Annotated in this window: 53 protein-coding genes and 1 tRNA gene (1 of these 54 running past the window's edge); 29 read left to right on the top strand and 25 right to left on the bottom strand. The window is 66.2% G+C overall.

Features of this window, described 5'->3' with window-relative positions:
* The 5 genes from HPY83_03785 to HPY83_03765 all read left to right on the top strand — a co-directional run.
* Positions 1–541: the 3' end of a hypothetical protein gene (locus HPY83_03785; GenBank protein ID NPV07071.1), read on the top strand. It extends 560 nt beyond the left edge of the window; 541 of the gene's 1,101 nt are visible here — the last part of the coding sequence; its start codon lies beyond the left edge, outside the window; it ends in the stop codon at positions 539–541.
* A 312-nt stretch (positions 542–853) separates the two neighbouring features.
* Positions 854–1,681, top strand: a complete 828-nt coding sequence (locus tag HPY83_03780) for a sugar phosphate isomerase/epimerase (GenBank protein NPV07070.1) — start codon at positions 854–856, stop codon at positions 1,679–1,681.
* A 111-nt stretch (positions 1,682–1,792) separates the two neighbouring features.
* Positions 1,793–2,644, top strand: a complete 852-nt coding sequence (locus HPY83_03775) for a PIG-L family deacetylase (protein NPV07069.1) — start codon at positions 1,793–1,795, stop codon at positions 2,642–2,644.
* 4 nt (positions 2,645–2,648) lie between these two features.
* Positions 2,649–3,686, top strand: a complete 1,038-nt coding sequence (locus tag HPY83_03770) for a Gfo/Idh/MocA family oxidoreductase (protein NPV07068.1) — start codon at positions 2,649–2,651, stop codon at positions 3,684–3,686.
* Between the two features lie 49 nt (positions 3,687–3,735).
* Positions 3,736–5,919, top strand: coding sequence for a response regulator (locus HPY83_03765; protein ID NPV07067.1), 2,184 nt, complete (start codon positions 3,736–3,738; stop codon positions 5,917–5,919).
* Here the strand turns inward: HPY83_03765 and HPY83_03760 are convergent.
* The gene (locus HPY83_03760) at positions 5,846–7,027 is read right to left on the bottom strand and encodes a response regulator (GenBank protein NPV07066.1); all 1,182 of its coding nucleotides are present in this window, start codon (positions 7,025–7,027) and stop codon (positions 5,846–5,848) included. The genes HPY83_03765 and HPY83_03760 overlap by 74 nt on opposite strands.
* A gap of 172 nt (positions 7,028–7,199) precedes the next feature.
* On the opposite strand from HPY83_03760, the gene HPY83_03755 reads away from it, so the two are divergent.
* The 10 genes from HPY83_03755 to HPY83_03710 all read left to right on the top strand — a co-directional run bounded on the left by HPY83_03755 (position 7,200) and on the right by HPY83_03710 (position 19,272).
* Positions 7,200–8,618: an FAD-dependent oxidoreductase gene (locus tag HPY83_03755; protein ID NPV07065.1), complete on the top strand. Its 1,419-nt coding sequence runs from the start codon at positions 7,200–7,202 to the stop codon at positions 8,616–8,618.
* A gap of 22 nt (positions 8,619–8,640) precedes the next feature.
* Positions 8,641–9,756, top strand: a complete 1,116-nt coding sequence (locus tag HPY83_03750; GenBank protein ID NPV07064.1) for an exo-alpha-sialidase — start codon at positions 8,641–8,643, stop codon at positions 9,754–9,756.
* A gap of 180 nt (positions 9,757–9,936) precedes the next feature.
* On the top strand, positions 9,937–11,316 hold the full coding sequence (locus tag HPY83_03745) for an extracellular solute-binding protein (GenBank protein ID NPV07063.1): 1,380 nt from the start codon (positions 9,937–9,939) through the stop codon (positions 11,314–11,316).
* Positions 11,317–11,433: 117 nt separating this feature from the next.
* On the top strand, positions 11,434–12,351 hold the full coding sequence (locus tag HPY83_03740; protein ID NPV07062.1) for a sugar ABC transporter permease: 918 nt from the start codon (positions 11,434–11,436) through the stop codon (positions 12,349–12,351).
* 44 nt (positions 12,352–12,395) lie between these two features.
* A complete protein-coding gene (locus tag HPY83_03735; GenBank protein ID NPV07061.1) occupies positions 12,396–13,286 on the top strand; it encodes a carbohydrate ABC transporter permease in 891 nt (296 codons plus the stop codon).
* Between the two features lie 90 nt (positions 13,287–13,376).
* Positions 13,377–14,759, top strand: coding sequence for a hypothetical protein (locus tag HPY83_03730; GenBank protein ID NPV07060.1), 1,383 nt, complete (start codon positions 13,377–13,379; stop codon positions 14,757–14,759).
* Positions 14,760–14,781: 22 nt separating this feature from the next.
* Positions 14,782–15,834, top strand: a complete 1,053-nt coding sequence (locus HPY83_03725; GenBank protein NPV07059.1) for a hypothetical protein — start codon at positions 14,782–14,784, stop codon at positions 15,832–15,834.
* 264 nt (positions 15,835–16,098) lie between these two features.
* Positions 16,099–17,175, top strand: a complete 1,077-nt coding sequence (locus HPY83_03720) for a Gfo/Idh/MocA family oxidoreductase (GenBank protein ID NPV07058.1) — start codon at positions 16,099–16,101, stop codon at positions 17,173–17,175.
* Positions 17,168–18,517 (top strand): nickel-dependent lactate racemase, encoded by a 1,350-nt coding sequence (gene larA / locus HPY83_03715; protein NPV07057.1) that lies wholly within the window; start codon positions 17,168–17,170, stop codon positions 18,515–18,517. The genes HPY83_03720 and larA overlap by 8 nt, the downstream gene beginning before the upstream one ends.
* On the top strand, positions 18,514–19,272 hold the full coding sequence (locus HPY83_03710) for a hypothetical protein (GenBank protein ID NPV07056.1): 759 nt from the start codon (positions 18,514–18,516) through the stop codon (positions 19,270–19,272). The genes larA and HPY83_03710 overlap by 4 nt, the downstream gene beginning before the upstream one ends.
* Before the next feature lie 550 nt (positions 19,273–19,822).
* Here HPY83_03710 and HPY83_03705 read toward each other — a convergent pair.
* The gene (locus tag HPY83_03705; GenBank protein NPV07055.1) at positions 19,823–20,281 is read right to left on the bottom strand and encodes a DUF116 domain-containing protein; all 459 of its coding nucleotides are present in this window, start codon (positions 20,279–20,281) and stop codon (positions 19,823–19,825) included.
* 682 nt (positions 20,282–20,963) lie between these two features.
* On the opposite strand from HPY83_03705, the gene HPY83_03700 reads away from it, so the two are divergent.
* Entirely contained in the window at positions 20,964–21,281 is a 318-nt protein-coding gene (locus HPY83_03700; protein NPV07054.1) for a PadR family transcriptional regulator, read from the top strand.
* Between the two features lie 307 nt (positions 21,282–21,588).
* On the top strand, positions 21,589–21,948 hold the full coding sequence (locus HPY83_03695) for a DUF5320 domain-containing protein (GenBank protein NPV07053.1): 360 nt from the start codon (positions 21,589–21,591) through the stop codon (positions 21,946–21,948).
* Positions 21,949–22,067: 119 nt separating this feature from the next.
* Here the strand turns inward: HPY83_03695 and HPY83_03690 are convergent, their stop codons facing one another.
* The 6 genes from HPY83_03690 to HPY83_03665 form a co-directional block, all read right to left on the bottom strand.
* Positions 22,068–22,442, bottom strand: a complete 375-nt coding sequence (locus tag HPY83_03690; GenBank protein ID NPV07052.1) for a dinitrogenase iron-molybdenum cofactor biosynthesis protein — start codon at positions 22,440–22,442, stop codon at positions 22,068–22,070.
* Between the two features lie 59 nt (positions 22,443–22,501).
* Complete coding sequence (locus tag HPY83_03685; GenBank protein NPV07051.1) at positions 22,502–22,963, bottom strand: 4Fe-4S binding protein; 462 nt, start codon at positions 22,961–22,963, stop codon at positions 22,502–22,504.
* A 32-nt stretch (positions 22,964–22,995) separates the two neighbouring features.
* Entirely contained in the window at positions 22,996–23,871 is an 876-nt protein-coding gene (locus HPY83_03680; protein NPV07050.1) for a 4Fe-4S binding protein, read from the bottom strand.
* The gene (locus HPY83_03675; protein NPV07049.1) at positions 23,868–24,740 is read right to left on the bottom strand and encodes a 4Fe-4S binding protein; all 873 of its coding nucleotides are present in this window, start codon (positions 24,738–24,740) and stop codon (positions 23,868–23,870) included. The genes HPY83_03680 and HPY83_03675 overlap by 4 nt, the downstream gene beginning before the upstream one ends.
* A gap of 266 nt (positions 24,741–25,006) precedes the next feature.
* On the bottom strand, positions 25,007–25,402 hold the full coding sequence (locus tag HPY83_03670; GenBank protein ID NPV07048.1) for a NifB/NifX family molybdenum-iron cluster-binding protein: 396 nt from the start codon (positions 25,400–25,402) through the stop codon (positions 25,007–25,009).
* Between the two features lie 30 nt (positions 25,403–25,432).
* On the bottom strand, positions 25,433–26,515 hold the full coding sequence (locus HPY83_03665; GenBank protein ID NPV07047.1) for an Mrp/NBP35 family ATP-binding protein: 1,083 nt from the start codon (positions 26,513–26,515) through the stop codon (positions 25,433–25,435).
* On the opposite strand from HPY83_03665, the gene HPY83_03660 reads away from it, so the two are divergent.
* Positions 26,514–27,098 (top strand): helix-turn-helix domain-containing protein, encoded by a 585-nt coding sequence (locus tag HPY83_03660; GenBank protein ID NPV07046.1) that lies wholly within the window; start codon positions 26,514–26,516, stop codon positions 27,096–27,098. The two genes, HPY83_03665 and HPY83_03660, sit on opposite strands and share 2 nt — an antisense overlap.
* Before the next feature lie 58 nt (positions 27,099–27,156).
* Here HPY83_03660 and HPY83_03655 read toward each other — a convergent pair whose 3' ends face one another.
* Positions 27,157–28,299, bottom strand: coding sequence for a hypothetical protein (locus HPY83_03655; GenBank protein ID NPV07045.1), 1,143 nt, complete (start codon positions 28,297–28,299; stop codon positions 27,157–27,159).
* A 476-nt stretch (positions 28,300–28,775) separates the two neighbouring features.
* Positions 28,776–29,918, bottom strand: coding sequence for a TIM barrel protein (locus HPY83_03650; GenBank protein NPV07044.1), 1,143 nt, complete (start codon positions 29,916–29,918; stop codon positions 28,776–28,778).
* Between the two features lie 505 nt (positions 29,919–30,423).
* Between HPY83_03650 and HPY83_03645 the strand changes: the two genes are divergently transcribed.
* A complete protein-coding gene (locus HPY83_03645; GenBank protein ID NPV07043.1) occupies positions 30,424–30,933 on the top strand; it encodes a hypothetical protein in 510 nt (169 codons plus the stop codon).
* 43 nt (positions 30,934–30,976) lie between these two features.
* Here the strand turns inward: HPY83_03645 and HPY83_03640 are convergent, their stop codons facing one another.
* Both HPY83_03640 and HPY83_03635 read right to left on the bottom strand, forming a co-directional pair.
* Positions 30,977–32,125: a hypothetical protein gene (locus tag HPY83_03640; protein NPV07042.1), complete on the bottom strand. Its 1,149-nt coding sequence runs from the start codon at positions 32,123–32,125 to the stop codon at positions 30,977–30,979.
* A 50-nt stretch (positions 32,126–32,175) separates the two neighbouring features.
* A complete protein-coding gene (locus HPY83_03635) occupies positions 32,176–33,111 on the bottom strand; it encodes a hypothetical protein (GenBank protein ID NPV07041.1) in 936 nt (311 codons plus the stop codon).
* Between the two features lie 218 nt (positions 33,112–33,329).
* On the opposite strand from HPY83_03635, the gene HPY83_03630 reads away from it, so the two are divergent.
* On the top strand, positions 33,330–34,340 hold the full coding sequence (locus HPY83_03630; protein ID NPV07040.1) for a zinc-binding dehydrogenase: 1,011 nt from the start codon (positions 33,330–33,332) through the stop codon (positions 34,338–34,340).
* Positions 34,341–34,388: 48 nt separating this feature from the next.
* Here HPY83_03630 and HPY83_03625 read toward each other — a convergent pair whose 3' ends face one another.
* Positions 34,389–35,687 (bottom strand): hypothetical protein, encoded by a 1,299-nt coding sequence (locus HPY83_03625; GenBank protein ID NPV07039.1) that lies wholly within the window; start codon positions 35,685–35,687, stop codon positions 34,389–34,391.
* Positions 35,688–35,911: 224 nt separating this feature from the next.
* Complete coding sequence (locus HPY83_03620; protein NPV07038.1) at positions 35,912–36,988, bottom strand: DUF2961 domain-containing protein; 1,077 nt, start codon at positions 36,986–36,988, stop codon at positions 35,912–35,914.
* Between the two features lie 142 nt (positions 36,989–37,130).
* Here HPY83_03620 and HPY83_03615 point away from each other — a divergent pair, with 142 nt between their 5' ends.
* From HPY83_03615 to HPY83_03580, 8 genes are all read left to right on the top strand, one after another.
* Positions 37,131–37,934, top strand: coding sequence for an SAM-dependent chlorinase/fluorinase (locus tag HPY83_03615; GenBank protein ID NPV07037.1), 804 nt, complete (start codon positions 37,131–37,133; stop codon positions 37,932–37,934).
* A gap of 25 nt (positions 37,935–37,959) precedes the next feature.
* A complete protein-coding gene (gene murA / locus HPY83_03610; GenBank protein NPV07036.1) occupies positions 37,960–39,240 on the top strand; it encodes a UDP-N-acetylglucosamine 1-carboxyvinyltransferase in 1,281 nt (426 codons plus the stop codon).
* Positions 39,237–39,401, top strand: a complete 165-nt coding sequence (locus tag HPY83_03605) for a hypothetical protein (protein ID NPV07035.1) — start codon at positions 39,237–39,239, stop codon at positions 39,399–39,401. The genes murA and HPY83_03605 overlap by 4 nt, the downstream gene beginning before the upstream one ends.
* The gene (gene galE, locus HPY83_03600; protein ID NPV07034.1) at positions 39,398–40,372 is read left to right on the top strand and encodes a UDP-glucose 4-epimerase GalE; all 975 of its coding nucleotides are present in this window, start codon (positions 39,398–39,400) and stop codon (positions 40,370–40,372) included. Before HPY83_03605 ends, galE begins: the two co-directional genes overlap by 4 nt.
* A gap of 4 nt (positions 40,373–40,376) precedes the next feature.
* Positions 40,377–41,348 (top strand): galactose-1-phosphate uridylyltransferase, encoded by a 972-nt coding sequence (galT, locus tag HPY83_03595; GenBank protein NPV07033.1) that lies wholly within the window; start codon positions 40,377–40,379, stop codon positions 41,346–41,348.
* A gap of 145 nt (positions 41,349–41,493) precedes the next feature.
* Complete coding sequence (locus HPY83_03590) at positions 41,494–42,666, top strand: glycosyltransferase family 4 protein (protein NPV07032.1); 1,173 nt, start codon at positions 41,494–41,496, stop codon at positions 42,664–42,666.
* Positions 42,667–42,902: 236 nt separating this feature from the next.
* Positions 42,903–43,718, top strand: coding sequence for a prolipoprotein diacylglyceryl transferase (locus HPY83_03585; protein ID NPV07031.1), 816 nt, complete (start codon positions 42,903–42,905; stop codon positions 43,716–43,718).
* An 11-nt stretch (positions 43,719–43,729) separates the two neighbouring features.
* Positions 43,730–46,051, top strand: coding sequence for a DUF4131 domain-containing protein (locus tag HPY83_03580; protein ID NPV07030.1), 2,322 nt, complete (start codon positions 43,730–43,732; stop codon positions 46,049–46,051).
* A gap of 36 nt (positions 46,052–46,087) precedes the next feature.
* On the opposite strand, the gene HPY83_03575 is transcribed toward HPY83_03580, so the two are convergent.
* From HPY83_03575 to HPY83_03525, 11 genes are all read right to left on the bottom strand, one after another.
* The gene (locus tag HPY83_03575) at positions 46,088–47,062 is read right to left on the bottom strand and encodes a transketolase family protein (GenBank protein ID NPV07029.1); all 975 of its coding nucleotides are present in this window, start codon (positions 47,060–47,062) and stop codon (positions 46,088–46,090) included.
* The gene (locus HPY83_03570; protein ID NPV07028.1) at positions 47,059–47,895 is read right to left on the bottom strand and encodes a transketolase; all 837 of its coding nucleotides are present in this window, start codon (positions 47,893–47,895) and stop codon (positions 47,059–47,061) included. The genes HPY83_03575 and HPY83_03570 overlap by 4 nt, the downstream gene beginning before the upstream one ends.
* Before the next feature lie 42 nt (positions 47,896–47,937).
* Positions 47,938–48,921: a tryptophan--tRNA ligase gene (gene trpS, locus HPY83_03565; GenBank protein ID NPV07027.1), complete on the bottom strand. Its 984-nt coding sequence runs from the start codon at positions 48,919–48,921 to the stop codon at positions 47,938–47,940.
* Positions 48,922–48,984: 63 nt separating this feature from the next.
* Positions 48,985–49,371, bottom strand: coding sequence for a holo-ACP synthase (acpS, locus tag HPY83_03560; protein NPV07026.1), 387 nt, complete (start codon positions 49,369–49,371; stop codon positions 48,985–48,987).
* Between the two features lie 70 nt (positions 49,372–49,441).
* On the bottom strand, positions 49,442–50,440 hold the full coding sequence (locus tag HPY83_03555; protein NPV07025.1) for a flippase-like domain-containing protein: 999 nt from the start codon (positions 50,438–50,440) through the stop codon (positions 49,442–49,444).
* A 39-nt stretch (positions 50,441–50,479) separates the two neighbouring features.
* Complete coding sequence (locus HPY83_03550) at positions 50,480–50,725, bottom strand: hypothetical protein (GenBank protein NPV07024.1); 246 nt, start codon at positions 50,723–50,725, stop codon at positions 50,480–50,482.
* Positions 50,726–50,947: 222 nt separating this feature from the next.
* Positions 50,948–52,003, bottom strand: coding sequence for a bifunctional phosphoglucose/phosphomannose isomerase (locus HPY83_03545; protein NPV07023.1), 1,056 nt, complete (start codon positions 52,001–52,003; stop codon positions 50,948–50,950).
* Positions 51,993–52,862, bottom strand: a complete 870-nt coding sequence (rsmI, locus tag HPY83_03540) for a 16S rRNA (cytidine(1402)-2'-O)-methyltransferase (protein NPV07022.1) — start codon at positions 52,860–52,862, stop codon at positions 51,993–51,995. The genes HPY83_03545 and rsmI overlap by 11 nt, the downstream gene beginning before the upstream one ends.
* Positions 52,863–53,633: an AAA family ATPase gene (locus HPY83_03535; protein NPV07021.1), complete on the bottom strand. Its 771-nt coding sequence runs from the start codon at positions 53,631–53,633 to the stop codon at positions 52,863–52,865. It lies immediately after the preceding gene.
* A gap of 307 nt (positions 53,634–53,940) precedes the next feature.
* Complete coding sequence (locus HPY83_03530; protein NPV07020.1) at positions 53,941–55,824, bottom strand: DUF2723 domain-containing protein; 1,884 nt, start codon at positions 55,822–55,824, stop codon at positions 53,941–53,943.
* Positions 55,821–56,744, bottom strand: coding sequence for an asparaginase (locus HPY83_03525; GenBank protein ID NPV07019.1), 924 nt, complete (start codon positions 56,742–56,744; stop codon positions 55,821–55,823). The genes HPY83_03530 and HPY83_03525 overlap by 4 nt, the downstream gene beginning before the upstream one ends.
* Positions 56,745–57,058: 314 nt before the next feature.
* On the opposite strand from HPY83_03525, the gene HPY83_03520 reads away from it, so the two are divergent.
* A tRNA-Gly gene (locus HPY83_03520) sits at positions 57,059–57,130 on the top strand.
* The last annotated feature ends 541 nt before the right edge of the window (positions 57,131–57,671 follow it).

The raw sequence follows: 57,671 nt of genomic DNA, 5'->3' as shown, positions 1-57,671 counted from the left end.
CGACATCTTCGACTTTTGGGCCGAGTTCACCATAGCGTTGTGGGGGCCGGTGGTAGAGAGGGTGCCGGTAGACTACGTGGTGCTCAACGAGGATGGGTTGGCGTACAAGACCTCCAGCCTGATCGGGCCGGAGACGTACCGGCGCTTCTGGAAGCCCTACGTGGGGAGGGTGATCGAGCACCTGCGGGGCAAGGGGGTGGAGGTGTTTTCGTTCTACACCAGCGGCAACATCGAGCCCCTGATCCCGGTGCTGTTGGAGACGGGCTTCAACCTGTTCGGGCCCTTGGAGGTAGCGGCGGGGATGGACGCGGCGAAGCTGCGGCGGGAGTACGGGCGCGACGTGCTCTTGTATGGCAACATCTCGCGCCAGGCGCTGATGGACGGGCCCGAGGCGGTGGAGCGGGAGGTGATGGGGAAGGTCCCCTGGCTGATGGAGCAGGGGGGCTACATTCCAGCGGTGGACGACATGATCCTGCCCGACATCTCGTTTCGCTCCTTCATGCGCTACGTGGAGCTGATAAGGGAGATGAAGCTCTCCTGACGTTGCGCCCCTGGGCAGGAAGTTCACTTGGGGCGCCCGCAGCCTGAAGAGGGCAGCTTTACTGTCCCACTGCATTGACAGGAGCAAGGCCTAGCCAACGCATCGCAGACGACGCATCGCGGCGTCTCTTCCCCCATGCCGGGTCGGGGTCGGCACGACTCCCGCCCGGCTTTCGCTTCTGCGTCGGACCGCTCGGGGCCAGGCTACTGAACGCAGAGGGCGGCCTGAGGCGTTGGGCGTCGCGGCCCAAGTGCGCTAAGCTCGACCCACAGGGGCCGAACGGGGCCAACTCTGAGGCACGAGAGGGATGCAATGAAGAAGGGTATCTGCCATGCCTGCTTCCCTGACACCGTTGCTCTGGACGCCCGGCTGGATCTGGCGCAACGGGCCGGGTTCGACGGCTATGAGCTGATCGTGGAGCGGCCGGGCGAGGGCGAGCTGCACGCCGACAGCACCGGAGCCGATCTCCGGGACATTGCCCGCCGCGTGGCCGCTCACGGCATGGAGATCTGCTCCATGTTCGGCAGTCCTTACACCAACCAGTTCCCCATCACCAGTCCGGACCCAGAGCTGTGGGAGCGGGGCATCCGGGCGTTGGAGAGGATGCTGGAGATCGCCAATGGGCTCGAAGTGAGCACGCTGCTCTACGTAGCGGGCCGGGTGGCCGAGGACATGCCCTACGATACCGCCTACGACCGGGCGCTGGAGGCGTTGCGTCGGGTGGCGCCGCGGGCGGAAGAGCTGGGGGTCTTCATCTGCGTGGAGAACGTGGGCAATCGCTTCCTGCAAAGCCCGCTGGAGATGCGGGACTTCATCCTGGCGGCGGGCAGCGATCACGTGCGGGCCTACTTCGACGTGGGCAACGTCCTGCACCTGGGACAGGGGTGGCCGCAGCAGTGGCTGCGCATCCTGGGCCCCGTCCTGCGGCAGATACACGTGAAGGACGTGAAGATCGGTCCTCGCGGACAGGCGGCGGTGATGCTGCTCCAGGGAGACGTTGACTGGCCGGCCGTCTTGAGCGCTTGCCGGGAAGTGGGCTACGATGGATACCTGGTGGCCGAGGTGGGGGCATACCGGCACTATCCCGAACGCACGCCTTTCGACATCTCGGCGGCGATGGACGTGATGCGTGATGCGTGATACGTGATACGTGATGCGTGATACGTGATACGTAAGCGGCACTGGCTGTCACGTATCACGCATCACGTGTCACGTGTCACGTATCACGTATCACGCAGCAACATGGAGGCAATCATGCCGAACACCCTGCGGGTGCTCGCCATCGGGGCCCATCCCGACGACTGCGACTATCGGTTCGGCGGTTGTGCCACCAAGTATGTGCGGTTGGGGCACCAGGTGAAGTTCGTCTCCCTGACCAACGGCGACGGGGGTCACTACCGGGAGGGAGGAGGGCCGCTGGCCCGACGCCGCTATCAGGAGGCCCAGCGGGTGGCCCAGATCGCGGGCATCGAGTACCAGTTGCTCGATCTCCACGATGCCGAGCTGATCCCGTCCCTGGAGAACCGTTGGGTAGTGGTGAACGTGATCCGGGAGTTCCGGCCCGATCTCGTGGTGACCAACCGGCCCAACGACTACCACCCCGACCACCGCTACACCTCCCAACTGGTGCAGGATGCTGCTTACACGGTGACCATCCCTAACGTTCAGGCCCTTACGCCTCATCTGCGGTATAACCCGGTCATCGCTTACTGGAGCGACAGCTTCACCCGACCCTATCCCCACACGCCCGACGTGGCTGTGAGCATTGATGACGTGGTGGAGAACAAGATAGACATGTTGGACAGCCACGTGTCCCAGTTCTACGAATGGCTGCCCTACAATCACGGCGCTCTGGAGCAGATGCCGGAAGGCCGGGAGGCAAGACGCCAGTGGATGGCGGCCCAACGTCTGGGCATGATGGCCCGGGAGGCCGACCGCTGTCGCGACCTGCTGAAGCGCCTGTATGGAGACGAGGCGGGCGCTCGAGTCCGGTACGCCGAGTCGTTCGAGTTCGGGGAGTACGGCGGTCAGGTGACCGAGGAGACGCTAGGGGAGCTCTTTCCCTTCTTCGGAGAGCAGTACCCCATGGGACGGGGAGGCTAGCACGATGGGTAAGCTTCGAGTAGGCGTGTTGGGACTGACCCACGATCACGTGTGGGGCAATCTGGCCGATCTGCAGTCCTCGGACCTGGGGGAACTGGTGGCAGTGGCTGACCCCAACCAACCCCTGCTGGACCGGGTCCGCAGCGAGCATGGCGTGGGCACTTTCGACTCGTACGAGGCGATGCTCGAGGAGAGCGAGCTGGACGCCGTCTACGTCTACGCCGACAATGCCGGCTCGGTGGAGCTGGTGGAGATGGCGGCTGATCGAGGGCTCCACGCGCTGGTGGAGAAGCCCATGGCTGCCGACCTGCTGGGTGCCGACCGCATGATAGCCGCCTGCCGCAGGGCCGGCACCCAACTGATGGTGAACTGGCCCTTCGCCTGGTGGCCAGCGCTCCAGCATGCGCTGAGCCTGGCTCAGTCCGGGCGAATCGGACGACCGTTCTGCACCCGCTACCGGGCCGCCCACGCTGGCCCCAAGGAGCTCGGGTGCTCGCCCTATTTCTGCGACTGGCTGTATGATCCCGCCCGGAACGGGGCAGGAGCTCTCATGGACTACTGCTCCTACGGCTCCGCCCTGGCTCGCTACCTCCTGGGACAGCCCAGCCGGGTGACGGGGATCGTGGGCAGGCTGGTCAAAGACTACGTACTGGTGGACGACAACGCCGTCATCGTCATGGAGTGGCCGAAGGCCATGGCGCTGGCGGAGGCCTCTTGGAGCCAGATCGGCCACCTGACCTCCTACGTGACTGTCATCTACGGCACCGAGGGCACTCTGGTAGTGGAGCCCGGAAAGCAGGGCCGCGTCCTTTTGGCGGACCAAGAGCACGACGAGGGAGTGGAGGTGAAAGTACCTCCGCTGCCGGAGGATGAAGCCAGCGCGACGGCCTACTTCCTGAGTCGTCTGGCGCGAGGAGAGCCCATCGTCGGCCTCTGCAGCGCCGAGGTCGGTCGGGACGCGCAGGAGATACTGGAAGCGGGGCTGCAGTCGTCCGCCACCGGCAGCGCCATCTCGCTTCCGCTACCCATGGCGTACGCCTGACGGAGGGTAGCAGGGCCGGTGGCGGGGGTGAGGCCAGGGGAGGAGAGCGATGACGGGGCAGGATCGTTGGGACGAGAGCCGTCGGGGTCTCGCCCTCAAGCTCGGGCTGTCGCTCGCCGGGTTGGGCTGGTTGCGGCTGTTCGTGGAGCTGGGTGACCGGGAGCTGGATCTAGCCCTGGTGGGCCTGCTCCTTACGGTCGGTATAGCTCTGCCGTTGATTGCCCTGTACTCGCGCCCACCGGCCACCGTCGGAGCCCTGGCTCAGGTGGGACTGCTCCTGGCGGTGGTCCTGGTATGCCAGGGACCCCTCGGGTATGGAGAGGCACTTCCCTTTCTGGCGTTGCCGCTCTTGCTGAGCCTATTCCTGCTGCCGGCCTGGCTCGCTGTGCCCGCGGCGGTGGGGATGTCGCTCCTGCCCCTAATTCTGAGCGGGAGCCTGGTGCCGGTCGGTCGGGAGAGCTCAACGCTGTTGCTGGCCTCGGTGGGGATGGTGGGGCTTCTCCAGGCCTCTACCGGCAGGTCGCTTCTGTTCGAGGCCTGGGGCCAGACGGAGCAACTGAACGTTCTGGCGCGGGAGGTGCGGCTGCGTCAGGAGGAGGTCAACCGGCTGAACAAGGCGCTGCGGGTCTCCAATGGGCTGCTGAAGCGCAGCCTCAACGAGCTAGGGCAGGCACAGCGCGAGGCCCAGGAGGCCCGGCAGCTCAAGGAGCAGTTCGCCACCACGGTCAGTCACGAGCTGCGCACTCCACTCAACATAATATTGGGCTTCGTGGAGGTGATGCAGCGCTATCCGGAGGTCTATGCCGGCGCCGTATGGACCCCCGCCCTCAGGAGGGACGTCATCGAGATCCAGCGCAGCGCCCGCTACCTGTCGGAGCTGATTGACGACGTGCTGGACCTGGCCCGGCTGCAGGCTCTCAAGATGCCTGTCCGGCGCGAGCACGTGGATCTGCGGGTGATCGTCGAGGAGGCTATCGAGGTGGCCTCCCGATTGCTGGCCGACAGGGGAGAGGTTCGCCTTGTGCGGCACGTCCCGTCCGATCTGCCTGAGCTTTTCATTGACAGGACGCGTATCCGCCAGGTGCTACTCAACCTCCTGGCGAACGCCTGCCGCTTCACCGAAAAGGGGGAGATAACGGTGGCGGTCATGGTTCAGGCGGACGAGGTAGTGGTGTCCGTCGCCGATACTGGGCCCGGGATCCCGCCGGAGGAGTCGGAGCGCATCTTCGAGGAGTTCGAGCAGGCGGATACGGGCGATGAGGACGGGCTCCGCCGCCTGGGCAAGGGCTTGGGCCTGGCCATAGCCAAGCGGTTTGTGCAGATGCACGGCGGGCGCGTATGGGTGGAGAGCGCGCTGGGGGAGGGGAGCACTTTCTTCTTTACTCTGCCGCTGGAGGAGAAGCAGGTGGTCCGGCTTCCGGAAGCGGGGGCTGACGGGCTGCCGAGGGACGAGCGCGTGCCCACGGTCGTGCTGGTGGACGAACCCGAGGGGCGCGCCTTCCTGTCGCGCCATCTCGAGGGCTACCGGATCGTGGGTGCTACTGACCTGCTGGAGGCCAGGAAGCTAGTCCGGCAAGAGCATCCCGACGCCGTGATCGTCAACGTGCCACCGGAGCCGGCGGACGCGCCCCACGGCGCACCTCCGCCCTTCGTGAGCGAACCGGTGCCGGTAGTGCAGTGCTCCTTGCCCGTGAGCCACAACTACGTGGAGGGCGAGCTGTTCGACGACTGGTTAGTGAAGCCCATCGGTGACGACAGGCTGGCGGGGGCTCTGGAGCGAGTGGCCAGGGCAGGCACGCTACTCATTGTGGATGACGACCCGTCCTTCGTCCGTCTGGTGAGAAGGCTGCTGGAGGTGCAGCGAGCGCCCTACCGGGTGATCTGGGCCCACGGCGGGCAGGAGGCGCTGGAGAAGGTCAGAGGCGAACCGGTTGACGTAGTCCTTCTGGACATTGCCTTGCCCGACCTGGGCGGCCACTCGGTGGCCCGCATCATCAGGCAGGAGATGGGCGAGCGGAGCCCGGCCATTGTGGCCGTGACGGCGATACAGCCGGGCATGGAGGGCTCCGGACGTCAAGCGCGCAGCTTCTCCGTTACCTCGGCGGCGGGCCTGTCGGAAGACGACACCCTCACCCTGATCCGTGCCTGCTTGACGCAACTCAAGCCGGCCTACTTGCCGGAGCTGCCTGCGCCAGAGCGGCTAGCAGTTGAGGACGGGTCACAGGCTTGGTGAGGTAGCCGGTAGCGCCCAGGGCGGCGGCCAGCTCTGGGTCGCTGAGCACCGAGCATACGATGACCGGAACCTCCGCCGTAAGAGGGTTCAGCCGCACTGCCTGCAGGACGCTCCAGCCGTCGGTCTCGGGCATCATGATGTCTAGGATGATGGCTGCGGCCCGGTGAGCCACCGCCAGACCGGTGACCAGGCCTGGCCTCTCGGCCAGCACCGGCTTCCACCCCGTGCCTTCGAGGTAGCGGCCGTAAAGGGCGCAAGCGCCCGGGCTGTCTTCTACCACCAGCACTACCCTCTCCGGGTTGAGGGGGAAGTGCATCTGCAGGATGGCATCCTCGCCTTCGGCCGATAGGCGGTAGCCTATCCTCTGTACCTGAAGCAGCTGGCTGGCAGGCCCCGCCAGTTCGCGGCGCAGGATGCCAGGCCTCTGACGTACCCGGAAGCTGAGGCAAGCGAGCTTGTGGTCGGAAGTGAGCGACACATGCACCGGGCCACTGGTCTGAAGTAACGCGCTGAGCACCTGGGCGATGAGGGAGCGCAGAAGGCCCGGCGTGCCCCTGATCGGTAGCCCCGTGGTGGGGCCCTCGTACTCGAGGGTGGTATCCAGGCGCTCGGCCAGAGCGTCCAGGGCAGCCACGGAAGAGGCCACCGCCTCCGCCAGGTCCATCGCCTGAGCCCCGGAGGCGGCCGCCTCCAGCTCCTGCGAGAGGGGCGAGCTGGGGCGCGGGTCCGGCGCATCCTGGCCGGAGAGCCGGGAGCTGAGCAGCTCGGCCAGCCTCTCCTCTCCCCAGCGCAGGTCCCGGTAGACCTGTCGCGGGCTCAGGTGCAGTTCGTAAGCGACGTCCTCTACTGACATGCCCGAGACGTACCTGTAGGTCAGGCAGTCGTAGGCGCGGGAGGCGGATGCGGAGGGTGACGGACCACCGGTGGGCCGCAAGGTCTCGAGCGCGTCCAGAAGGAGATCGCGCACTGCCTGTGCCCGCAGGACCACATCACCAACTTCGCGCGCGGCAACAATCTCCTGCGCCAGAGCGCACCGGGCGAGCTCCGTAGGGCTGTAGAGGCACAGGAGTGCCTCGTGAACCTCTTCGACCCCCAGCGATGCTCCCATGGTCGGGCACCTGCACCACAGAACCGACGGCGGATCCAGACTCATTGTCACCAGCCTGTCAGTGAACTGTCAAGCCATGGCGAGCCCAGCGCGCTACCATTGAGGCGCAGGTGGGAGTGACGACCAGCATAAGGGGCGCGAGCGCCCGCGTAACGAGTTCCGGAGGTGGACTGTGGAAGGTACTGTGGAGGTTACCAAGCGCGTACCGGTGGTGGCCGAGGTGGACGTCCTGGTGGCAGGCGCTGGCATCGCCGGCTGCTGCGCCGCCGTGGCTGCCGCGCGCAACGGGGCCCGGACCATGCTGGTGGACCGGTTCGGCATCCTGGGAGGCAACGTGGGGCCGGGGATGATGTCGGGAGGGGTGGTCCACCTGGCCCTAGGCTATCCCCAGGCAATGATGGGCGGGCTGAAGGGGATCCCGGGCGAGTTCCTCAATCGGTGCGAGGGCTATGCTGACGGACAGATGGGACACCAGCACCTGCGGGACTCGCAGGTGGCCTCGTACGTTTGGCTCAGGATGATGGAGGAGAACCGGGTCCGGCTGTTGCTCAACACCTACGTTGCCGATCCCATCATGGAAGGGAACCGGGTGGTGGGCGTGATGGTAGAGAACAAGTCGGGCTCCCAGGCCATCCTGGCCGGAGTGGTGATCGACGCCACGGCCGACGCTGACGTGGCGATGCGGGCCGGAGCGCCGGTAGACGAGGGCGAGAACTACGTCCACCCCGGCATGCACTTCACGGTGGCCGGGGTGGACACCGGCAGGTTCATGGGCTGGCTGCGAGGCGAGCATCGCATTGATCCACAGGACCTCGCCTGGGCCGAGGAGATCTTCACCCGGCACTTCGGCTCTCCCGTACCGCGGCTGAACCCGCTCATCCCCTTCTACAAGAGGGCCTGGGAGCTGGGGGAGTACTGGATCATCAAGGACATAGACGGCATCGCCAGCGTCAGCCTCGACCACGGCATCCCCCACTCGCCCAATGAGTACTTCGGCCCTCGGGATGGCCTGGTGAGCACCCAGGTGGGCCTGCGGGGCAAGGGCATCCGGAGCGGCGACCAGGCGATGATGAGCAGGCTGGAGGCGGGCTCGCGCCTGTACATCTTCGAGACGGCCCAGTTCCTGCGGCGCTACGTTCCCGGGTTCGAGCAGTCGTACCTGCTGGTGGTGTCGCCCTACTTCCACACCCGCGGCGGGCGGGGGATCGTGGCCGAGCACGCCACCACCATGGAGGACATGGCGGTCGGGCGTCGGTTCGACGACGTGATCTTCGTGCACTACCCCGATCAGCGTCAGCCGAGGGTGGAGGGCGGGGCGGACTTCCCCTACCGGCAGCTCCTGCCTCAGAAGGTGGAGGGGCTGCTGTGCGCTGGGCTCTCAGCCATCCTGCAGCCGCCCTCGATGAGGAACCGGTGGAAGTGCCTGATGATGGGGCAGGCGGCGGGCTTGGCGGCGGCCATGGCGGCCCGCGACGGGGTGACGCCGCGCGACATTGACATAAAGGAGCTGCAGCGCACCCTGGTGCACCGCTACCAGGCTTACCTGGGCGATGGGGAGAGGCTGCGGGAGTTAGGTGTGGCAGAGGCGTAGCCTGGGAGATGGGGGAAGCAGCGTGGAATGCTACTCCGTGGGCGAGACCGTCACGATATTCCGAGACGACCATATCTACGCCTCACACCCGGCCATCGAGGTCCTGGATAGTGGCGAATGGCTGGTGGCGTTCAACTACGTTCGCCGGCACCCGGAGCGCCTACATCCCCCGGAGGATCCCTTCTTTCGCAACGCCATCTGCCGCTCCGCCGACTGGGGGCGGTCGTGGGGGATGCCTGAGTTCGTGCCGAGCTTCGACTGGTACGGGGTGGAGTGCCCGGGCCTACGGCAGCTGAGGAGCGGAGAGGTGGTGTTGAGCCAGTTCCGCTTCGCTTGGTACCCCCTTGGGTTGGCGCGTCGTCGCAGAGAGGCGGGAGAGCGCATCGCCATCGCCTTGGAGCGGCGCCAGTTCACCGAGAAGTTCACGGACGCGGACTGGGAGCGCTCCTGCTACCCCTGGGCCCGGGGGTTCCACGGTCTCTACCTGCATTTCAGCTGCGATGGAGGCCGCACCTTCCAGCGTACGGTGCGGGTGGACACCAGTCCCTATCGGGACGGCTACACCCGCACCGGAGTGGTGGAGCTGTCCGACGGGCGTCTGGCCTACGCCCTGGAGGAGCATCCGTATCTGGAGCACAACTTCATCGTCTTCTCCCACGACGGCGGGCTCAGTTGGTCCCGGCCCACGCTCATCTGCGAGACCAAGGGCCTGATAGACGGGGAGCCCGATCTGCTCGAGGTGGCGCCCGGTCGGCTGCTTTGCGTCTTGCGCGATAGCCGCAACACCGGCTACCTGCACTTCTGTCGCTCCGACGATGGCGGCCGAACCTGGAGTGCGCCGGATAGATCGCGCCTGTTCGGGCACCCTGGGCATCTGCTAAAGCTCCGTGATGGGCGGATCGTCTGCACCTATGGGCGGCGCTCCCCTCCCTTCGGCATCCGAGCGTGCCTGAGCGAGGATGGTGGCCGCACGTGGCGGGTGGAGGACGAGCTTGTGGTCCGCGATGACTTGCCCAACGGCGATCTGGGGTACCCGGCTAGCATCGAGTACGCTCCTGGCAAGCTGTTCGTCTGCTACTACGGACAGGGGCAGGATGGGGTCACCGGTGTTCTTGGCACATACGTGAACCTCGGGTGAGGTCGGGAACAGACTAGAGGAAAGAGCCCTGCTCTTGTCACAAAGCTGTCAGCAGATTGGCGAGCAACCACTACCGGTGGGCTCTATACTGAGGTACAGGTGGTGGCGTGTGGTCTCCGTCCACCGCTGTACGGGGAATCTTTCGGGCCGAGCAGCGAGTACTTGATGGAGGTGCGAGAGATGGCACGGCAGAGTCTGTCGAGACGGAGCTTCTTGCGTGTAGCCGCTGTCGCGAGTGGGGGGGCCGCTCTGACTGCCTGCGCCGCCGCCACGCCCCAAGTGGTGGAAAAGGTGGTGGAGAAGGAGGTAACGCGTGTGGTAGAGGCGGCCGCCCCGACCGCAGTACCCGGCGCCGTTCCTCGGATCCGCTATCTCACAGACTGGTACGGAGGCGACCGGGGCGAGCTTACCTCTCAGTTCCTGGGCGAGTTCGCCGAGAAGTACGCCGATGTGGCCACAGTGGCTTACGAGCCCGCGCCTGAGGTGGGAGACCGTCTGCGGGTGGAGTTTGCCGCCGGCACGGCGCCGGACATCTTCCTCTGGTCGTTTGTGGAGACGCCTGAGTTCAGAGACTGGCTTTTGGACCTCAAGCCCTTCTTCGAGGTAGATCCGGACATCAACGAGCCGGACATCATCAAGCAGCACCCCATCTTCTACGAGAACGGGCAAATCCTGGCCCTGCCCTTCCAGGGACTCTTCTACGGGGAGGAGATCAACGTAGACTTGTTTGAGCAGGCGGGTCTGCCCATGCCCTGGGAGCACGACCACGCCGGCGACAAGTGGTGGAACTGGGATGACTGGGTAGAGGCGGCCGTTGCCATCAATAACCTTGGCGAGGACATCTACGGTTGCACCCTGGGCAACGACGTGGACGGCCCCAACTGGTTCCAGTGGGTCTATTCGAATGGCGGGAGCTACTGGAATCCGGACACCATGGAGACTACTCTGGCCAGCAACGAGGCCACCCTGGAAGCCATGCTCATGCTCAACAGACTCATGTGCGACCTCAAGGTGGCCATTCCCTTTGAGGACTACTCCGCCATGAGGGAGTCCCTGGGCATCAGCCCCGAGGCCGCTGGCATTGTGGGCATCCCGCGTCGGATGGAAGAGCGGGCCGCGGCGGCGGCAGGACTCAATGTGCATCGAGTGGGCATCGCCCGGGCCCCGCGCACCAAGAGCTTCATGAGCAACCACAACCACCAGCCCAACTGCATCTCGGCCAAGACGCCGTATCCAAAGGAGGCCTGGGAGTTGGGCAAGTACCTGGCCAGCTACGAGGTCCAGCTGGCCATCGGCCTGAACGGCACCTCGCAGCCTTGCCGACACTCGGTCATCGAGAGCCCGGAGTACTTCGCCAACCAGCCGGCCATCGCCAAGGAAGCTCTCATCGAGCAGACGCAGAAGGGCGACTTCTACCCCATCTTGAAGGGCTGGCACGAGTGGCGTAACGAGATCCGGCCCATCGTGGAACAGATACTGACGTGTGAGGGAGACCCGGTCGCGGTCCTGAAGGAAGCCGACGAGGTGGGCACGGAGATTCTGCGCCAGTACAACACCTAGGCATCCCTCCAGTGAGGGCGGTCTTCAGTTGCCAGAGGCCGCCCTCTAGGCCTTGGGCCCGGCCTCTGTCGCCGGGCGGACGGAGGTGGGGTGGACGTGTCCGCAGCTGAAGCTCCAATCAGGGAAGCGACGGTACCGCACCGAAGGGCGGGATGGTCGTCGAGCCGTCTCAGACGCGACCTGACCGGATGGGCTTTCATATCGCCCTGGGTGATCGGCTTCCTGGTCTTCACCGCCTTCCCATTTCTCGCTTCCATGTACCTCAGCCTCACCGAGTACAACCTGGCGTCCCCACCAAAGTTCGTCGGGCTGGAGAACTTCAGCTTCATGTTCCTGCGCGACCGGGTCTACTGGACCTCCATGCGGGTGACCTGGACCTACGCCGCCATCACCATACCTCTCGGCATGGTGCAGAGCGTGGCCATCGCTCTGCTTCTGAACCAGAGGATCCGGGGGATAGCGTTTTTCCGCACCGCTTTCTACGTGCCAGGCATGATCAGCAGCGTGGGCTGGATGCTGGTGTGGACCTATCTCCTGGCCAAGAACGGGGCCATCAACTGGGCGCTGGCCCTGATAGGCGTAGAAGGGCCGTCCTACCTGAACAGCACCACGTGGGCACTGCCGGCTCTGGCCCTCATGGGGCTCTTCAGCGTGGGGAGCGCCATGCTGATCATGCTGGCGGCGCTTCAGGGAGTACCCGAGCATCTCTACGAGGCGGTGGAGATAGACGGCGGAGGCGAGGTGGCCAAGTTCCGGCACGTGACTCTGCCCCAGATATCGCCGGCGCTGTTTTACAACCTGGTCATGAGCCTCATCGGGGTCCTGCAGAGCTGGCAGGCGGCCTACCTGATGACCGACGGTGGCCCAAGGCACGCCACCCTGTTCTATGGCCTCCACCTGTACCGCAATGCGTTCGAGTACTTCAAGATGGGCTACGCCAGCGCTCTGGGCTGGGTGGCGTTCATCATAGTGCTGGCACTCACTGGAGTGAACTTCCTCGCTTCCAAGTACTGGGTGTTCTACGAAGGAGGCTAGAGGGCAGTGCCTGCAGCCCAGGTCAGATTCCCGGAGGCTCGCCTATGACGGCGGTGTCCGCACCTAGAAGCAGCTACTTCGCCTCCAGGCGACGCAAGCAAAGGGTTCGCCAGATCTTGGCCTGGGCGGGGCTGATCGTAGGGTTCGCCTGGTTCATGTACCCGCTGCTCTGGACCGTCTCTGGTTCATTCAAGACCTACGCGGACTTCAACCGCATTCCCCCCGCGATCCTGCCCTCGGAGATTCGCTGGCAGAACTACCCCGATGCCTGGGTGAGGGTGCCCTTCTCCCGGTTTTACGTGAATACGATTATCATCACCGTCATCAACATCGTAGGCACCCTCCTGAGCTGTTCCCTGGTAGGCTACGGGTTCGCTCGACTCCAGTTCCGGGGACGAAGCCAGGCCTTCGCCCTCATGCTCAGCACCATGATGCTGCCCTGGTGGGTCACCCTCATCCCTACGTACATCATCTTCCGGCAGCTGCACTGGATCGATACCTGGCTTCCCCTCACGGTACCGGCCTTCTTTGGCTCCGCCAGCTCCATCTTCCTCATTCGTCAGTTCTTTCTGACGCTGCCTCGGGAGTTGGACGAGGCGGCAGAGCTGGACGGGTGCGGCAAGTTTGCCATCCTGTGGCGGGTGCTTCTGCCTCTCATGAAGCCAGTGCTGGCCACCATCGCCATCTTCACCTTCATCGGCAACTGGAACAGCTACTTACAGCCCCTCATCTACCTGCATCGGTCGGAGCTGTTCCCCATCTCCATCGGGCTTCAGTTCTTGCGCCAGGCAGTGTCCGCCACCGTCGGCGAGCCCATCCAGGGGCTGGTCATGGCGGCCACCGTGTTCACCTCCATGCCCCTGATCGTCATCTTCTTCCTGGGGCAGAACTACTTCGTCCGCGGCATCGCCCTCACTGGGCGCACCGGGACCTAGCCCTGAGACGGCCCGGCCCGATATCGGAGCGCCGCCGAGGAGGCCGGCGGTCCGTTCGCCTGACCTCACCACCACACCAGCGGAGGGACCATGGATCTTGCGAGAACTCAGCTCTTTGCCGACGACACCCTAATCGAGGAGACGTACCGGCTGGGACGCACCGTCCACCAGCCGGAGAAGTATTCCCAGCCCGTAATGGTGCCCGACCGTCCCTGGGAAGGGCTGGGGCTGTTTCTCTGGGGTACAGCCATGCGCGATTCAGACGGGGGAAGGTTCCGCATGTGGTATCAGACCCTCTCGCCGCTTAGCCAACCGGGAGGCGATCGCTTCGTCTGCTACGCCGAGAGCTCGGATGGCGTCAACTGGGAGAAGCCCAGCCTAGGCCTGGTCGAGTTCGACGGGTCGCGCGCCAACAACATCGTAGTTAGCCCCGGCCGCGCGCTGGACAGCCCCAGCGTGGTGTATGATCCCGAGGACGAGGACGGCGGCCGGCGGTACAAGATGATCTATCGCGCTGCCACCTCTGGGGCCGTGGGACTCTATGCTGCCTTCTCGGCCGACGGAGTGCGCTGGACCAGCCTCGAGGAGCCGGTGGCTCCTGGGCATGGGGATCGCACCAACGCCATGTTCACTCGCGACATGAACGGCAGGTTCGTGGTGCTGACACGCAAGCCCAACATGATGGCTGACTACAACACCCGCTGCGTCTACCGCATCGAAAGCGAAGACTTCGTCCATTGGAGCCCGCCTGAACTGGTGATGAAGCCGGACCTGGCCGACGGGCCTAACATGCAGTTCTACTCCATGACCGGGTTCGTGTACGGGGACCAGTACCTGGGAGTGCTGGAGCGGATGCACACCGTGCCCGACGTGCTAGACGAGGAGCTCACCGTTAGCCGCGATGGGCGAACCTGGCAGAGAGTGGACCGGGCCCAGACGTTCCTGTCGCGGGAGAAGGAATGGGAGGGGAACTGGGTGCACGTAGCCTCCAACCCGCCCATCGAGCACCGGGGACGGCTGTGGTGGTTCTACTGCGGGCGGCACTACCGACATGGTGCCCCCGTACCCCATCGCGAATCGCGTATCGGCCTGGCCACCTCGCGGGTCGATGGGTTCGTGTCCATCGAGGCGGGGCCAGAGGAGGGGCGGCTTTTGACCAGGCCTCTGCTGTGGCCGGGCGGCGACTTGGAGATCAACGCCGACACCCGCACCTCGCCGGTGGACTACTTCAGGACGTACCGGGGCACGGTGCGGGTGGCGGTACTGGACGAGGCGAGACGGACGCTCGACGGCTACGGCCTGGAGGAGTCGGTGCCCTTCGTAGGGGACACGGAGAGCCGCGATGGGAGGATGGACTACCACCGGCCCCAGTGGACTAGCGGCCGATCGCTGCGAGAGTTGGAGGGGCGCCGAGTGAGGTTGGCCTTCTATCTTAGGGACGCGCGCCTGTACTCGTTCCGGGCGGCCCGGTAGCCGACGGGCCAGGAGCACCTGTGTGAGCGAGTATCGTTACATGGTGGTGGACGTTTCGGGCTCGCCCAGGGAGATGGGTCGGCAGCACGGGGAGCAGCGGCGGGACATCATCGCTAGAGAAGCGCTTGAGGGCGTGGACCGGTTCGCCCGGACCAGGGGGCTGACGCGGGAAGCGGCGTTGCGGCTGGTAGGTAAGTTCGAAAGGCAGTACCATGACCTGGCCCCGCACCTGATCGAGGAGATGCAGGGAGTGGCGGAGGGAGCTGGGCTCAGCTTCCTGGAGGTGCTCTACCTGAACACCCGCTACGATCTGGGTAGCCTCATCGCCCAGTGCACCTCCTTCGGCGCCGGGGCGGACGTCACCGCGAGTGGCGGCACCATCGCGGGGCAGAACAAGGACACCGCCCCGGCCTCCGCCGACCGCATGTACCTGTTGCGCACCAACCCCACTCGCGGGGCCCGGGTGATGCTGCTCACCTACGCCGGGGAGGTGGGGCACATCGGCATGGGGAGCAGAGGCATCGCCGTGTTCGGCAACTCCCTGTACGTGCGGGAGCACCCCTTCGGGGGCACTCAGAACCTGGTGCGTCGGTTGATGGCCGAGCAGGAGAGCCTGGAGCAGTGCGAAGATATCCTCAAGCGCCTGGGCACCTCCGCTCCGGGGAACTGGATGGTGGCAGAGCGCGGGGGACGAGTGGCCGACTTCGAAGTGGTAGGCCGCCGCTATCGCCGGCTGGGAGGGGGTCGTGAGATCATCACCCACGCCAACCACATTGTTCACCCCGACCTTGTGGAGGAAGAGGTATACGAAAGTCGGGAGATCGAGTCGGTGCCTCGCTGCCAGAGGCTGAAGGAACTGCTGGAGGCGAAAGGCAGGAATCTGACTGCGGCGGATTGCTGCGAGTCTCTCAAGGACCATGCTCATGCCCCCCACTCGGTCTGCCGTCATGGGGGCAGCGTGCACGGCTCGGACATCCGGACTACCTCTTCGCTGGTGGCCGATCTGGCGGAGGGGGTGCTGTGGCTGGCCCGAGGCAACCCCTGTCTTCATGAGCATGTGCCCTTCAGCTTCTAGCGGGTGGAGACGTCCGCCATACTACACCGCGAGGCGAAGACGTGGTGCTATGCGAAGGATCATTACCCTGAGGAGATGGGCTCGGTTCTGCCCAGGGAACCTGGCGACGGGATGACTGCAGGCATCGAGTCACGTCTTTCCCTCCGACATGGTTCTCTTGCCTGGGTGGCAGAATAGCTCTATGCGGCCGAGCCGGTGCCTCGCGCTCGCGATCGCTCATGAGCTCGGTTTGCCGCAGGCTGGAGGCGCGGGAGAGGTGGATCAGTGAAGTCATCGCCAGATGCGGGGCTGACGCGATTCGCCGTGGTAGGCCTGGAGAACCTGCATGCAGACGGCTGGCTGCGGAGCATGCGCACCTTCGAGGACGTAGCCGTGGTGGCGGCCTGTCGAAACCGGCCCGAGGCTACGTTGCCGGTGCTGGGACAGCTGTACGGCGACGTCCCTTGTTTCGACGATCTGGATCGGCTATTGGAGACGGTGGAGTTCGAGGCCGCCCTGGTGCTGCTGAACGCCCGCTCCGCGCCGTCCGCTATGCTGGCCCTGGCCGAGGCGGGCAAGCACATGCTGGCCGAGAAGCCGGCTGCTCGATGCCCGGCGGAGTTGGTGCCGGTGGCGCAGGCCGTGAGCCGCAGGGGCCTGACTTTCTACCCCGGGTTCGTCACTCGGGCCAAGCAGGTGGCCAGAGACATGCGCCGTGTGGTGCGCGAGGGGTTGCTGGGGGAGCTCCTCACCGTACAAGCCTGCTTCTTCGCCTCACTGGTGGAGAAGCGGGGCCCGGAGCACGAGCTATTCCGGCGGGAGTTGACCGGTGGGGGCATTCTGCCGTGGCTGGGCGTCCATTACCTGGACCTGATGCGGTTCGTCACCGGCGGGAGACCGGAGTGGGTGAGCGCCGTGGCGGCCAACGTGGCCCGCCAGCCGGTTGACGTGGAGGACGTTGCTGTGCTTGCGCTGGGCTTCGAGGGCGGTATGCTGGGCAGCCTGCATACCGGCTACGTGATGACTCGAGAGCCCAAGCACCTCCTGTTCGCGCTGTACGGCAGTAGGGGATGGCTGCGCTGGGCCGGTGGCGGGGATACGCTGGAAGTGTGGAGCGAAGCGGACTCCTGGTTTCACTCTCCGGGCCGGACCATCGGCTATGCCGCCCCGGACGCACCGGGCTATGGGGGCACGGACGGCCAGTACTTCCTGCGCAGCTTCCTGCGGGCCATGCGGGGCGAGGAGCCGCCCCTGCTCGAGATCGGCGATCTGATGCAGACGCTGGAGATCATCGAGGGGGCCTACATGGCGGCCCGAGAGGGGAGCAGAATCAGGATTGGAGCGACGTTGGGGCATGACTGAGAGGAGAGTGATCCGATTGCCCTACGGTGGGGCAGGCATGGATGTGGTGGTGCCGGCGGAGAACCTGGCGGCGGTGCTGGAGCCACGACCGGTCTCTCCGGCATCGGATCCGGTGCGTGACATCGAGGAGGCGCTCGATCGGCCGATGGGCACTCCGCCAGTGGCCGAGTTGGCGCGGGGGCGGCGGAGTGCCATAGTGATATGCGACGATCTGACGCGCCCCACGCCAGCGTGGCTGGCGCTGCCGCCCGTCCTAGAGAGGCTGGAGAGGGCGGGAATCCCCCGCGGGGACATCCTGATCATGATGGCGCTGGGCACCCACCGGCCCATGACCCAGGCGGAGATGGAGCGCAAGGTCGGCCGTGAAGTCATGGCCCGCTATGAGGTCGTCAACTCTGAGTTCTGGCTGGAGGACAAGCTGCGCTTCCTGGGCGAAGTGGATCGGTTGCCCCTCTACGTGGACCGGCGGGTCATGGAAGCGGACCTGAAGCTGAGCATCGGCACGGTGCTCCCTCACCCGGCCGCCGGCTGGGGCGGCGGGGGCAAGATGATCTGCCCCGGAGTCGCCGGCGAACGCACGGTGCGGTCGCTGCATTACCTCCAGGGTGCCACTCCGCGCAACCTGTTCGGCGACGTCAGCAGCCCGGTGAGGGTGGCTATCGAGAAGTGGGCGGCCACCGTGGGCCTGGATTTCACCCTGAACCTGGTACTCACCGGCAAGGGCGAGGTGTACAGGGTCACCGGTGGCCACTACGTGCAGTCACACCGAGAGGCGGTCAACCTAGCTCTGGAGGTCATGGGGGCGCCGTTTCGCGAGCGCAGCGAGATCGTTATAGTGGATAGCCACCCAGCCGACCTGGACCTGTGGCAGGCGACCAAGGCACTGACGGCGGGCGATCTGGTAGCGGCCGACGGGGGAACGGTGGTGCTAGTCACTCCGTGCCCAGAGGGTGTGGGCCCACACGCGGAGCTGCCGGAGTACATAGGTGCTCCCGAGGTCGAGCCGCTGTTGGAGCGGATACGCCGGGGCGAGGTGGCCGAGCCAATTGCTGCTTCGGGCTCGGCCACTCTGGTGCGCCTGGCCCAGAGAGTCCGCTTCGGGCTGGTGTCTGGGGGCGTGGGACGGAGTGAGGCCGAGGCCATGCGGTTCGCCTTCTACTCACACGCTCAAGAGGCGGTGGACCGCCTGTTGAGGCAGTACGGTCCCCAGACACGGGTGACGATCATCCTCCAGGGAGCGGAGACACTGCCCCACCCGGCTCGCCACGAGACGCTGACCGGCTCGCTCGAGCGTGGGAGCACCGGCTATGGGGAATCCAGATACACGGGAGAGGCTACATGAAGGTGAACACGGCCAAGCGCAAGATGCAGGGAGGCAAGCCCGCGCTGGGCGCTGCCATCACTATGGGCACCCCGCTGGCGGGGGAGATCTACTCGCTGCAGGGGTGGGACTTCGTCCTGGTGGATTGCCAGCACGGGAACTGGTCCCTGGACACTACCACTGCCGCCTTCCGGTCTATCAGCCTGGGGCCGGCCATACCCATGGCCCGGGTGCGCGTGAACGAGTTCTACGCCATCGGCAGCCTCCTGGACCGAGGCGCCATGGGGTTGGTCATCCCCATGGTCAACAACGCCGAGTTGGCCCAGAAGGCGGCCTTCGCCGCCCGGTTCCCGCCTCGGGGCGGCCGCTCCCAGGGTGGCTTCGGCACCGGCTTCCACGGGGTCGCCAACTACGAGCGGTGGATTGACGAGGAGCTGTTCCTGGCGGTGCAGATCGAGACGGTGGAGGCCCTGGAGAATGTAGAAGCCATCCTGAGCGTGGAGGGTGTGGACGGCACCTGGATCGGCCCCGCAGACCTGGCCAATTCCCTCGGTCTGGACGTTTCCACCCCCTCGGGGAGACAGAAGCACGAGGACGCCGTGATGCGGGTCCTGGAGGCCTGCCACAAGACCGGCAAGATTCCCGGGATCGCGGGCGGCACGGCAGGCGAGCGCTGGCTGGAGAAGGGCTTTCTCTTCGTGACCTGTGCTGCCGACAGCGCCGCCATCAGGGATACGGGCAAGCAGACCCTGGAGTTCCTGAGCCAGTACCGATAGAAGGGAGTGCCGCGGCGCCTTCCCCAGGCAGGGCACATGGGCGGCCTCGGCTTGAGGCCCAGTCGGCTGCCTCATCTATGCCCTGGACGGCGATGATGGTGGGCGCTGTCAGGGCCTCTAGCTGGGCTGTGACCTGCCGTGGGGGCGAACAGGGTGTTCGAGGCGCTTCTTGCTCGCGATCATGGAGGCGAAGCCGTGCATGTCTGGTGCGGCTGACTCGTCGATCTCTGGAGGGAGCACCTGGGTCTGGCCGGAGTGGTCCTTAGGTCCTTAGGTCCCTCACCACCAGGAAGACTATGAAGGCCGCAGAGGAGCGGACGGCCTGATTCGCTAGGCTGACCCAGAAGCCTGGGGGGCTAGCCTGCTGCCTCTCGCGGCACCGGGGCTGAGACCTTGGGCACTGTAGGGGCAAGCCGCCTATGAGGTGGAATGTGGCGAGACAACTTGCCCGGTAGTTCAGCCGGGCCTTCGCTATTCTGAGCGAGGAGACGGCGCTCGCGTTGCCGCCGTATGGCGGGAAGCCTGGTGATGGGGCGTGCGACAGCGAGATCTAGGTAGACAGCACTGAGTGCACGACGTCCATGTCAACAGCGGTATCCACGCAGCCATCTCTCAGGAGCGGCACTTGCACCACGCTAGGAGGCTGATCGGGCCAGTCTGCCGCTTCGAGGGCCTCCACTCCTTCTCGGAGCTCCTTGTTGCAGGCGACGGCAATGACAGCCTCAGGTGCAGTCTCGATCACTCGTCGGGCGGCCAGACGCCCACCAGGGGCAACGCAGATGTTCGTGTACCCCAGAGCCTTCGCCTCTTGGATGATCTGCCAGATGGTGCAATCCTGGCGCTGACAGGCGCTGCAGTCCAGTCCTTGCTTGGTCATGCGCCCAGGACAGCCATCGCTAGGGCGCAGGCAGTGGGGCAGCAGTAGCATCCGCCTGTCTGGGGATACTCCGCCAAGATTCTCAGGGACCGTGGCGCCCTCGATTGCCACGGGTCGGTTCTGTACCAGCATGTAGGCTCTCTCCGCTTGTCGGCCAGTGCCGATCGGCTCGTCGGTGCTCACCGAGCGGGTGGCTGTGGCGATCTTGTCGCTGGTGTCCGTCCGTCACCCGCCCAGCACCAGCCGCCCTAGAGGCGGGGACGCTCCGGCCGGGATTGTGCCCTCTGCCTCCGATTCGGTCAACCGACCTCGGGCCGGCTGAAGCTTTGCTCCGGCTCTTACGGAAGCCGAAGGCGAGTTTCCCGTATTGGGCGGAGTAGTGTGAGCTCACACGACGAGTCGTCCCGTACTGTCACGCGCTGACGTTAAGATTCGTCGCCGCTCCTCTTCGGGTGCGTGCCAGGACGGCTCTGAGCTCCTCTCCGCGTCGCGCCTACGGCAGGCTCAGGCCGGGCTCTGAGGGCGAGCGAACCGTCTCCAACCGCGACTTGGGGATGCCTGGCTCCGTTCAGCCAGACGCGGGAGGCCCCGGTGCCGAAGGATAACCACCCCAGGATTGAAGCGCCACGAGGGCAAGACGGGTCTTGACAGCCAGCCCAACTAGGTGCTATCATCTACTTGCGTAACGCAACTAGCGTGGCGCATCTAGTGACTTGAGCCGGTGTATGGAGGAGGCGAGCCGGTGCCGCCGAGAGGGCCTAGGGGCAGATGGCGAGGTGGAAGGGGTGGAGGCCCCAGTCAAATCCGTGGGTTCGTGCAGCCCGCCTTGCTGCTCCTGCTCCGGCGCGGGGCCGGGCATGGCTATGACCTGATCAACGGCCTGACCGAGGTCGGTTTCGATCAGTACCCGGTTGATGCCAGCACCGTATACCGCACTCTGGACGCAATGGAAGCCGAGGGCATGGTGGTCTCAGGCTGGGAGAGCCAGGGTTCCCTTGGCCCCCCGCGCCGAGTCTACCGCCTGACTCCCAGAGGAGAGGAGCTGCTCCACGCCTGGGCGGAACAGCTCCGGGCAACGGACCGCATCCTCCATCGGTTTCTGGAGGAGTACGAGCGCACGTATCGCCAGTGAGGCTGTAGAGAGTCCGCACTCACGAGACAGGACAGGAGGTGATTGACATGCCTGGTTTCGATGGTACCGGACCGCGAGGTGCGGGTCCCATGACCGGAGGAGCACGCGGGTACTGCGCCGTTCGTCTGCCCAACCGACCGGGACAGGCCGCGGTAGGCTACGCCGGGGCGGCGGGTCGGTTCTTCAGCGGCTGGCCACGGGTGTTCGGCCGGCTGGGGGCAGGTCTCGGGCTTGGCCTGGGGCGGAGGGGCGGCCGTGGCCGCAGACGTTGGTGAGTTGACCGACACAAGACACTTGGAGGTGTGATATGCCGAGAGGTGACAGGACAGGGCCCGCCGGGATGGGTCCGATGACAGGCAGAGCGGCAGGCTACTGCGCCGGCTACCCAGTGCCGGGCTTCGCCAACCCGCTAGGAGGCCGAGGGCTCGGCTTCTGGGGTGGGCGAGGCGGTGGATGGGGCTGGCGCAACTGGTACTACGCTACCGGGCTACCGGGCTGGGCTCGGGCCGGTGTGTACCCAGGTTGGGGATGGGGAGCGGTCCCGCCGGCCCCTGCTCCCACCCGAGAGCAGGAGGCGCAAGCTCTGCGGGCCCAGCAGGAGGCGCTAAAGTCCGTGCTGGGTGAAATCGAGACCCGCCTGCGGGACCTCGAGAGTGAGAGCGAATAACGGCGGACGCTAGCCGAGGCCCGGTGCTCTATGGCGCCGGGCCTCGGCTGTGGTCTATAGCATGGGGCCGAGCGCGTCCGCGATAACTGCCTACCTGGTATCGCTCTGGCACCCTCCCCTTACCCCAGGCCCATGGGGCCTTCGTGCTCTCGGCAGGCACCCGCTCCCTGGAGTGACCCTGACAGGTACTGGTCCAGCGCCTGACGCACGGTGCCCGACGCCCCCGTGATCGGCTCCACGCCCAGTTGCTGGAAGAGGTCCACCGCGCGGCCGCCCATGCCGCCCGTGATCATGACCTGAGCTCCCTGCTGGTGGATGAAGGCGGGAACTTGCCCAGGCTCATGCCGAGCGTAGTACGGATTGGCCACTGTCTGAACCGAGCTAGCGCGACCATTGGCCACGTCCACCAAGGTAAACCAGGGACAGCGGCCGAAGTGGGGGTGGATGGTGGCCTCCAACCCTTCAGGGCCACCGCTAGAGAAGGCGATCCGCATTGGTTTCCTCCTATCTGCTCTACGCGATCACAGGGTCCGCTAAGGTGGACACGGAAGGCTCAGAAGCCGCGCCTCCCGCGCTGCCGGTGGCGCTGCCGCCCCGGCTGCCGCCGGTTCCGCTGGTAGCCGGGATACGTGGTCACGCCGGAATCGGCGGCGCCGCCAACGTCCGGTGCTCGGGACGCCATCCGGTCCAGGACCAGGGGCAAGACCTCTCTACCCACGAAGCTGGCCACGGCTGCCGCCACCGGGGCCACTCGGGCGAGCCAACCGGCGCTCCTGGTCACTACAGGAGCGGCGAGCTGGGCGGTGACCTGAGGCTCCTTAGGCAGGTTCACCACCACCGGAGGCACAACCTCTGTGATGGCGCCCCGGGGGCAGGCTGACACGCAATCACCGCATTGGCGGCAGAGCTCGGCGTCCACCCGCGCCACCCCACCGGCGACCCGGATGGCTCCCACTGGACACGTCTCCACACAGACCCTGCAGCCGGTGCACTTGTCGGCCTCTATCTCAATCATGCGAGCAACCTCCCCGGTGACCCCCCACTAGACTAGACCAGCCTCGGCCTGAGCTCCTCCCACAGCGACCGCACCGCTTCGGCTGCTGGACTACCGGCCGCCCTGGTCACCGGCTCCAGCCGCACCAAGGTCTCTACCATGGCGGGATCGAATGGTATCTGGCCCAGGAGCGGTACGCCCTCGCGAGAGCACATTTCGCCGATCCGCTCGGTCTGGGTGAGGTTGATGTCGGCCTTGTTGATGCAGACCACAGCGGGCACGCCAAAGTGCCGGGTGGTGGCCAGGATGCGGGCCAGGTCGTGGACGCCGGAGACGCTGGGCTCGGCCACGAGCAGCGCCAGCTGAGCGCCGCTGGTGGCGGCGATGGCGGGGCATCCGATGCCCGGAGGTCCGTCTACCAGGAGCAGATCGGCCTTCTCGCTGGCCGCCCTCAGACGGGCAGCCATCTTCACCTGAGCCACCAGCTTGCCCGAGTTCTCCTGGCCGGGAGAAAGCCGGGCGTGGAACAGGGGCCCGAGGTCAGTTTCAGACCGGAACCACTGCCCGGAAAGGCGATCCCGCATCTCGATGGCGTTGGCCGGGCAGCTGTAGAAACAGGAAGCGCAGCCCTCGCACCCCACTGGATCCACGCGCAGGCCCTCGCCGTCGAGGATGGCTCCAAACCGGCACACCTCGAGACATAGCTCGCAGCCACGGCAGAGGTCGGGGTCTATCTCTGCTACCCTTCCGCCCACGAAGTCGTGGCGCTCGGCAAGGCGAGGAGATACCAGCAACTCGAGGTTGGCGGCGTCCACGTCGGCATCGGCCAGAACGAGCTTATGGTCGCGGGCGGCCAGGTCCGCCAGGGCAGCCAGCACGCTGGTCTTCCCCGTTCCTCCCTTGCCGCTGAGGACGACGCACTCCTTCACGACGTGGCCTCCGTCAGCGAGCGAACGGCCCGGGCAACCTCGAGCATCTGCGACCGGTATTCGGGCAGGACTCTGGTCCAGAGCTGCCCCTCGGAGTAGGCGCGGGCGACGCGGCGATCGAAGGGGAGGCGTGTCAGAACGGGGACGCCCGCCGCCGCGCAGAAGGACTCGACGCCGGCATCGCCCATGCCGTCGCGGTTGATGATCACCCCCACAGGCAGCCCCAGCGCGTCCCGAGCCAGCTCCACCGCCAGCTTGAGGTCGTGGAGCCCAAAGGGCGTGGGCTCCGTGACCAGGATGGCGTAGTCGCTTCCTCTCAGAGTCTCCACCACCGAGCAGGCATTGCCGGGCGGCGCGTCCAGGATGGACATAGCGGTGCTGGCTGCCCGCGGGAGGGCACGGGCCTTGAGTTGGCGGATAACCGGAGTGGCCAGGGCTTGGCCCACCTCGAGGCGGCCGTGGGCGAAAGCGATGGCCCCGGCCCGACCGAACTCCAGGTGGCCGAGCAGCTCGGGCACCTCGGTGATGGCGCCCTCGGGACACTGCCGGGCGCAGCTTCCGCACCCGTGACACATCTCGGTGAAGACCATCACCTTGCCCGACAGGACGGCTATGGCGTGGAACTCACAGACCTGGGCACATCGCCCGCAGAAGGTGCACTGGGTCAAGTCCACCTGGGGCACCGGGTGGGTGACCTCCTCCGAGCGATGGAGCTGGGGCCGGAGGAAGAGATGAGCGTTGGGCTCCTCCACGTCGCAGTCCACTAGCTGGACATTGCTGCCGGCCTCGCCGGACAGGACGTCGGCCAGCCCGGTGGCCACCAGCGTCTTGCCGGTACCTCCCTTGCCGCTGGCAACGGTGACGACCATGAGCCGGGTCTCACTCCCGTACCATGCGGGTGCCGCACTGCGGGCATTGGCGGTCCATACAGGGCTTGCCGGCCTCGTGGGGCACACGGTGCCCGCAGTTGGGGCAAAGGCAGTAGCCACTTGGGCCGGCAGCCCTGGGGCCGCCCATCCGCCCGCGGCCACCCTGACCCCCTGCGCCACCACCGCCTCCACCTCGCGAAGACCTTCTGAACATAGTCCACCTCCAGTACACAGATGGCGCGACTCGGTTCCGCAGCCTCTCTGAATTAGCGGCCGCCGCCCCGTCGCCCCATACCGGACATTCCGGTGTGGGACGCCACATTGGCGCCGGATATGGCTTGCAGCCTGCCGGCAACGTAGGCCTCTACCGCCTGCCGGACCGTGCCCGCCGGCTCGATCCGGTACACCGCAACACCGGCCTGACTGAGCACGGCGAAGGCGTTAGGGCCGACGTTGTGGCTCAATACCGCCTGAGCTCCTTTGTCAACCACCCACTGCGCTGCCTGGATACCGGCGCCGCCTCCGGCGGCGACGCTGGCGTTGGCCACTGCCTCGAACTCCATGGTCTCCGGGTCTACGAAGACGAAGGCGGGGCAACGCCCGAAGATGGGACTAGTCGGCGAATCCAGATCGGTGCCTTGGGCGGTCACTACTACTCGCATGTCTCTCCTCCTAGGTATTGGGCAACAGTGTCAGGCGCCTGGGTGCCTGAGCCTGTTGGCTGCAGGCCCGACCTTCTCCCGCGGGATTAGGGCCATTACCTCGCAAACCACCCCGTCCAGTGCGGGGCTGGCGTAGGATTCCACTTCTCCGGCATCACAGAGCGCCGCCAGCTCAGGGTCGAGAGGCAGGCGCCCCAGAAGAGGCAAGCCGAGCCCCTGCGCCATGCTCTCGGCCCGGCTGGGCCCGAAGATCTCGATCCTCTCGCCACAGTGGGGGCAGATCACGTAGCTCATGTTCTCCACCATCCCGATCAGGGGGACTCCCATGTGCCGGGCCATGTTGGCCGCCTTGCGGACCACCATTCCGGCCAGGTCCTGGGGCGAGGTCACCAGAACCACGCCGTTGAGAGGTACGGACTGCATGACCGTGAGGGGCGCGTCTGCCGTGCCCGGCGGAAGGTCCACCACCAGGGTGTCCAGGTCTCCCCAGTAGACGTCGCTCCAGAACTGCTGGATGGCCCGGCCGATGAGTGGGCCGCGCCAGACGACAGGCTCGTCTTCCTGAGGAAGCATCAGATTGATAGAGATGATGGCTATGCCGCTCTTGCTTCGGGAGGGGATGATGCCCAGGGGGCTCAACCTAGGCGCTTGGCGCACGCCAAACAGGCGGGGGATGCTGGGTCCGGTGACGTCAGCGTCGAGCAGACCTACGGACTGGCCCGCCTGTCGCATGGCCACGGCAAGCAGAGCGGACAGGGAGGACTTCCCCACCCCGCCCTTGCCGCTCATCACGGCCACCACGCGACCGATGCGGTTGAGGGCTTCCGCCTGCCCCTCAACGTAGGAGCTTCCCTGGTCATACCTTTCAGGACCGGCGCTACCGTCTGAAGGTCGGTCGGGTTTGGCCTGGTCCACTATGATTCCTCCCAGCGGCTGTGGCGTGGGTCTGCCCACCCACAGAGACTGCTTCGGTAGCAGTCTGGCACATGGGGTTGGGGTTGTCAAGTCTTTTGGTACGTCGGACCATAGAAGAGCACAGAGACACCGGCTCGCGGTCGAGTAGCGGGGAGGTTCGTGGTAGAATGGTGGCGGGAGCGGTGAGGTGGAGCGCATGGTAGAGGAAGCGCCGCCCGACGTGGGGCAGAGGATACGAATGCTACGGGAGGCACGCGGGTTGTCGCTGCGCGCCCTGGCGGAGCGCAGTGGAGTGGCGGTGAACACCGTCAGTCTGATCGAGCGGGGTCAGTCCTCGCCTACCGTCTCCACCCTGCATCGGCTGGCCGGCGCCCTCGGGGTGCGGATCGTGGACTTCTTCGGGCCGCAGGAGGAGCAGAACGTGGTATACCTCCCGGCAGAGCGGCGGGGCAGAATGCAGACGGGCGAGGCGCTCATCGAGAGCCTGGGGACAGGGTTGGCGCGGCAGCGCATCGAGCCCTTTCAGGTGACCCTGAAGCCCGGGGCTGGAAGTGGGCTGGACCCCATCCGCCATCGGGGGCAGGAATTGGTCTTCGGGCTGTCGGGGCGGGTGGACTACGCTGTGGGCGGGACGGTCTACGTCTTGCGGCCGGGCGACGCGCTCCTGTTCGAGGCTTCGCTGGCGCACGCCTGGTGCAACCCGACTTGGGAGGAGGCACGGTTCCTACTAGTGCTCGAGTCGGGGGAGGGGGGAGCGCTCCTGCCCCACCTGGAGGAGTAGGGGGCTGTGGCCTGGCCCTGCGGTCCGGGCTGTCCGTGTCGTTGGGTGAAAGGCTCGATCAGGCTGGCGGCCACGCGCGCAGCTGGCGCCACTCGTCGAACATGGCCAGGGAGTTCTCCCAGGGCCAGTGCGCTCGGATGGAGGGAACGGCGCTGAGCACCAGCCCCCTGGGGCCGAAGATCTCGAACGCCTCCCGCACCGCCTGGCGGGCGATCTCCGGAGTGCCCTCGCCTATGTGGATGGGGCCGGAGACCCCGCCCCAGATGGAGTGCCGGTCGCACAACCGCTCGGCCACCACCCTCATGTCCTGGTGTCCCAGGGCGGGCTCGATGTCACGGTAGCCGTCGAAGTCTAGCACGGCCAGGATGTCCAGCATAGGCATGATGCCGGTCTCCACGGTGTAGGTGACGGCGGCCCCGCCCGACTTCATGGCCGCGATCTCCTCTTGCAGCAGAGGCACCAGCCACTCCCGAAGCTGGCGCGGGCTCCAGAAGTCGGTGGTCTCATAGAAGCCGTTGCGATGGATGATGTCCACCCCCCAGTCCGCCAGCACCTCCGCCCGCCGCATGGTGGTCCGGTGTTCGATCTCGAGGAAGCGCTGGATCATATCTGGCTGGTCCATGGAGATCAACACCGCCTGCTGGGCACCGAAGAGCTGCAAGGCAGAGGTGAGCCCGGTGCCGCAGTCGGCGTGGACGGCCAGGCCGTAGCGATCAGCCTGGCGTCTGGCCTCCTGGTACCTCTCCCTGCCCTGGGCGATGGCGGCATCCGATGGAGGCAAGTGCACGTAGGCGTAGCGCTCCACGTCTTCCATGGTCTGGAACCAGGGCTTGACGAAGCGCGACACGTTCCAGTCGTCGGTCAGGCGGATGTCGTCCTTGTCCGGCAGGTCCTCAGTGAGGCGGATGGCGGCGGTGAGAGGCCCCTTCGGTGTCTGGATCTCCTTGTGCAGCACCGGCAGCTCTCCGGGCCTCTCCTCCCGCCACACCCGACTGGTGACGTCGGGGTGCCAGGAAGCCTCGATCGCTACGTTCACGACCGCGTCCAGCCCCAACTCGACAACGAGGCGCTCCAGGGTGTCGGTGCGGCCGGCCCAAGTGTACTGGGGCCCGGCGAGGGAGGGGCTGAACGAGGGGGAGCAGGGTACGTAGTCCACCTCTTGGCGCCGTAGGGCGGCAAGGAGACGTTCGCGTGAGGTCATCCCGTCCATGATCTTCTCTGTTCCTCCGCTGTCACTGGTGCCATGACGTAGCACCCACTCAGTGCGTCGGCGCCAAGCGCACGTGGTCGGAGCCGTCCAGTGCGAGTGGGTTAGCTGACTTGCCTGCTTGCCAGCTAGAGGTGGTCACGAGATTGCATCGCATTCCTGACCGCGGCGAGTCGCTCCTCCGCGCTCTTCGCGCCTTGGGTCACCCGGTCCATCTGCTCTCTCAGTGAGTCCCGATACCCCGCGGTGACCGGGCTGGCAGGGCGTGCCGGAGCTTCGGCGCCTTGGGGGTGGTGGCCAGGCAAGCCATCAGACCCGCGGACGCCAGGCTTTCAGCCACTATGTCTACCGTGTCTCTCACTCGCCCGGGCACCCACCACCAAACCTGGCTTGTCAGCGAAGCAGGCTGAGAACCCAATCACCAGCCCGCTTTCTCCCTGCTCCCTCCGAGGGGACCCTGCTGGTGCTCCCTACCCCGCAGGGAGCGGCGGCAAAGGGGCCAGAGTGCTGCTGGACGGGGCCCGCATGCGGATGAGGTAGGCCTCCAGCCACCCCCGGGCCCGGTCCGGGTGTGCAGTGGCGAAGATGACCTTCTCGTGGTCCAGCGAGTTGATCCGGTCGTTGGCGGCCCGCAACGCGTCCATGTTGTTGCGCAGGGCCTGCTCCACGGGCATGCGCTCCGGGTTGATGTCTATGCCGAAGTAGCCCCGATAGCCCTGCATCTTGAGGACATAGAGGGCCGCCTCCATTTGCTCGGGGGATATTACCCCGGCGTTGAGGTCCTGGTCGTAGTTACCCAGAGGCTGGCTGTTCCAGTGGGTGTGCATGAGCTTGCCGTACTCCAGAACCAGGCTGAGGGCGTAGGGCAGGTCTTCGAAGCCCATGAGCACGTGGCCTACTTCGGGGTTGAGCCCCACCAGGCTCTCGCCCGCTTCCAGTCTGGCCCGGTTCTCCGGGTGGCGCAGGAGGCCCTCCACCTTCTGAGCCAGTAGGATGCCCTCCGGGGTGGTACCGTAGAGGATGTGACCTCGGGGCTCGTAGGGCTTGGGCTCCTCGGCCACGGGCATGCCGGGCACGGCGTCCATCACCTCGGCCAGGCCCTCGGCGAAGCGGTCCCGGGCTGCGATGAGGTCCAGGCCGAAGGGGTTCTCGTAGCCGTCTATGCCGGGCCAGACGATGGCGATGTCGGTGCCCAGCTCCTTGGCCAGTTGGAGGGTAGTCTTAGCTCGAGCGATGGCGCTGTCTCGAGCCTCCTCGATGGGTGAGGAAAGCGACCCCCACTCGTATTGGGCCTCGTAGAAGATGTTGGGGGCCAGACCCACCAGGCGGATGCCGGTATCGCGGATGAACCCCTTCCATAGGTCAAGGTTCTCCTCGTTGACCTCGCTGGGGTAGTGGGCCTCCAGTCCCACCAGGCCGTAGTCCTTGAGTCCGGAGGCGATCTCGAGCCGGCCTTCCATGGGCAGATCGGGCACGTAGCGGCTGTGGAAGCGGCCGCCGCCGGGCGCGAAGAACCAGACACCGGCAGAGAACTTGAGGTCCAGACTGAAGCTCTTCAGGTGTCGAACCATCTCCTCCGGAGTGCGGCGCTCACTCTGATATCGCAGGTCCATGTGTCCTCCTTGTCACTGCCGCGGCTGCCGGCCGAGTCCGGGCCCGGCAGCCCTTCGGCTCGGGAACGCCGTCGCGCATGGGACTATGCCGCCCGCCCCACGCAGCTTAGCGGCAATCGCTGCCGGGCGAGGAAGCCCACCGGTATGAAGATAGGTGGTCGGGCCGCCGCCGCCACGAACGAGGCGATGACGGTGGCTATGCCTTTCTCGAGACCTCCTGCGCTATGGTGTCGTCTCTGGCAGAAGTGGCAGCAGTATAGGCGCGCAGCCGGTTCGCATCAACGAGGTCGGTCTGGGCACGATGTGCAGGCTTACCCTGCAGCATGGAGACCGACCGGGCCCTTGCCCGAGCCGCGCTCGGTCGCCTTGCTGTTGCATTGGACAGGTACGCCGGTTGCCTAGATAATGAGGGCGGTGGTCATCGTTCGCCTATGTCGTCCGTCTTCGCCTATCGGTAGTCTAGGGCGGCCCTGTGGGGGCCGGTGACCCAGGAGGAGGGTGGGGTATGTCGCTCCTGCGTGGCTTAACTAGACGGTGGCAGCTGGGAGGGGCATACGAGGCTAGCAGGACCGAAGCTCTCCGGCTGGCCCAGGACCAGATGGACGGTGGCGTTCCGCGCCAGGAGATCTGCGACCTGCTGCGCAGCAGCCTCCCGTCCCGAAGGGCGCCGCGAGCGCTGCAGGCATACGCCGATGTGGCGGCAGAGCTCCAGAAGGTTATGGTCCAGCGCAACGCTCAGGCGGGCAAGTTGGAGCAGGCGGGGAAGCTGCGCGAGGCCATCGAGCTGTACGAGGCCAATGTGGCCGACCGGTTTGTGGGCGAGCAGCCTTACGAACGGCTGCTAGAGATCTACTCCCGCAGAGGCGACTTTCGTAACGCCGCTCGAGTGGGGGAAGCCTACCTGAGAGTGCTACCCCGGCTTCCCGGTCGCCCCGAGAGATCCGCGGCTCTGGAGCAGCAACTGCAGGTGTGGCGAGATCGAGTGCGCCCTGGGGTGTCCGGCCTGTCGGGCTGAATGCAGGAGTGCTCCCCCGAGCCGCCGGGCTCCCTGCTGGCGCCTAGAGGCGGGCAGCCTCGCGATCCATGATCTCCCACGCTTTCGCCACGTAGAACCGGTAGTTGTCCAGCGGAGTGCCATTGGGTATGCGATGATCCAGGCCGAGGATGCAGCCTCCGGTGCGAACCATCGGGGGTATCTTGTACTCCAGCTCGGCTGTGATCTCCTCTCGAGTACCCCGCAGAACGTGCTTGTCTATGCCACCCATGAAGGCCAGGCGAGTGCCGTATCGTTCTCGCAGGACGACTATGTCCATGCCTGCCGCAGGCTCCATGGGATACATGAAGTTGAGGCCGGATTCCAGAAACTCGTCTATGACAGGGTTCATGTTCCCGTCCGAGTCCTGGCCGAAGACGCGCGCCCCGCGAGCCTCCAGCACCTCCCACACCCGACGGTAGTAGGGGGCGATGAATTCACGAACCTGCCTTGGTCCGGCTAGGGGCCCGCTCTTGCCCGCCATATCCTCGTGGACCATGAGTTGATCCACTTGTACCGTGCGCGAAACCTCATCCAACACCTGGACTGCGGTCTCGGCGATGGTGTCGAGGATGTCGTGCACCAGCTCCGGCTGGTCGTAGTAGGCCAGGGCGAGCGCTTCCTCGCCCATGAGCTGCCGCGGCTCATCGAAGCCCCCGGGGATGGACACGGTGACCACTCGGCCCGCGGCCAGATGAGCGCGGGCTGTTGCTTCCCAGTCCCCGGCCAGTCGTGAAGGGGAGAATTGGTAGTGGTGCTTCACCCGCATCCAGTCGTCCATGTCGCGGACCGGATACTCGAGGGGCAGAGGCAGGGTGGCCGCCTTCTTGCTCAGCTTGACTCGGCGACCGTAGCGGTCCCGCGCGATGACGAACTCATCGTTCTCCTCTAGGATCTCCTCTTCGAAGGGGTCCATCCAGCCGGTGGAGACCGGTACGCTCCCGAAGGCGGGGCGCTGGTAGCGGAAGGCCGACAGGTCTAGCTCCTCGGGAGTGGCACCCTGGGCCGCCCATTCCTCCTTGAGGCCCAGAAGGGGCCCGAAGATCTCGGTGAAGAGCGGCCGTCGGTTCTCCCTGAAGGTCATGTAGTCCAGGTACTCCTCGCGGCGGACTTCCATGCTCTGCGAGACGGCGAGAGCGGCGTGGTAGTCAGCCAGGCTGCGCGTGCTCCCCATGCAGAATCTCCCTCCTGGTAGTGCGCAGGGTCAGAAAGGACTCCGGCGGCTCAGCGGCGACAGGCGATGCCGGCTATTCTCTCCGGGGCCTCCCAGAACCGCCGCCACGAAGCACCGCTGTCGCCGCTCACGTAGAGGGCGCGGTCCACGCAGGCCCAGGCGGTGCCGTCGGGTGAGAAAGCCAGATGGTAAGTGTCTATGTTCCTGACCGTGGACCGGGGGAACTCGCCCTCAGCCAGGGCCCAGGTGAGCCCGGCGTCCTCGGTCCGATAGAGCTGCCCGTGCACGTCGGTTCCGGAGGGCCCGTCGCTTACGGTGGCCAGGGCCACTTCGGGCCACTTCGGGTGCACGACCACGGCCCGGCCGTACCTCTGGCCCAGGTCTGTGGCCCGATGATGCCAGGTGCGTCCTCGGTCCTGGCTGAGGTACACGGCCAGGAAGGTGTTGGCGTAGACGATCTCGTCGGAGGCGGGGCTGGTGTTCACCTGGTGCACGTCCTCGTGCAGACCGGGAGTCACCGGCGCCCAGGTTGTGCCCCTATCTTCTGACCGCATGATGCTGCCTACGTGAATATCGGCGTAGACCCAGCCGTCGTTGGTGCGGGCCAGGCTGCGCAGGGCTGCCGGCCCGCCCCAAGGAGTATACCATCTCGGCCGCACGGGCAGGGCGGCAAAGGATGCGTTGCGCCGGGCCGGCTCGCCGTCTTCCGTAAGGTAGTACAGGTGCGGCGCCTCGGTGCCGATCAGCAGCTCGATCGGAGACTCGTGCAGTAGCATGAGGGACTCGATGGGCTCGGCAATGCCGGACGCCACTCGGCGCAGACCCTCGCCCTGCAGCAAAACGACGTCACCGTTCGCCAGAGCCACTATGCCGACCCTCGACCCTTCCGCCACGCGCCGGATGCCCCCGCCTTCGAACGCCAGGGAGGGAGGACAAGAGCCGTCGTCCTCCAGCCGATACACCGAGGTCCTGGTGGCAATCAGCATAACAGCCTCCTCACGCGCAGCCATGTGATAGCACTAACAGGAAAGCTCCGGGCCAGGCCCGCCAAGATAGCGCCAGTGTAGCATAGAGGGATGGCCTTGTCTTGGGCGCTACGGGGACGACCGGTCGGGGGAAGTCGTGCTGGCGGCCGATGCTGGAGTGGGTATGATGAGGCGGCGGCCGATGGGCCGCCGACCTGCAGAGGGCAGGAGGGGTACACGTGCAGACAGCGCGAGCGGTGGTGTTTCCTGGAGCGAGGAAGGTGGACCTGGAGACGGTGGAAGTGCCATCTCCGGGCGAGGGGCAGGTGCTGATCCAGACTCGGTGCACTCTCATCAGCACCGGTACCGAGTTGACGGCGTTTGGAGGGGAGTTCCCGCCGGAGTCAGCGTGGGCGAACTACGTGCGGTACCCTTGGCGACCCGGCTACTCCAACGTAGGGGTGGTAGTGCAGACGGGCCCGGGAGTAGAAGACGTGGGAGTCGGCCAGCGGGTGGTCAGTCACGGAGCCCACGCTTCGCTGGTGCTGCAGAACTGGAGCCAGGTGCAGCCGGTTCCAGAGGGGGTATCGGACGAGGAAGCTGCCTTCTGCACTCTGGGAGTCATCAGCCTCAACGGAGTCCGGCTGTCCCGCCTCCAGTTAGGGGAGAGCGCCGTGGTCTGCGGTGTAGGTCTGGTGGGGAATCTGGCAGTACAGCTGGCGCGCAAGAGCGGCGGCTGGCCGGTGGTGGCCCTGGACCTGTCGGAGGCCCGGCTGGAGATGGCGGCGGCTCACGGTGCCACGCACACTCTGCAGGGAGACGCCGGGGCGGCCCGAGAGGGGCTGTTGGCGCTCAACCGAGGGCGGCTGGCGGACGTCGTATTCGAGGTGACGGGCAACCCGAAGGTGATTCCAGGGCTCTTTCGCCTGGCTCGCAGACTGGGCCGGGTGATACTCCTGGGATCGCCCCGCGGCAAGACCGAGGTGGACTTCCACGACGAGGTCCACACGAACGGCCTGCACGTGATTGGGGCTCACAACAGCACCCACACCCCGGTAGAGACACCCTACAACGTATGGACGCTGCAGCGCGACGGGGAGCTGTTCCTGGATCTGGTGGCTGCCGGCGAGGTCCGGGTGAACGACCTGGTGACGGAGAGGTTCGGTTGGCGCGAGGCCCCTGCCGCGTTCGAGATGTTGTGGAAGGACCGCGCTCGGTCTATGGGAGTGATGTTGGACTGGACGGGCTGAGCGGCATGGCCCTACGACGGTGCCGTCGGGCAGCCGGAGGGCTGTGCCTCAGCTCACCACTGCCGAAAGGTCGGCCACGTATACCCGGCGGGTGCCGTCCGGGCAAGCATTGAAGGCGATGCGTCTGTAGGCTCGGTCCCACGCGGGATGGGGATCCACCCGCAGTTCTTTCCTCGGGCCCTCGAATGGAGGCACGACGCCGATGCGGACGAGGGCGCGATCGCTCCGGTCCCGCAGGTCAACCAGGCGGATAGGGACAGTACCATCGCCATAGGCGAGGGGCTCGTCGGGGTAGGCGTCGGTGAGGATGTGGCGCCCATTGGGGTGCAGGGTGGGGTGACCCGACCCCGGCACGCCGCCGGCGATGTCACGCAGCTCGCTGCCGTCGTACCGGGCGGCCACGAAGCGCAGGCCGCTCCCGTCGAGGTTGAGGTTCATCAGCACCCTCTCGCCGTCAGGGCACCAGTTGGGGTGGTGGCCGCCCCTAGACCACCGATCGGCGGGGACCGCGATGCGGATGTGGCTGGCGTCTCGATCCATGGTGACGACCATGCGCTCCATGCGGGCGGTGTCCCCCGGCGAGGGCAACCAGCGCAGGACGAGCATGATCCGGGTGCCTTGGGGGCTCCACTTGACGTGAGCGCCGTGATAGGAGCCGCCCGGGTGAGTGGAGGGGTCCAACGGGCGAGTGGCCTCGACGATTTGAGCCAGCGACACCAGGAGGCGGCGCTCGCCCGTCTCCGTGTCGGTGAGAAAGACACCATCATCGTCTGGGGCGCCGACATTGATGGGGACGGCTTGCGGCGGGGCCAGCACGCCGTAACCGGCCTGGGTGGCTCCCGTGCGCAGGAGGCAGGGGCTGAGGGCCTGGGTGCCATCGGGGGAGACCATGTAGACGGGGCCATCCAGCCGCGTCATCTGACCACTAATGGGGTCCATCTTGACGCCGAAGGGGGTCCAGGTGGCTGTGTCCATGTCGTTGAAGAACAGCTGGGTATCATCGGCGCCCCACTGGCACTGGGCGCCTAGCTGGGTGTCCCAGCCCCGGGTCTCGGCCACCGCCCGCTGTTCGCCCGCTTCCAGATCCACGAGGACCACCTCGGCCACGTCGCCGGGCCGGGGGAGCCGGACCTCGAAGGGAAGGCGGGTGAGGGCCAGGTAGCGGCCGGAGGGGCTGAAGGGGGAAGTGTCGAAGAACCGGTGTATCACCCTTCCGGTGCCGGGTGTGGCGCACCAGACGGGCACCTGGGGCTCGTAGAGCCGGTAGCTGGGGAAGTGGTGGGTGAGTGTGAACAGCACAGTACGCGAGCCTCCCGAGGGGTGATGGCGTCCCGCCACGAGACGCATGGTCGTGATGCGGAAGGGTAGCGTCTCTGCCCGAGGCCGTCAACGGGTGAGGCTGAGCGGCGCGCCCGGGGCGACCACCGGGCATCGCCCCGCGCCGACGAGGCACCGGTGTTGTAGGGGCGAAGGGCGGGGCTTCGGGCTGGCGCCCTCCGCACCGCCCCTAGGGGGGACTCTGGGTGCACGCCGGCTGGCCGCGTCGCCGTCGACGCGGCCAGCCGGCCGGGCTACCTGGGCAGAGCACGGCGGTCCTTGCCCGGCCAGCGCTCCAGGCCGCCGAAGCTGTAAGGAAGGCGATCCTCGAAGGAGCCCAACTCCGGTAGGGGCTCCCGGCGGTCCACCTGGTACCAGTAGGCGGTGCTGGTCCAGTCGCCCTGGCGGTCGTTGGCGTGACCGTGCTCGATGGAGAACAGGAGGGACTTCTCGAAGTACACCGGGTCCTGGATGTGGAAGCGGTACTGGGAGTGCTTGCCAGTGTAGTCGGCGTTGCCCTTGAAGTGATAGCCGTAGTAGGGGGTGCAATAGGGCCGGTGCAGCTGGTTGTAGTTCCAGGCGCCGCAGAAGTAGTCCTCGGTGCCGGTGCCGTGCAGGCTCGGGGGCCAGGGCTCGCCGTCCACGAAGAACATGTCGTCGCCCTCACCCCACCAGCCGGTCTCGTCGGTGTCCACGTGCAGGCAGCAGCCCACGTAGTGCCCTCTGCCGCGGACGTCTAGGACGACGTAGTTGTCTTTGCCGGTAGTGTTGAGCCGATCCTCCCGGCCCCGGGCATTGGGGCCGCGCTTCTCGCCCTGGTCGGTGACCAGCCGGCGGCGCCAGTGGGCATGGAAGCGGGCCAGGTCTGAAGGCGCCTCGTCCCACTCCTGGTAGTCGAGGTAGAAGTAGAGGAAGCTGTCCTCGTCGGAGTCGTTGGTCACGGTGACCCGAGCGCCGCGGGCGAAGGGCATGGGGAACCAGCAATTGAGGCCCAGGTAGGAGGCCTGCAGGGGGAGGCACTCGAAGTAGGTGGCCTTGGCGTGGCCGAGGCCGAAGAAGTCCCCCAGGGGGCAGAGCACTGAGGGTGTCTCCTCGCCGTCCCAGTAGAAGCGGAGGACCAGGCGGCGGAGGTTGTTGTCGGTTTCGCGGGTGGTCATCCAGATGTGGCGGATGCAGCCGGCGCCCTCGGTCTGGCCCAGGGTGACGGTCTGTCCCGCGGGGATGGGCCAGTTGTCGGCGTTGCCGCCGGTGGTGTCGTAGGAGGACCAGCGGCGGGAGCGGATGCCGGAGCGGAGGCGGGCCAGGTCGCTGAGGGAGGCGGTGGGGTTCATTTCGGTACTCCTTGATCTGTGCCGGTGTGCTTGCGGGCGAGGGTGCGGTGGCGCCCGTGGGGGATTATAGAGGGGTGGCGGGTGGGATCAAGAGCAATGTCGTCGGGCTTACTCGCTTTGACGCCTGGTTGCCCGAGGGCTAATATCCTTCCTCGGAGACCGCCCAGTGAGGCCAATCGTGCTGCTTACCGACTTCGGCACCTCGGATGGCTACGTGGCGGCCATGAAGGGCGTCATCCTCTCTCTACTGCCCCAGGCCCGGCTGGTGGACGCCGCGCACGACATCCCGCCCGGGTCGGTCTCCTCCGCTGCCTATGTGCTATACAGCTACCTGGACCAGTTCCCAGCGGACACGGTCCATCTGGTCGTGGTGGATCCCGGCGTGGGCACGTCTCGCCGGGGCCTCATCGCCCGCGTCGGTCGGCAGTGGTTCGTAGGGCCGGACAATGGCCTAGTGTCGCTGGTGTGGGACGGGGGTGAGGTCTTTGAGCTGAACCGCCCGGAGCACTGGCGGATGCCCATCAGCGCCACTTTCCATGGGCGCGACGTGTTCGCTCCGGTGGCGGCGAAGCTGGCCGCGGGGATGCTTCCCGACCGGCTCGGCACCAGAACCGCACAACCGCCGACAGTGACCCTATCGCTGGGCGTGGAGCGGGGGGCGGACGGGGGAACCCTGGTGGCTCGGGTGGTCCACGTGGATCGGTTCGGCAACTTGATCACGTCGGCCCGGTCGCACGACCTTCCTCCGGCCTTCACGGTGCGGGCAGGAGGGGAGACGGTGTGCGGCCCTGGCCGGACGTTTGCAGACGTCCGAAGCGGGGACCTAGTGGCCTACGTCGGAAGCCGGGGACTGCTGGAGGTGGCCGTCCGAGACGGCAGTGCTGCCACGCGAGTGGGGCTGGGCATAGGCGATAGCCTAGAGATACGCGAGCGACGGTGTGGGTAGTTCCCCACTGGTCGGAGGACAATGCATGGCCAAGCTGGTGATAAATGGTGGCTATCCGCTCAAGGGTGAGGTGACACCCAGCGGCAACAAGAACGCCGCTCAGCCTATTCTGGCAGCCACGCTCCTCACCGATCAGCCGGTGACGGTGTCCAACCTCCCCGACATCCTGGACGTGCGCACGGTGCTCGACTTGCTGGAAGACGTTGGCGCCAGTGTGGAGCGGCACGATCCTCACACGGTCACCGTGTGCGCTGCGGGGGTGAACAAGACCCGGCTGGAGCTAGAGGCCGCTCGGACCATAAGGGGCTCCATCCTGTTCGCCGGGCCCCTGCTGGCCCGCTTCGGGCGGGCCACCGTCTGTGTCCCTGGGGGTTGCGCTATAGGACGCAGAGGTGTGGGAACCCACATGAGGGCCTTCGAGGCCCTGGGGGCTAGGGTCCGGGTCAACGGCGGGTACGAGATGCACGCCGACCGCCTGCGAGGGGCGGACGTGCTGCTGGATGAGGCCAGCGTGACTGGCACGGAGAACGCCATCATGGCTGCCTGTCTGGCCGAGGGCCACACTACTCTGCGCAACGCCGCCTCGGAGCCCCACGTACAGGACCTATGCCATTTCCTGAACTCGCTTGGCGCACGGATCACCGGCGTGGGCAGCAACGTACTCCACATCGAAGGGGTGAGCCAGTTGGGCGGAGGGCAGTGTCGGATCGCGTCGGACCACACCGAGGTGGGTAGCTTCATCGGCCTAGCGGCGGTGACTCGGGGCGAACTGCGGATTAGGGATGCGGTGCCGGAACACATGCGCATGACGCGGCTGGTCTTCGATCGTCTCGGGGTGCGCACAGAGGTGGACGGGGGCGACATCGTGGTGCCTGCCGATCAGGAGCTGCGGGTTGAGGCCGCCTTCGATGGCAACGTCCCCAAGATTGACGACGGCGTGTGGCCGGCCTTTCCCAGTGACATGATGAGCGTGGCTCTCCTGGTCGCCACTCAGTGCCGGGGGACGGTGCTGTTCTGGGAGAAGATGTTCGAGAGCCGCATGTTCTTCGTGGATCGGCTGATCGCCATGGGCGCCAGCATCATATTGTGCGACCCGCACCGGGCGGTGGTAGTGGGCCCATCGGCGCTTCACGGGGAAGAGCTGCAGAGCCCGGACATCCGCGCCGGTGTAGCCCTGCTGGGCGCCGCCCTCTGCGCCCGGGGACGAAGCACTATCGGCAACATCGGGCAGATAGACCGGGGCTACGAGCGCATTGACGAGAAGCTGCGCGCGCTGGGAGCGCACATCCAGAGGGTGGAAGAGTGAGCCGCCGGCCCGGGGAGAGCGCCGATCGGAAGGACGGCCAGCCCCAGAGCCAGGAACCACGCCCACGCCTAGTGGGCAAACGCGTCGAGCGCACCGATGATGGCCGCTATGTGATCCTGTACTACTTCGAAGATGAGCCGGACCGGGAGCAGCGTCGGTGAGGGTGCTGGTTACCGGCGGTGCCGGCTACATCGGGAGCGTGGTCACCGCTCGGCTGCTCGAGCACGGCCACGAGGTGACCGTGCTCGACAACCTCAGCACCGGCCACCGGCAAGCCATCCCCGTTGGAGCCCGATTCGTGCATGCCGATCTGGCCCAGCGCGAGGCTCTCCCCGGTATCCTGGAGCGGGAGGGAGTCGAGGCCGTCATGCACTTCGCCGCCAACATCAAGGTGGGCGAGTCCATGAGGCTGCCCATGAAGTACGTGGGCGACAACGTTCGCAACGCGCTCAACCTCCTGGATGCGGTCGTCACTCTGGGGCTGAAGCGGTTTATCTTCTCCTCCACCGCCGCCCTGTTCGCTGCCTCCGATGAGCCCATCGGGGAGACCGCTGCTATTGCCCCCTCTAGCCCTTACGGCGAGTCGAAGCACATGGTGGAGCGAGCCCTCCGCTGGCTGGATGCCACTGTGGGGCTGCGCTACGCTGCCCTGCGCTACTTCAACGCCGCTGGGGCCTGGGGCGGGTTGGGCGAGGACCACAGGCCGGAATCCCACCTGATCCCTCTGGTGCTGAAGGTAGCGCTGGGCCAGGCGGATCAGGCGCTCATCTACGGGGACGACTACCCTACTCCAGACGGCACCTGCGTCCGAGACTACATCCACGTGGCCGACCTCGCCGACGCCCACATTGCCTGCCTGACCGCCCTGGATCGGTCGTCGTGTGCATACAACCTAGGCAACGGGCGCGGCTTCTCCGTTCGGGAGGTAGTAGAGGTGGCGCGCCAGGTGACCGGGCATCCGATTCCCGCCCGCGTGGCGCCGCGGCGGCCGGGAGATTCTCCTTGGCTGGTGTCCGATTCCTCGCGGATCAAGAGAGAACTAGGCTGGAGTCCCCGATACGTCGAGTTGGAGAGGATCGTGGCCACTGCCTGGGAGTGGCACCGGGCACATCCCTACGGTTACGGAGACTAGGCCGGTGAGTGAGCTACGCTGGAATCCTCTGCTGGAGGAGTGGGTCATCACCGCCAGCCATCGCCAGGAGCGCACGTTCTTCCCTCCGCCGGGCTACTGCCCCCTTTGCCCCACCCAGCCCGGAGGGTTTCCCACCGAGGTGGCGGAGCCGGACTACGACGTAGTGGTACTGCAGAACAAGTTTCCCTCCCTTCGACCGGAGCCGGCAACGCCTGCCGTGGCCGGCCACCTCCTTACCCCCGTTCTGCCGGCCCAAGGGGAGTGTGAAGTGGTCCTCTACTCGCCCCGCCACGAGGCCACCCTGGTGGACCTGGGTCCAGCGACGGTCTACAAGCTGGTGCAGGTGTGGAGAGACCGGTACCAGGAACTAGGGGCACGCAGCGAGATTGACTACGTGTTCATATTCGAGAACCGTGGCCCAGAGGTGGGCGTCACCCTGACCCATCCTCACGGGCAGATCTACGCCTTTCCCTACGTGCCACCGGTGGTTCAGCGCGAACTGGCAGCCATGGAGAGGTACTGGTATCGGGAACGTCGCTGCCTTCTGTGCGACCTGCTCCGGCGCGAGATCGAGGACGGCGTGCGGCTGATATCCCACTTCGGCGAGTTCCGGGCGGTGGTGCCCTTCTACGCCCGCTTCCCCTACGAGGTACACGTCCTGCCCGAACGGCACTTGGGCAGTCTCTCCCAGATGAGCCCGGAGGAAGACTGGGGCCTGGCCCAGGCCATCCACGACGTGGTGGCCCGGTACGATGCCCTCTACGATGGTCCCATGCCCTACATGATGGTGCTGCATCAGAACCCGTCGGACGGGGGGGCCTACCGGCACCATCACTTCCACTTGGAGTTCTATCCCTTGCGGCGCAGCGCCGATAAGCTCAAGTACAGGGCCGGCTGCGAGACCGGCGCCGGTACCTTCATCACCGATGCCCTGCCGGAGACCTGGGCGGAAGAACTGCGCCGCGCGGGGGGATAGCGGCCAATACTGCAGAGGGGAAGGGAAGATCATCGCCAAGACTGCAGAGAGCGCCGAGAAGGGCGTAGAAGGGAGCACTGCGACGACGAGCCGACGCGGCAGGCTCGGCGGCGGCAGTGTCGGTCACCTCGCTGGTCGCTTGCTGGTGTCGCTGCGATCAGAATCCGGCATCTTGGTGGGGGTGAACGCCTACTTCTTGGGTCACCCTCACACCGGCTCGGGGCAGTACCTGAGTCAACTGGTGCGGTGGCTGCCGGAGGTGGCGCCCGACCTGGACCTGCGGCTGTATACCCTGGCCGGGACAGCTGTCAGCCCTGACCTGGGTCGGCTGGTTGAGCCGGTTGAGGTGCCGCGTGGCCTCGCTGGCAACTGGGCCAAGCTGTACTTCGAGCAGGTAGCCTTCCCCCGCCGGGCTCTGGGACAGGGGTGCCAGCTGCTGTTCGTCCCATACCTGGGCCCCCCCATTCTTCACCCCGACACAAGCGTAGTCACGGTGCACGACACAATTCCGCTACTGCTTCCTCAGTACCGCCACGGCGCCCTGGCACGGGCGTACTCTCTGCTGGTGAGGGCAAACGCGCGACGAGCCCGTTTGCTGTTGGCGGATTCCCGCTGGACCATGCGCGATACGGTCCAGCTGCTCGGGGCCCCGCCAGGGCGCATTCGGGTGGTGTCCTTGGGCGTCAGCGGCGACCTGGTGCCGGTGAGGGACGGGAGCGAGGCGGCCCGAGTCCGGGAGCGGTACAGGCTTCCGGCCGGCTACGTTCTCTACATGGGTGGGTTCGACCGGCGGAAGCGGATGGACGTGCTTCTGGCCGCCTATCGCCTTCTAGCCCAAGCCACTCCGGCAGCGCCGCCTCTGGTGGTGGCGGGGCGCCTCCCCGAGCGGGTAGGGCCGGCCGTCACGGACGTGCGCCGGTTGGTCCGAGAGTCGGGGCTAGAGGACCGGGTCATGCTCGTGGGGCCGCTGGACGAGGCGGACAAGGCCGCCGTACTGTCGGGCGCGATGGCGTTCGTCTTCCCCAGTGAGTATGAGGGCTTCGGCCTACCGCCGCTGGAGGCCATGGCCTGCGGGGTACCGGTGGTGGCAGCGAACGCTTCCGCGGTGCCTGAGGTGTGTGGAGAAGCGGCCCTGCTGGTGCGACCGGGTGACGCCGCTGCTCTGGCGGAAGCGTTGGGGCGAGTGGTGAACGACGCCGACCTCCGGCGAAGGATGTCCCGGGTGGCACGCGCCCGGGCGGCCGGGTTCAGCTGGCAGGCCACGGCTCGCCTTACCGCGGCGGCTCTGCGCGAGGCGCATAGAGGGGATAAACACTAAGAGCCGAGGACGCCCCGACCTCGGCTCTTAGTCCTTTAGGAGGAGAAGAGAGGTGTCTGCCGTCGAACAGACGTCTTCACGCCGACAAGGCCAGTATACGCCTGGTCGGCTTGTGTTTCTTGACGATTGGCGTACGTGTTTCATACGATGATGTCAGTCTTCTTTGACATTCGCTTGCGGTCCTTTCTGGTCGGGCGGTGGGCAGCGCCCGCCAAGAGGAACCCCCGGGAGGGACGATGGTAGATCCAGTGCTGGTGCGGCTCGGCCCCTTTGCCATCCGCTGGTATGGCGTGTTGGTCATTGGGGGTGCGGTCTTGGCGGCCTACTTCTCCGCCCGTGGCGCTAAGCGGCGAGGCCAGAACCCGGAGTACGTATGGGACATGCTCATCTGGGTCCTGTTCCTGGGGATCGTGGGAGCGCGGCTGTACCACGTCTTCTCGAGCGCTGAGGGCCAGGTGGGGTGGGAGCACTACCGCCAGCACCCGCTGGACGCGCTCAAGATCTGGGAGGGAGGGCTGGCCATCTACGGTGCCCTTGTGGGAGGCTTCGTCGGGCTGGCAACGTACTCGTGGTACCACAAGCTCGACCTGGTACTCTGGATGGACATCGTCTTTCCCAATGTCCTGCTGGCCCAGGCGATTGGGCGCTGGGGCAACTTCGTCAACCAGGAGGCCTATGGTCCGCCCACCGACCTGCCCTGGGCCATCTACATCTCGCCTCCGCATCGACTCCCGGGGTACGAGGAGTACAGCCACTTCCATCCCGTCTTTCTGTATGAGTCCATCTGGGCCTTCGCCGGGTGGGTCCTACTGGGGTGGCTCTCGCGGCGCTACGGGCACCGGTTGAGGAAGGGAGACCTGACGGCGCTGTACTTCGTCTGGTATCCCGTTGGCCGATTCTTCACCGAAGGTCTTCGGGTGGATGCCTGGAAGGTGGGCGGGATGCCCACCGCCCAATGGATCAGCCTGGTGGCCGCCGTGGCGGCTATCGGGTTCCTGGTGGCCCGACGCACTGTCCTCAACCCGGTCGGGGCGGATCCGCAAGCTCGCTAGTAAAGGCCGTGGTGACCTTGCTGCAGGCCTGCCTGGTCGCCCTGGCGGGAGTGGGGATCGGCCTGGCGGAGAACCCTCGGCCGGAGGTCCTGGCGGTCGGCGGCCTGGCGGCGTTCCTTGGGGCGGTGGTGTCGTGGCGAGCCGGAAGGCTTCGGACGTCTCGCTGGTTGCTGCTGGCGGCGGTAGCAGCGCTGGGGGCGGGACGCGGCGCCGCGACGGTGGCTGCTCTCCCATTATCCAACCCGTACGCGGACTCGGGTACGCGCGAGATGCTCTGCCGCGTGATCTCGGATCCTGGACTGGACGGCCTGTGGCAGCGCTATACCTGCAGTGTGTTGCAGGTGGACGACTCGCCTGTGGCGCCCTGGTCTGCCGCCGTGACGGGCAGGCCCCTTATCGGTTTGCAGTACGGCGACATCGTGCGCCTCACCGGCAAGCCCCGCACTCCGACCCTGGGCGTAGGCTCGGGTTACCGGGACTACTTGGCCCGGCGCGGTGTCTCGGCCGTGATCCGGGCCGACGCTGTCGAGTTCGTTGGCCCTGGTTCCGTGTCGCTGCGACGAGTTCTATTCGGTTTGAGGCGACGGGCCCTGGATGGGCTCCTGGAGGCGGTGCCTGAGCCTGAGGCCAGCTTCCTCTCCGGCATTGTTCTCGGGACGGCCGAGGGGCTACCACAGGGCGCAGAAGAGGACTTGCGGCGCTCAGGTCTGCTGCACATCCTGGTGGTGTCCGGGTTCAACGTGTCGATCATGGCGGCGGCAGTGGTGGGCCTTCTGCGCCGTCCTCTGGGGTGGGGTGTGGCCTTCGGCGCCGCCGCCGCTCTGTGCCTGGGGTACAGCGTCCTCACCGGCGGCGACCCGCCAGTAGTGCGGGGCTCGGTGATGGTGCTGCTGGCCGTAGGGGCCCAGGTGGTGGGCCGGCCGGGGCACGGGTGGACGGCGCTAGCTCTGGCGGTGGGAGCGATGGCGCTGGCCAGCCCGCTGCTGCTACTGGAGCCGAGCTACCAGCTATCGGTGGCCACCTCGGCGGGCATGCTCTGGGCACAAGGCCGGAACTGGCGCCTCTGGGCCGGACTGCGGCCGCTTGGCCCCATGGCCTCAGCGATGGTGACGACGTTGGCGGCGCAGGTGGCCAGCCTGCCCATATCGGCTGCTCACTTTGGCAGGCTGCCAGGCCTGGGCCTGCTGTCCAATGCCCTGGTGCTGCCGCTTCAGCCGGCACAGATGATGGCCGCCTTGGCGGGGGCCGGCTCGGCCCTGGTCGGGCCGGCGCTGGCCCAGTTGGTCGCCCTGCCTGGCTGGGCGCTCGCTCGGCTCACCCTTGGTGTCGCACACCTGGCGGCCAGAGTGCCACTGGCTTCGCTCGAATGCCCTCCCTGGAGCCCGGCCGCGGTGACTGTCTACTACGGCGTCCTGCTGCTCCTCGTGTCCGGGCCCAGACGGACACTGGGCCGGTGGCTGAGCGCCCTCAAGGCCTGGCGTCCTCCCCGCCGTCTGCCGCTCTGGGTGGTCGGTACGATACTGACTGTGGCAGTGTGGGCGGTGGCCCTCCAATTGCCGGATGGGCGGCTGCACCTGGCGTTCCTGGACGTGGGCCAGGGTGACTCGATACTGATCACTACTCCCAGCGGGCGCAGGGTGGTGGTTGACGGTGGTGCCGACCCGGATGCGCTGCGGGGGTATCTAGGTCGGGCACTTCCGGTGTGGCAGCGCCACTTGGACGTGGTCCTGCTTACCCATCCGGACTTGGATCACATGGGGGGTTTGCTCGGCCTGGTGCCCAGGTACTCAGTGGGCCTGCTCCTGAGCCCGGCCGCTCCGGTGCCGACAGCCTGGGCCCGGCAGTGGGAGAGCGTGGCCGACAGGTCGGTGAACGTCACAGTGGTGGCGGCAGGTCAGATCGTGGACTTGGGCGATGGCGTAGAGCTGCAGGTGCTCTATCCGCCTGCCACCGGATGCCCCGGATGGATCATCTCCGACAATGACTGCTCCGCGGTGGTGCAGGTAAGCTATGGCGAGGCGACAGTTCTGCTAACCGGAGATGCCGAGTGGCTGGTGGAGCAACGCCTGATCGCTGAAGGGGCGGCGAAGCCGTCGTGGCTGCTCAAGGTTAGCCATCATGGATCGGCCAGGGCCACAAGCGACGGACTGCTGGAGGCGCTCGGGCCCGGCCTAGCGGTGATCTCGGTGGGCGAGAATCGTTACGGACACCCAGCCGCCGAGGTTCTGGAAAGGCTGCGCCTCAGAGGCATCCAGTGTCTGCGAACGGACCAGCTAGGCACCATCGAGATAGTGACGGACGGGGTCCGGTACTCGGTGCGCGCTCACCGGTGATTCCGGACGCCGACCGAGGCAGAGGCCCAACAGTGGCTAACGGGGTCTCTGCTTGTGGGAAAGAGCTTCGCGTGCCTTCTGGGCGATATGGTCGGCGGTGAGGCCGTACCGCTCCAGCAGGGCGTCGGTGGAGCCGCTGGTGGCATAGGTGTTGTCCAGCCCCACGAAGCCCATAGGCACCGGGTGGGTGCGAGCGGCCACCGTTGCTACCTGCTGGCCCATTCCCCCGGCCAGAAGATGCTCCTCGGCGGTGACGATGCAGCCCGTCTCCCGGGCGGCGGCCTCTATGGCCTCCTCGTCCAGCGGCCGGATGGTGTGCATGTCGAGCACGCGGGCCTCAATGCCGTCCTGGGAAAGGAGGTAGGCGGCCTCCAGTCCGGCGGCCACCATGAGACCGCTGGCGACGATGGTCAAGTCGCCTCCGTCGCGCAGCCGGTTGGCCCGGCCCACGACGAACTCCGATTCGGGCTGGTAGACCACCGGGAAGTCGGGCCTGCCAGTGCGCATGTATGCCGGGCCCTCCGTCTCCACCATGTGTCGGGTGAGGGCGCGGGCGGCGTGCTCGTCGGCGGGGCTGAAGACGGCGAACCCAGGAAGGGCTAGGGCCAGGGCCACGTCCTCGATGCCCATCTGCGATGGACCATCCTCCCCGATGCTTATGCCGGCATGGCTGCCCACTACTTTCACGTTCTGCCTGGGGAAGGCCACCGACATGCGTAGCTGGTCGAAGGCGTTGCACATGATGAAGCAGGCGAAGCTGGAGACGAACGCGATCTTTCCCGAGGCTGCCAGCCCGGCTGCCACGCCCACCATGTTGGACTCGGCGATGCCCAGGTTGAAGAAGCGATCGGGAAACTCCTTGGCGAAATAGCCAGTCCGGGTGGAGTTGTGGACGTCTCCGTCGACCACCACGATGTTCGGGTACTCGTGGCCCAGGTCGCGTAGGGCCTCGCCGAAGGCGTTGCGAGTGGCCTTGCCGATGGGCAAGCCGATGCGTGCTCCTACCTTCATGCCAGCTCCTCCAATGCCACTCGCGCCTCGTCCTGGCTCAGAGGCACCCCGTGGTAACGGCTCTGCTTCACGTCTTGCTCGATGACCCTGACTCCCTTGCCCTTGACGGTCCGAGCCAAGATCAGGCTGGGCCGATCGGTCGTGCTTCTGGCCTCGTCGTAGGCGGCGAAGACCTGCTCCAGGTCGTGCCCGTCTATCTCTATGACGTGCCACCCGAAGGCGGACCAGCGGGCCGCTATCGGCTCGATCGGCATCACCTCGGCTACAGCGCCAGTCTGCTGGTACCCATTATGATCGAGGATGCAGGTGAGGTTGCTCAGGCCGAACTTACCGGCGGCCATGGCTGCCTCCCAGACCTGGCCTTCCTGGGATTCGCCGTCCCCGATCATGACGTAGGTACGGTAGCCGCGGCCGTCTACTCGGGCGGCCAGTGCGTGGCCTACCCCGAGGGAGAGCCCCTGGCCCAGTGAGCCGGTGGAGGCCTCCAACCCCGGCACCCGGAGCATGTTGGGGTGCCCTTCCAGCGGGCTGTCTATCCTCCTGAGGGTGGGCAGGAGATCCTCGGAGAAGTAGCCGCGCATGGCCAGCACAGTGTAGAGCGCCGGGGCGCCGTGGCCCTTGCTCAGGATAAAGCGGTCGCGATCGGGCCAACAGGGGTTCTGGGGGTCGTGGCGGAGCACGCCCCCGAAATACAGGGGGATCAGGAGCTCCACCATGCTCAGCGAGGTGCTGGGGTGCCCGGAGCCGGCCCTGGTGGTAATCTCAATAATGGTGCGCCGTATCTGCAGGGCGAGCTGTCGCAGCCTCACCACGTCTCTGGTAGCGTCTGCCATGGGTGATGCCTCCTTGTGGGCCTGCCTTCCGTGCTGGCGCGCCTAACCCAGACCTATCCTCTCTTTCACCTGCGCCACTTTGGCGTCGGCGACTGGGGCTGCCCTCTCAGCGCCGCGCCTGAGGATGTCCTCGATAGTCTGCGGGTCCGATCTGAGCTGCCGGTAGCGCTCCTGTATGGGCCGGAGAGACTCTATCACCAGGTCGGCCAGTTCACGCTTCAGGTCGGCGTAACCCTTGCCCCGGAAGTGTGTCTCGATCTGCTCGGGTGACCATCCGGAGAAGAGCTGGTACACCGTGAGTAAGTTGTACAGACCGTGCCGCGCTGGGTCGAAGGTGATGTCGCGGAGAGGATCGGTGACTGCCCGCATGATCTTTCGCCGAATGGCGTCGGGGGTGTCCAAGATGTCTACGGCGCCCATGGGCGACTCGCTGCTCTTGCTCATCTTCTTGGTAGGCTCGTCCAGCGCCATGATGCGGGCGCCGGTCTCGCGCACCAGCGCCTCCGGGAGCTTGAAGGTCTCGCCGAAGAGGTAGTTGAAGCGCTGGGCGATGTCTCGGGTGAGCTCGATGTGCTGTATCTGGTCGGCACCCACCGGGACCAGATCGGTGTCGTAAAGGAGGATGTCGGAAGCCATCAGCACAGGGTAGTCGTACAGGCCGGTGCTCACCGACTCGCGTTCTTCGCCCGCCTTCTCCTTGAACTGGGTCATGCGGTTCAGCCAGCCCATGGGGGTGATGCAGTTCAGGATCCAGGTCAACTGGAAGTGCGCGGGAACGTGGGACTGGATGAAGATGACTGACTCCTCGGGGTCTATGCCGCAGGCGATGTAGATCGCTGCCACCTCGCGGCTCTTGTCGCGCAGCACCTCCGGATCCTGAGGCACGGTAATGGCGTGAGCATCCACCACGCAGAACGTGTTGTCGTACTGGTGCTGAATCTCTACCCAGTTACGTATGGCCCCCAGGTAGTTGCCGATATGCAGATTCCCTGAGGGCTGCACGCCCGAGAAGACCTTCTTCTTCACGGCTCCTCTCTCTCCCACTGCATCGTCTCCAGAGCGTACCGAATGGGGCACGGCCCGCCCCCATCAGGTCAGTATTACCACGGCTAGGGCGTACTCACTGGTGTCGGACAGGCTGACGTCTGCCTGACGGATGCCCAGACGAGATGCCAGGTCGGCGGCCGGTCCCAGCAAGCGCAGAAGGGGTCGGCCACGGGCCCCTACCAGCACCTCGATACTGTGCCAGCTCACCGGGCCTATGCCCACGCCTAAGGCCTTGGCGGCGGCCTCTTTGGCGGCGAAGCGCGCCGCCAGCGCGGCAGGCCGCCCCCGGCTATCGGCTTGCTCGGTCGGTGTGTATACACGGGCCAAGAACCGATCGCCCCAGCGGTCGCAGGCGCGGGCGATTCTAGATATCTCCACGAGGTCCACTCCCACGCGAGTACTGGAGGCACTGCAGCTGGCGAACTCCATCATGCTCATCATGCGAGGCTAGCGGGAGAGCGGGCTTGGTGTCAACTCCGCGCCCCAGCCCAGGAGCGGCTCAGGCCTCGGTGGGTTGAGGCCTGGCCGCGGCCCGGAAATCCGACCAGGAAACGCTCTCACGCCACATGTAGAAGAAGCCCAGCAGGGTGATGGGCAGGAGCAGTGCGGCATGCAGGACCAGGGTGTAGCCCGCCGCCACCGACTCCGGAACGCCGAACGCGGCCAGGGTCTTGATACCGGGAGCATCGAAGGTGCCCACGTAGCCGGGAGCGGAGGGTATGGTGGTGGCCAGGTTGACCACCGCCGTCATGAGCATGAGCACGATGAAGGGCGCGTGGAAGCTAAACCCATGCATGAGCACCCAGTACTTGGTGGTCTCGGTGAGCCAGATGAGGATCGAAGTGAAGAGGATCATGGCCAGGTGCCGGGGATGCCGCAGGGCGGACAGCCCGGTGCAGAAGAGCTCCAGGATTCCCCTGGCCCGGCTGCGCCACCGGGCCGGCACCAGCAGCGCCTCGATGCGTCCGTAGAAGCGGAGGAACACCTGAGGCCACAGAGCCACAGCCACTAACACTCCGAAAGCGACGGCGAAGGCCAGTGTGGCAGCGATCACGGTGAAGTTGAGCCAGCCGGGCAGATCCACGAAGGGCACAGCCACGAAGACAAACAGCAGCATGACCAGCCCGTCGAACACCCGCTCTACTAAGACGGTGGCGAGCGAGGCACTCACCGGCACATTGGCGTTCCTCAGAAGGACGTAGGAGCGGATGACTTCGCCGGCCCGGGCAGGGTACACGTTATTGCCCATGTAGCCGATGACGACGATGGGAAACAGGCGGCGCAAGGAGAGCGAGGCCATGGGCCGAAGCAGGTACTGCCACCGCCAGGTCCTGGCCCAGACCGCCAAGAAGTAGACGGCGACGCCGGGGATCAGGTACCAGTAGTTGGCCTGGACGAGATCGCGCCACACCTGATCCAGCGAGAGGCCACGCAGGAACCAGGCGAAGAAGACCGCGCTCACCAGGACGCCTAGCCAGACTTTCCAGTTGAATCTCATGTGACGTCGCCGCTACCTGCCGAGGCCGATCGACGGGACCTAGGCCTGCTCAGCAGTCCGCTTGAGCATCGGCCCCAGTAGCCTCTCCATAGTCATGGTATGGCTGCACACCGAGTGTCCTTGAAAGTAGTTGCACTGGCAAGACCAGTGCCCCTTGTCGTAGGTGATGATGTAGCTATCGTGATTGCCCGCGAATGATACGGTGAAGGATTCGAACGTGACTCGCTCCGGCTCCTCGGCGTACTGGCGAGCCTTCTGGATCTTCCCGATCATTCCTGAGTCCATTCCTTCCTCCCGTCAATGAGTGAACCCTGCACGCGTGTCGGGGCATCGCGACCGCCACATGCAAAGGGCACCAGAGCCGCCCCGGGGCTCTGGTGCCCTGAACATCTGCGCCCAGGCAGCACAATCATCGGGCCAGCCCTCCCGCCTTCTTCGAGCGCATAGCCCGGCCCCCTTCCCGCCAAGGGCGGGACCGAAGTGCAACCGCAGCTCCGATCTGGTGTCTCACGCCTGAGCCAGTTGCTCCTTGAGATACGCTATGGCGTCCACCGGCGTCGGATCCGAGCCGTAGAGGTAGGCCAGATAGATGCTCACGTAGTCGCCGAAGTGAATGGTGGAGAGCATGTGTTCCACCGCCGTCTCCCCCCGAGCCCATACGGAGTGACAGGGGACGCCACGTTCTTGCAGCAATCGGGCGGTGACGTCATAACGCACCTTGACCCGAGGATGGTCGAGGTCGGAGCGAAGCATGACCACAGCCAGGTTCTCCTGGGCGTGGAGCGGGTTGGCGTATCCCAACACGGCGTTGTGGTTGAGTTCGGGCATCACCTCGAAGAAGGCCCAGGCCTTGGAGTTCTCATTGAACTGGCCCTTCCACCGTCGAGCCACCTCGCTGAGAATGCCGGCGCCATATACCGCTGGCACCCGCTGATGCAGCTTCTGGGCCAGCTGCTTGGCAGCGTTGCTCTCAGTGGGCACTTCGGGGGCGATCTCACGCTGCAGGGACCGCATCACCTCCGCAGCCCTCTTGAAGTCAGGTTCGTGCATGTCTATCAGCGCCGCTGCCCGCAACACCCCGGCGATGAGCATGAAGGAGTAGCCTATGGCTGCTCTGGGAGCCGATTGATACTCGAAGGCCACGAAGGGGACGCCGGCGTCCTCGGCTCTCTGCTCCAGCTTGCCCCCCGTACCCACAGCTACGCACTTAGCCCCAACGGCGATGGCCTCGTCCAGGGCCGAGAGGGTCTCCTCGGTGTTGCCCGAGTACGATGAAGCGATCACCAGGCTGGAATCGCTGACGTAGGCCGGTATGCGATAGTCGCGCACCACCTGCATGGGCACCTTGGCGCTGTCCTCGACCAGCGTGCGCACGAGATCGGCACCGATGGCAGAGCCGCCCATGCCGAGCACGACTGCATTGCTGACATCGCGGTAACTCTCCGGCAGGTCCAGGTATTGCACCAGGTTCCACGCTTCGAGGATCTGATCGGGCAGCTCGCTAACGCGCAGGTACATGCCCCCGGGGTCAACTCGACTCAGATCCAGGCTGTCAAGCTCCATCTGACTCCTCCGATGCTGGGGTGACCGCATCTGCGCCGCTCTCATGTCGGTGTACGGCTACACCCAAGCGGTACACCTCGCCTCGAGGCCAGCCGGCTTTCGCGGCCACTTCTCGAGCCGCCTCGGCCGGGCCCAATCCCTGCTCACGCAGCGAGATCAGTGCCTTCACGACCGCTTCGCGGCTCCAGGTCTCCTCGCTGCGGCCCTCGATTACGATGGTGAACTCGCCCCGTTGCTGGCCGCGAAATCGCTCGGTGGCCTCCTCCAGCGTACCACGCCAGAACTCCTCATGCACCTTGGTCAGCTCCCGAGCCACACAGACGCGGCGGTCGCCCAGCAGATCAAGCAAGTCGGCGAGGCTTTCCTCCAGCCGATGGGGCGCCTCGTATAGGACGAGGGTGTGCTCCAACCAGGCCAGTCTCTCCAGGCGCTCCCGGCGGCGGTTGCGTTGACGGGGAGGGAAGCCAGCGAAGGTGAAGGAGTCGGTAGGCAGGCCGGAGGCGGCCAGGGCAGCGATGGCGGCACTGGGGCCGGGGACTGGCGTCACCCGGAAGCCAGCCTCGATGGCGGCCCGGACGAGGTGGTATCCAGGGTCGGAGATGCTCGGGGTGCCGCTCTCGCTGACAAGGGCCACGTCACCCTCTGCCAGAGCGCCCAGTATCTGATCTAGCCGCTGTAGGCGATTGTGCTCGTAGTACGAGATCAGGGGGGTGTGTATGTCGTAGTGGCTAAGCAGCTTACGGGTAGTGCGCGTGTCCTCGGCGGCGATGAGAGAGACTTGTCGGAGCGTGTCCAGGGCTCGTAGGGTGACGTCGCCCAGGTTGCCGATGGGCGTGCCCACCACGAACAAGCTCCCCAACTACTCCTCCAGTTGCTGGACTATGGCGCGAACCGCCTCGGCGAGTGTGGGCACGGTGAGGTAGGCGGCGCTGCCGGTGAGATCGGCCTCAATGATGTCCTCCATGAAGGGAATGAAGCCGAGCACGGGGATATCGGCTAGTTGCTCGCGCAGAAACTGCCGGTCGCGCTCGTTTCTCACCTTGTTGCCCACCGCCAGGATGTTGGTCACACCAATATCGTGGGCCAGCGCCCGCACGGCATTGGCGGTCTGAATGCTGCGCAGGCCTGGCTCCACCACCACGATGAAGGCGTCTACCGCGCTGGCGGTGGCGCGCCCCAGGTGCTCCACTCCTGCCTCCATATCCAGTATCACCACCTCATCGCGATGGAGCGTGAGATGGGTGACCAAAGCGCGCAGGAGGGCGCTCTCGGGGCAGACGCAGCCACTGCCGCCCGAGGTAACGGAGCCCATGACCAGAAGGCGAATGCCGTTGTGCTCGACGGAGAACCGCTCGGGGATGTCGTCCACTCGCGGGTTGAGGCGGAAGAATGTACCTGAAGAGCCGGGCTTGGCGCCGGTACGCTCGAAGATGAGGCTGTCCATCTCGGAGATGGGAGTGATCTGCGCTGCCAGTTCGGAAGGAATGCCGAGGGCCGCCGCCAGGTTGCCATCGGGGTCGGCGTCAATGGCGTAGACGCGGACTCCGCGCTCGGAATAGACGTAAGCCAGAGAGGCCGCCAGAGTGCTCTTCCCCACCCCACCCTTGCCGCTTACGGCGATCTTGCGCATGCCACCTCCGCCTGTATTGGAGCCATAGTAGCACCAGCCGAGGGCGGCTGTCCAGCGCCAGGTGCGGTTGGGTGCGTCTCAGAGTGGGGCCGAGTGCGAGACACGGATAGCGGCCAGAGACCCCCTGCGGCCCTCGGCCTGCAGCTCAGGCACACCGCCCGGCCGGAATGGCTCCGTGTCTGGGGACGCGGACTCCTCGAGTGGGGACCGGGCGCGGCACCGCTTTGGGTGCGGGCCTATACCTTGCCCCCAGATTGAGGTACACCGGTGCGATCGCGAGTACGAGCTGCGCTCCGGGGCGGGACCGCTACTCCGGGAGTGGTAGCTCGGCCTCCCACAGCGTCTCGGGACCGTCGTCGGTCAGGACGTAGGCCACCAACTCCAGTGAATCGGCAGCCCGTTCCTCGGAGAGAGGGAGCAGATAGGCATCCAGGCGTTCGTCCCCCGGGGACCAGGTGGAGGTGGGCGACAGCCCCCAGACGGGGGGGTGGTCGTCCTGAGCCGGACCTTGGTCAGCCCGTATGAGCGCTCCCTGGGACAGAGCCCGGACCGAGATGGATAGGTCGGCATCGAGCGGCTCAAGCAGGTGCCAGCGGATGAGGACCAACAGCGCCGGACCGCCGCAAGCGGGCGATCGGTCCCGGAGATCGAGCGCTAGTTGGGAGGGGCTCAGGGGGCCCAGGGACGCGGCGCGGGCGCTGGTTACGGCGGCGAGGCGGAGGGCCTCAGGGGCTTCTGGGGCCAGCAGCACCTCTCCTGCCGCGTGGGGCTGCCTCCATCCTGGACTCGGCAGGGCCAACGGGGCCGCATGGCGGCTCACGTGCGTCGCCGACTCGACTGCGGCCGGGTCGGTTAGCACGCGGACACGGTCGCCCTCGCCCAGCACGCTCTGCAGGTACTGGAGCGAGAGCGATTCCTCGTAGGTCACCAGGACCGACGCGATGCCGTCCGGGTCAAGTAGCTGCAGGTCGGCGAGGATGGCACGTCCAGGACAGAGGGCATCATCGTCCAGGCGCTGGCTCAGATTCGCCCGCGGCAGGTTCGTGGCCAGCCGGTCGCCTGTGCCCAGCAGAAGCAGGATGACTATTCCCGCAAGTACTAGTCTCGACCACGGCCCGTCAGCTCGGGCTCGGGGGCATCTGGAGAGACCGACTAGGCCCAGTATCACCAGAGGGTAGGCGGGCATGACCACCTGGTACCAATTGCCGAATCGGTCGACATAGGAGAAGAGCAGGTAGAGGAGGACTGTGCCCAAAAGCAGCACCGCGCGGCGACGTCCCAGCAGGCCCAGGCCGGCCAGCCCGGCCACCAGCACCGGCCAGGTGAGTTCGGCAGGCACCAGGCAGAGGTAGCTCAGGCCCAGGGGCAGGAGGCTCAGGGTCATCTCCTCGCGCCCCTGAGAGGTGCTGATGAAGTCCAGGAACCAGGCCAGGGCGTGCGGCCAGTCGCCCTCGCCCCGCCATTCCGGGTGCTGAGCTCCCCGCAGGTAGACGAAGGCGTAGGAGAGGATGGGCAGCGCGGCCAGCGCGGCCAGACTGGCTATGAGGCGCCGGCGGCGGAGAAGGTCAGGCCGGCGGGAGAGGATGAACCAGGCCAGGGGCGGCACGAGCAGCAGCGTGGTGACCAGGTTGGCGGCGCAGGTCCCCACTACGAAAGCGATCCAGCGCAGAAGGCGGTCTCGCTGGGTACGCTCCCAGCGGAGGGCGAGCAGCGCCAGGAGAAGCGTCTGAAACACGGCCGAGGTGTACTGCTCGGTGGAGACGGAGTAGTACCAGAAGAAGTAGGTGACGCCGTAGAACAGGGTTACCGCAGCGGCCAGAGGCCAGCGACCGGGGGAGAGTTCGAGAGCCAGCACGTACATGGTGGCCAGGGCGGCCAGGGCCCAGAGCGTCGAGTACAGCGACAGGATCTGTATGGGGGACAAGGCCCAGGAGAGCAGTAGCCGCCCCATCCGGAACCAGAGCCATCCCCCCAGTGTGTAGAGGGGGTAGCCGGGGGCGTTGGAGAACCGCCCCTCGACCTGAGCGTATTGGTGGGTGATGAGGTCTCCGCCCTGGAGCTCCTCCATCCGCAGCCCATCGTCCAGGGTGAAGAGGTAGAGCGTAAGCAGGGCAGCGAGGACGAGCGCGCCTGCTGCCCATTGGGCAAGGGCGACCGGCCGCTGCCTGCCGGCGCCGGCATTGGGAGTCATGGCGCCGGGAGAGCGCGAGCGGGCAGCCGACGGGGCTCCTCGTCTTCGGGGCCCAAGCAGAGGTAGGACGCCTTGTCCCCCCTGGTGGACCAGAAGGTGTGGTTGCCAGCGCGGTCCAGGGCCAGGATGTTGAGAACGAAGGGGATGCCCACATCGAGGGCGAGGGCGTCCGCCAGGGCGGAGCGCGTCGCGGCCTCTAGTTCCATTCCTGCGGAGAGCCGGATTACGACGGAGTGGGCGGTGCACAATCGCAGGGCGACCTCACCCAAGCCGGTGCAGGCAGCGGCGCCGTAGCGATCATCGGCGTAGGCTCCGGCGCCGATGATGGGCGAGTCTCCGATCCGTCCAGGGTACTTGAGGGCCCAGCCGCTGGTGGTGACTCCTACGCAGAGGCGCCCCTGATCGTCGCGGGCGATCACGTTGGCCGTGCCGCCAGGCCGGGAGTGGATGGTCCGCCAGAGGGCCTGGTACAGCGGCTGCTCTCCTGGCTGGCCTAGGCAGCGCGGGTCCAGGCCGGCTTGCCGCATGCGTTCCTCGTAGCGGAGCTGGGCCTCGGCGGCATCCTGGTTCCCCCTCTCGGCGCCGATCTCCTCAGCGAACCGGGCGGCGCCCTCGCCAACCAGGAGCAGGTGAGGCAGTTCCTTCATGACCCGGCGGGCGATGGATATGGGGTGGCGGAAGCCCTGGAGGGCACCGACCGCACCGGCGCGAAGGTGGGTACCTTCCATGATGGCCGCATCAAGCTCCACCTGGCCTAGGAGATTGGGCAGACCGCCCAGGCCGACGCTGTCGTCATCACGGTTGTCTTCGACGGGACGGAGGGCCGCTTCGACCGCCTCCTCCACTGTGCCTCCACGCCGGAGCACGGCCATGCCTTCACTGATGCCACAGGCGGTGTTGGCGGTCCCCAAGATCAGCATTGCGCCCCCCGGTGCGCCCGTCGTACGGGCTCTTGGTCGAAGGATTGTGGCCAAGGGGGCAGTTGGGGTCAAATCCTGAGGCGGGGGCTTTCGGCGTGAGGAGCGCGCTCGGGGCCAGAGGTGCGAGCGTCGGGTAGCCCGAGAGGAGGCTGCGAGCTTAGCTTGAGCCTGCCGAATCAGCCAGCACCTCGGGGCGCGGCCTCGGGCAGCTGGCTCTGGGTACGTTAGCGCCAATCATTGTCGCTGGCGGGGGGCGTGTTGCGTGTTTGATGGGGTCTTGCGGCGGAGCGGGATTGCGGTATAATGGGCTTAGTGCGGGTGTAGCGCAGCGGTAGCGCATCTGCTTCCCAAGCAGAGAGTCGAGGGTTCGAATCCCTTCACCCGCTCTCTTTGCCCCTAGGGGTAGGTGCCCTGCTCAGCCGAGAGTACTACCCCTAGTAGGTCCGGCACCGAGACGGCTTCTGTGGCTGCCAGCGCACGATGCCGTCAATGGTGTCACGATGGTGTCAAACCCAGAAGCACGAAGCCCGCCAGGTGCGCTTGTCCTGACGGGCTCTTGTCTGCTAAGCTATGCCTGTCAGTCAGTGCATCCTGACTGGCCGTGCCCTGGGCTGCTAACACCAGCGCCGGGGCTTTTCGTTTGGTAAGGTGGCCCCATTCTACTATCACTCCAGAGAGCCGTCAACTCCTAGCCCTATCCTGCTAGCTCCGAGTGCGGCTCCCAGAGTCCATCAAGACCTATCCCCCGATGGCTCTGAGTACGGCTGCCGGAAGCCATCAAACCTATCCGTGATGGCTGTGAGTGCGGCTCCCAGAGTCCATCAGAACCCATCCCCCTGGCTGTGTGTTCCTGGGAGTCCCCGTCAAACCGCCTGCACCAGGTCCATCAACACCATCCCAGCTGGCGCCCTTACCGCTTTTGCCCGT

This window comes from Anaerolineae bacterium (assembly GCA_013178015.1).
GTDB lineage: Bacteria > Chloroflexota > Anaerolineae > DRVO01 > DRVO01 > Ch71.
Note: the sequence above shows the minus strand (reverse complement) of the source record. Positions and strands in the feature narration are given on the sequence as shown.

Coding starts and splice junctions, on each gene's coding strand:
- HPY83_03780 (NPV07070.1), top strand. CDS start 854: ATGAAGAAGGGTATCTGCCATGCCTGCTTCCCTGACACCGTTGCTCTG.
- HPY83_03770 (NPV07068.1), top strand. CDS start 2,649: ATGGGTAAGCTTCGAGTAGGCGTGTTGGGACTGACCCACGATCACGTG.
- HPY83_03765 (NPV07067.1), top strand. CDS start 3,736: ATGACGGGGCAGGATCGTTGGGACGAGAGCCGTCGGGGTCTCGCCCTC.
- HPY83_03760 (NPV07066.1), bottom strand. CDS start 7,027: ATGGGAGCATCGCTGGGGGTCGAAGAGGTTCACGAGGCACTCCTGTGC.
- HPY83_03745 (NPV07063.1), top strand. CDS start 9,937: ATGGCACGGCAGAGTCTGTCGAGACGGAGCTTCTTGCGTGTAGCCGCT.
- HPY83_03735 (NPV07061.1), top strand. CDS start 12,396: ATGACGGCGGTGTCCGCACCTAGAAGCAGCTACTTCGCCTCCAGGCGA.
- HPY83_03730 (NPV07060.1), top strand. CDS start 13,377: ATGGATCTTGCGAGAACTCAGCTCTTTGCCGACGACACCCTAATCGAG.
- larA (NPV07057.1), top strand. CDS start 17,168: ATGACTGAGAGGAGAGTGATCCGATTGCCCTACGGTGGGGCAGGCATG.
- HPY83_03710 (NPV07056.1), top strand. CDS start 18,514: ATGAAGGTGAACACGGCCAAGCGCAAGATGCAGGGAGGCAAGCCCGCG.
- HPY83_03705 (NPV07055.1), bottom strand. CDS start 20,281: ATGCTGGTACAGAACCGACCCGTGGCAATCGAGGGCGCCACGGTCCCT.
- HPY83_03695 (NPV07053.1), top strand. CDS start 21,589: ATGCCGAGAGGTGACAGGACAGGGCCCGCCGGGATGGGTCCGATGACA.
- HPY83_03690 (NPV07052.1), bottom strand. CDS start 22,442: ATGCGGATCGCCTTCTCTAGCGGTGGCCCTGAAGGGTTGGAGGCCACC.
- HPY83_03685 (NPV07051.1), bottom strand. CDS start 22,963: ATGATTGAGATAGAGGCCGACAAGTGCACCGGCTGCAGGGTCTGTGTG.
- HPY83_03675 (NPV07049.1), bottom strand. CDS start 24,740: ATGGTCGTCACCGTTGCCAGCGGCAAGGGAGGTACCGGCAAGACGCTG.
- HPY83_03670 (NPV07048.1), bottom strand. CDS start 25,402: ATGCGAGTAGTAGTGACCGCCCAAGGCACCGATCTGGATTCGCCGACT.
- HPY83_03660 (NPV07046.1), top strand. CDS start 26,514: ATGGTAGAGGAAGCGCCGCCCGACGTGGGGCAGAGGATACGAATGCTA.
- HPY83_03665 (NPV07047.1), bottom strand. CDS start 26,515: ATGCGCTCCACCTCACCGCTCCCGCCACCATTCTACCACGAACCTCCC.
- HPY83_03655 (NPV07045.1), bottom strand. CDS start 28,299: ATGACCTCACGCGAACGTCTCCTTGCCGCCCTACGGCGCCAAGAGGTG.
- HPY83_03650 (NPV07044.1), bottom strand. CDS start 29,918: ATGGACCTGCGATATCAGAGTGAGCGCCGCACTCCGGAGGAGATGGTT.
- HPY83_03645 (NPV07043.1), top strand. CDS start 30,424: ATGTCGCTCCTGCGTGGCTTAACTAGACGGTGGCAGCTGGGAGGGGCA.
- HPY83_03640 (NPV07042.1), bottom strand. CDS start 32,125: ATGGGGAGCACGCGCAGCCTGGCTGACTACCACGCCGCTCTCGCCGTC.
- HPY83_03635 (NPV07041.1), bottom strand. CDS start 33,111: ATGCTGATTGCCACCAGGACCTCGGTGTATCGGCTGGAGGACGACGGC.
- HPY83_03625 (NPV07039.1), bottom strand. CDS start 35,687: ATGCGTCTCGTGGCGGGACGCCATCACCCCTCGGGAGGCTCGCGTACT.
- HPY83_03620 (NPV07038.1), bottom strand. CDS start 36,988: ATGAACCCCACCGCCTCCCTCAGCGACCTGGCCCGCCTCCGCTCCGGC.
- murA (NPV07036.1), top strand. CDS start 37,960: ATGGCCAAGCTGGTGATAAATGGTGGCTATCCGCTCAAGGGTGAGGTG.
- HPY83_03585 (NPV07031.1), top strand. CDS start 42,903: ATGGTAGATCCAGTGCTGGTGCGGCTCGGCCCCTTTGCCATCCGCTGG.
- HPY83_03575 (NPV07029.1), bottom strand. CDS start 47,062: ATGAAGGTAGGAGCACGCATCGGCTTGCCCATCGGCAAGGCCACTCGC.
- HPY83_03570 (NPV07028.1), bottom strand. CDS start 47,895: ATGGCAGACGCTACCAGAGACGTGGTGAGGCTGCGACAGCTCGCCCTG.
- acpS (NPV07026.1), bottom strand. CDS start 49,371: ATGGAGTTCGCCAGCTGCAGTGCCTCCAGTACTCGCGTGGGAGTGGAC.
- HPY83_03555 (NPV07025.1), bottom strand. CDS start 50,440: ATGAGATTCAACTGGAAAGTCTGGCTAGGCGTCCTGGTGAGCGCGGTC.
- HPY83_03550 (NPV07024.1), bottom strand. CDS start 50,725: ATGGACTCAGGAATGATCGGGAAGATCCAGAAGGCTCGCCAGTACGCC.
- HPY83_03545 (NPV07023.1), bottom strand. CDS start 52,003: ATGGAGCTTGACAGCCTGGATCTGAGTCGAGTTGACCCCGGGGGCATG.
- HPY83_03535 (NPV07021.1), bottom strand. CDS start 53,633: ATGCGCAAGATCGCCGTAAGCGGCAAGGGTGGGGTGGGGAAGAGCACT.
- HPY83_03530 (NPV07020.1), bottom strand. CDS start 55,824: ATGACTCCCAATGCCGGCGCCGGCAGGCAGCGGCCGGTCGCCCTTGCC.
- HPY83_03525 (NPV07019.1), bottom strand. CDS start 56,744: ATGCTGATCTTGGGGACCGCCAACACCGCCTGTGGCATCAGTGAAGGC.